The organism is Bacillus sp. LH1, assembly GCF_057924895.1.
On the sequence record NZ_CM175007.1, the window covers coordinates 4,892,844 to 4,950,514 of the forward strand.

Genomic DNA, 57,671 nt, shown 5'->3' on the forward strand with positions numbered 1-57,671 from the left:
AAATAAAATACCAACATACCGGTGATTTTAATGGATATTTAGCAAACCAAAAGATATTTGTTACTATTTACAATTCAGGAATGGACAAAGAGAACGGGAACTATAATTCAAATGTTTTATTCGGAAATGAAAAAGTTATTCATAAAAGTAATATCCCTCATTTCATTATTAGCTCTGGATTAGATGGGGAAAATATTTTAGTAGCCACTCAAGAATTAGTTACTAATAAATACGAATTGAAAAAATTAACGTTTAATGATGCAACAATGAATATAGAGAATATTACAGCGCTTAATATAAATGGAAAAGAGGACCATGCTAATCTTTCACCTATTTTAGTAGATTCAGAGAATTACTACATGGTTATGAGTACAATTGATAAGGATGATCCGCTAAAAGGGGAAACATTCTTGTTACGTACTAATAAAGCCACTTTAGAACAAAATACAATATTTATGTATAAAGAAGAAAACTCAACTGCAACCAGCCCATTTTCATTAGATAATTCCGCATATATATATAACAACGAATTATATTTTTTAAACGGTCTTGGTGATATATATACATATAACCCTAAAAATAATACGATGAGCCATAAATTCACCATAGATTACCATGTTAAAGATGGTGTTAGATATAATGAACAAACTTATTTCGAAAACGACTCATTATATGTTCTACGTTATGATGCAAAGCGCAATAATAAATACTATATAGAAAGATACAACTTAACAAACGGAAGAAAAGTATCCGAACAAGAAATACAAGGTATAGAATCTATACTCGCCACTGTGAAAGGCGGAAAGAAAGTTTATGCTTATGACTTTAAAATGTTACTACCCAAAACAGATAATTAACTATACTTAATTACCTGTTTCTAGGTTATAGAATAGGGTAATGTAATTCCCCATAATTCTAATTTTATACTTTCAAATTTTTTCATATAAAAAACAGGCGTATGATACGCCTGTTTTCTAATTATTAAACAGCAGTTTTATTCTTCTTATTTAAATACCAATATACCGGCAGTCCCGTAAAGACAATTCCAATTGATAAGAAACAACTTAGTGGATCGTTAATAATCGCACTACCGATTACAAAGAGTGAGCCCAAAATCGCAACGATTGGGACGATTGGGAATAACGGTACACTGTATGCACGCTCTTTATTTTTATTACGTTTTCTTAAAATGAAGACACCGATAAACGTCATTACGTAGAAAATATAAATAATGAATACGGAAATCTCAGATAGCTTATTTGGATCACTAATAATCATTAAAATAATTCCTAAAATGATTTCAACAGTAATCGCATTTGCTGGTGTTTTAAATCTTGGACTTTCCTTTGCAATAAACTTAGCAAATGGAAGTTGTCCACGTTCTGCCATCGACATCGGGATACGTGGGAATGTTAAAATCTTTCCATTTAAACAACCGAAAATAGAAACGATAATACCGATACTAATAATTTTCCCGCCATATTCTCCAAGTAGCATTCCTGCAGCTGTCGCTGTTGCATTTTCTCCAAGTTCTACAATTTGCGTTGCTGGTAATACATTCAATAACGCCAAATTAATTAATACGTAAGCAGCTGTTACAATTAAAATCCCAACTGTCATTGCTTTCGGTAATAGCTTTGTTGGATTCTTCATTTCTCCACCAATTGACGCAAGTAGAATCCAGCCGTCATAAGCAAATAATGTTGCTAAGATCGCCATCCCGATACTTTGATTTTCTGATATCGGCACAACTACGTTAAAGATATCGCTATTCCCTTTCCAAAAACCTAACACAACAATTAATACGATTGGAATCATCTTCCCGATTGTCGTGATCGTTTGGACGATACCTCCGTATTTTGTTCCCATACTATTTACAACGCCAAGGAACACAACTGTTCCAATTGCGATTGGTAAATTCCATACTTTATCTAAATAGAAAAAATTAATCATTAAAGAACTAAAGTATAACCCTAACGTTCCAATAATAGCTGGCCCATACACAATTGTTTGCATCCAGCCTGATAAATACCCCCAAAAACTTCCATAAATCTCCTCTAAATACGTATACAACCCACCATTTTTCGGGATTTGCGCTCCAATTTCGGCTACTGTTAAACCACTTGCTAACGTTAACAGACCACCAATTATCCAAGCAAGAATCGCCATATTAGAACTCCCCGAGTAATCTAATACGCTGCCTGGTTTCATAAACACACCAGACCCAATAATCGTTCCTACTACGATAGAAAGTGCTACCGTTAAACCAATTTTGTTCTTCTCATCATGATGCATGCTGCGTATCCTGGTTTAAAATTCTTATAAAAATCTATAAATTGTTGGCGAACCAAGTCAAATGCCAACTACCGAAAAGGAATCTCACCTTTTTCCTGTCCGTAAGGGTTGTGACCTTTTCATCCACCTATTGTGAAAGAATGACGGCAGGTTCCTGTTAGGAACGATCTGTCCTTGCATACTACCATTCATCCAAGTCAGTAGTATGCAAGAGGTTATAAGAAATAAACCAGTACCCCCCTTCTCATTTAAATTTTAAATACGAATTGTTGATTGCTCATATAAACAGTTTTATGAAGAATGCTCCACAATTTCCAATTGTGATATTCTTTCCACGTTTGAATTGTTTGTAACCATTTTTTATATACTTTTTGCGTATTCTTTTTACTTTCTTCCATGGAAGCAACAAGAATACGCAGTTTTGTTGTAATTTGGTTTTTTAATAATAATATAATCTCTTGTGGTACTTGTTCTTGCAATTCTAATCCACGTCTTGCGATCGCGAATGCGGCTGCTTCATGAAAGCTAATACCGAAATTTTTACTGTATTTTAATTTTCCAATCACACTTGTATAAGCGGGGTTTACTGTTTTAACAGAAAATCCGTTACGAAGAGACATACGAATTAAACTGTTCAACATCTTTTTATACGTAAATTGATGGAAATTACGATTACTGTATTTATCAGTATCATGAGATTGTTGAAACTTTAAATCTTCTAAAACAATTCCACCTACATTGTTTTCCAATAACCATGTTTTAATTTGTTGTACGATTTGTCCAATTATCGTTGCGCGTTTGTTTGTTGAAAACGCATTCAGATTGTGTAGATAAAAAATTTTTGAACCTTTAAAATTACCTTGTTTTGTACATAAACTAACTGCAATACGGTCCGGATTTACATCAATTCCTGCAATTACATCTGATTGTGGTGTTTCCTTGAAATCTAGTACACGACCTATTTCTGTTTCATCAAACGTAATATTCACATAAAATTCATTTTGTTTACGAATGATTTCTACACTATATTTTTGATGCTCTATAATCGGTTTTCCTTTTGGATTTACACCGATTTGCTTTCCCATAACGACATTTGTGATTTGATGATAAAAATGATATGGAATGATAATCGGAACTTTGATTCGTGGGCTTTTTGTTTTTCCATTTGTTCGTCCTAATGGATTTGCAATTTCTAACCATCCTTGCCCACAATCATCAACTGTAATGCGCATGTTCAAATTCCCTTTTTTGCTTTTATCTCCGCGAGAATATAATTGTCGTGTCCGCAAATCTTTCCATTCTTGATTGGATATCTTATCTTTCATTCTTTCATAGAAATTTTTCCGCCCACCAAAAATAATAGGAGGTAATGTTTTATTTTTAATATGTTTTGCATACGTTTCAATTTTTTGTTCTAATTTTTGTTTTCGTTTTCTTAATCCAATTAGACAAGTTTCTAATGCAACTTGTTTAGGTCTTTTTTTGCCGCGTTCATAATCATCTATTTTTTGTAACGTCTTTTCTAACTTTTTTTGATTGTTTTCTAGGTAAACAGGAAGAAGTTCTTTTTGAGAGAAAAGGATCGTTTGCGCTTGTAAAATTGCATCTTCACAAAAACGTTTATTTAACAAATATTTAGGTTGTAGTTTTTTTATCAATTCTTTCTCGTTTTCGCCCTCAATCAAACGATTAAAACTATATCGTTTTGCACTTTCGAACGTACGGATCAAAGTAATTAAATCTTCCGTTTGTTCTTTTGTAATAGAATTGATTTTACAAGTACGTGTTGTTTTCATCCTTTTCCCCCCTTTTCATCACCTGAAAATATTATAGGTTGAATTCTGTAAAATATAAAACCTGTAATTGTAAATTTTTATAGTTTTTTATAGATTCTTATTTACTGTTATTACCTCCTTCCAATTCTAGTGTGATGCAAAAATGAAATAAAAAAACACTCCTCCCTAAAAAAGGGACGAGTGTTGTATTCGTGGTTCCACCCTTGTTTCAATTCGTAAAGTAACACACTTCACCAATTTCTCAAGTCTAAATAACGGTTTTTGCCGGCAAGCAATTACTAGATGCTCGTTCACTGCTGCAGTTCAGAGGTGGTAATCCATTTTTCCGTATTAGGAAGCTCACAGCCAAAGGCTTCCCTCTCTGAAAATCGTAAAAAATTGATCGTGTCCTCATCATCACTTCTTGATGTCGAATTTTGTAGTTATTGTTCATTATATTGAATTGTTAGAAAAAATCAATATATTTTTTATATAACATAGGAAATATTTCTCTTCTTATATTATAACAGAAGATACAAAACTTCCCTATTTCCCTAAAAATGGTATAATCCGTTTAGGAGGTGCACCAATAATGATTGCTGTCTTTTGTATCATTGCTACGTTTCTCTCTATTCTATTCGCTATCATGCATCGCCACAAGTATCCTGGTTATAGCATTTTAGCGGTAGCTATTATACCAGCTGTTTCCTTCTACGTATTGGGTAAATATCAATATACGGAAGTGTTTATCGGTTTTGCAATCTTCTACTGCATCTTCGGATACATACTAACAATGAAAAGAATTTTATTGAATCATTAAAAGGGACCGATTTCTGCTGACAGAAATCGGTCCTCGCACGTACCTTCCGGTTGCCCACACGAAAGATACATAAATCAATTATTTATCTTCTTTTTTCATAAAAAACTTATGGTGCGGTAAATCAACATTCAATGCCTCTAATTGTTTCTTTTCGTTGTCTAAAATCGCTTTTGCTTTTGTTTTTGTTGCTTCATCTAATCCAGCAAAGATGTCTTCATGCTTCTCTTTCTCTGGAAGTTTCACACCTAATTTTGTTAATTCTTCTTTTGCTTGCTCATGCGTTAATTTTCCGGATTTCTTTTGCTCTAAAATTGACTTCGCTTTCTCTTTTGTCTGTTCATCTAAGTTAGCAAACATGTCTCCATGTTTACCTTTCTCCGGCATTTTCACGCCTAGCTTTGTTAATTCCTCTTTTGCTTGCTCATGCGTTAATTTTCCAGATTTCTCTTGCTCTAAAATGGACTTCGCTTTTTCTTTCGCCTGTTCATCTAATCCCGCAAACATTTCTTTGTGCTTACCCTTTTCTGGGAACTTCACGCCTAATTTTGTTAATTCTTCTTTTGCCTGTTCTCGTGTTAATTTACCAGACTTCTCTTGCTCTAAAATGGACTTCGCTTTTTCTTTCGCCTGTTCATCTAATCCTGCAAACATGTCTTTACGCTTCTCTTTCTCTGGAAGCTTTACACCTAGTTCCTCTAACTGTTTCTTTGTATCGTCCATAATTGTTTTTACTTTTTGTTTTGTAGCGTCATCCAAATCCTTTTTCGCCGTTTTTGCAGGCTGATCCACTGCTGGAGTATTCGTTGCCGCGAATGCCGGAATGCCGACTCCTCCAATGATTCCGAATGATAAAGCACCTGCAATCGCTAAATAACCAACTGTTTTCTTCTTCATAGGAAATTTCCTCCTTCATATTTCTAATGCATGTACACTTTCGTATACAATGCCTATAGTAATGTCGGTTTCTTAACATTTCCTTAACGATTTAACAAAAAAACACCGCTCGTAATGAGCGGTGTTTCTCTATGCTTTTTGTAATTGTAACTCTTCACGTTCCATTATTTTTCTTAATACAATTGTTTGTGTCATTGTAAATAAGTTACCTGTTATCCAGTACAACACAAGTCCTGATGGCGCCGCAAACCCCATAAATAGAATCATTGCCGGCATCATAATTTGCTGCATCTTTAGCATCTGTACTTGTTCTCCAGGTGTAATATTCGATTGGAAAACTTTCATCTGAATAAATGTCGTTAACGCTGCAATAATCGGTAATATATGATATGGATCTGCATGTCCTAGGTTCACCCATAAAAACGAAGATGTGCGAATCTCTTCAGTTCTGCTAATCGCATAATACAAAGCAGAGAAAATCGGCATTTGTATTAATAATGGCCAGCAACCAGCAAGTGGATTCCAACCGCCTGATTTCATTAGTTCTGACATTTCTTTTTGATACTGCTTTTGTTTTTCAAGGTCTTTGCTTACATCACCGTACTTTTTCTTTAGCTTCTGCAATTCAGGTTGCATTTTCTTCATTTTCGCTTGGCTGCGATATTGCGAAACAGCTAATGGAATCATTGCTGAACGAATAACGAGCGTCATAATAATGATAGCAATCCCAAAGCTAGCTCCAGGTATATGATGAGCAACAAATTGAATCATAAACGAGATTGGATATACAAAATAATGATCCCAAATTCCCGTACTATGTGCATCAATTGGGGCTGCATTACTGCAACCAGATAAAACAAAAACAAATAATAATGATAAACTAACGAGCACAGCTCGGTATGATTTTAACATGTTCATTCCTCCAATGTTTCGTAATTATTTAGCGAAACATTGGCGTATACGGACCGACCTCGTCATTCTCTTCACTTGATTCTTGTCTACGTACAGAACGAATCATTCCATATTTATAAAAAATAGAAAATAGCGGTACATTTCCCGCACTATCTTCACATGTATCAACTAACGCAAAAGCTCTTTGTCTACCGCTTGATGCTTGTTGACGCACAAAGCGAGAAACATTAGCAAGGAAGAAAACTTCTAATAAACAAAGTGCCGTCGTTACAAACGATATATATAGAATTGCATCCTGCAATAAAAATTCCATCGCTTCACATCCTTAATAAGGTCATTTTAGCACATCGGGCAAATATTCTCTATTTCCTTTTATTTTCAAAAAAAGTATTTTGCATATTTTCTCAAGAAAACAATAATTAAGAAACGTTGTATTCGCTTTCTTTAGCATATTCACACACATCAATGAATAGGCTTGATTTATTAGAAATTTATAAAATTTTTGCATTATAATAAAACTATTGCCAGTTTTTGAAAAAACCTTTATTCTCTTCTTGTAATCAAAAATGAATATGGAGATGAAACATACTATGGGTCAACTAGGAGACGCCGATTACGTTCCCGACACCGCCTTTTTATCCTTCCCAGCAGCTAAAACATTTCACTTAGAATTTATGATACAGTTGGTTGTTATTTTTATAGCTTCTATTTTGTATGCAATTTCTATGAATATGTTTTTTATCCCGCATAATATGATTAGCGGTGGATTCGCTGGTGTAGGGATGATTATCGGTTATTTAATGCACTACAATATCGGTGCACTTATCTTTTTACTAAACATTCCTCTTCTTATTTTAAGTCACTTTTACTTAGGCAAGAAGACAACCTTTTTAACAGCTTACTTTGTAGCTGTATCATCGTTAGCGATGAACATTATCCCGGTACACCAAGTTTCAGACGATATTTTACTTTCTTCTGTATTCGGTGGTGTCATCTGCGGAGCAGCTTCAGGAATTATATTCCGATTTGCTTCTTCAACAGGTGGTTTTGATGTTGTTGGATTGATTGTAGCGAAATATCGAGATGTTTCAATTGGAGCAATCATATTTGTATTCAACTTAATCTTACTTGTAGCAGCAGGTTTTATTTTCGGATGGGATATTACACTTTATACGTTAATTAGTCGATTTGTAGTCAGCAAAGTTATCGACGCTGTGCATACGAAACATATTAAATTAACGATAATGACTATTACAGAAAAAGGCGAGGAAATAAAAAGCGCACTACTACATCACGGCATACGCGGGGTGACAATGGTAGACGCTGTCGGCGGCTATACAAACCATAAGAAAAAAATGATTTACACTGTCGTGACTCGCTATGAGTTAGGCGAAATGAAACGTATTATCCGTCAAGTGGATAACAAAGCATTTATGAACATTACTGAAACAGTTGAAATTGTCGGCCGTTTCAAACGCATATAAAAAGGTTAATAAATTAAAGGGCATAACATATTAGTCATATATAATATGTTATGCCCTTTGTTATTCAACTAACGTACCTTTTAGCATAATAAAATCACTAAGTTTATTACTACAAATCGGAGGATAGCATTCCATATACAATACTATCTGTCCATTCATCTTTATTCCAAAAATCTTGTATGAAATGGGCTTCCTTTCTCATACCTATTCGTTCACACAATTTTTGTGAAGCTGTATTACGTGCATCAAGATTAGCCTGTATACGATGTACATTACATTCATTAAATAATTTCAATACCAAACTACTTACTGCTTCTGTCGCCAAACCTCTCCCAGCTACTTCATTTGAAAAACTATAACCAATCTCAACAGTGTCTTTCATATTTGTGTACCATACGGATAAATCACCAACTACTTTAGTTTTGTATATAACTGCCAAACTTAATATTGTTTCTTTAGTAAGTACATTATTTGCTAACTTCTTATTAAATCTTTTCTGCATGTCTTCATGAGTCCACTTATTATGTAATAGGAACTTACATGTATCATCACTATTATAAATAGCAAATACATCCTGTAAATCAGTACTCTTAAAAGGTCTAATTATTAATCTTTCTGTTGTGAACTCCAAGTTAGCTCTCCTCCCTTACATTCATGCTATAAAACATTTTTTATAGTATTTAAGCCTCATTCTTAGATCTCACCTTGATTACATATTTCATCATAATAAATTAAAATCCTTCTTCCACTAAACTGCACCGTTAATGGTATTTCCTTGCGCTTTTTATTTTTTACACTTATTACAAAATCAGATAATTCTATTATTATGTCCCTAAATGTGTTATAATGAAAGCAGACTCACAAAAAAAGAGTATATAGACTTGGAAGTTTCTCTTATTTTACAAGCAAAAAGAAACGAGCAGTCGGGTATATTTCAGACACCATACACGTAACGGTTTAAACAACCGATCATCTTAGTTACTCTTCAATGATCTTTTTATAAAAAGATACGTACAATTAAAACTCACTTCAATATACTATACCTACCTTTTTGACTTCCAAATCATCTTATTACATAGGGAGATGAACATATGAATCAATATATACGATATACAATAGCTGTCCTGTTTGCTATTATCGGCGGAACAATCTGCTTCTGGACAAACACTCAGCTTGGAGAGAATATCATCTTTAATGGAATCGAAACACTTGTAAGCGCTTCAATTTTAGGCGGATACATTTACTTCCTCTTCAATCCAGAAGAAAACGCTCAAAAAACAATGTTATTAACAATGATCGGAATCGTTGGTGGATGTATTTCCTACTCAATGACAAACTATACATTACCACTTCAATTAAGCTCAGCTTTCTTCCACGGTCTATGGACTTGGTTCATTGCATTCTGCCTAGCAGACGTATTCAACCTTTTACAAGACAATGAAGAAGATAGCGGTCGCCAAATTGAAAGTAACTCTTAAGCTGGAAGATACTCTTCCAGCTTTTTCATGTTGGTTTGCATATCCCCGCATCACGATAAAAAGAAGTTACCCTCACGGCAACTTCTTTTCCACATACCCCACTTCGTATTCACTAAAATATATCAACGATTTTTCAAATATATCGATTGTTTCTCCACTTATATCAACGATTCGACGTAGGATATCGATTTACCGACATCCTTCGACACTCAAAACGCACAACATACCCTATCCCCCAAGCAACTTACTGCCGAACTCTACGATTAAAAAGATAATTAATAGGATCGCGAGTATCTTTAATGCTACATATGCCACTTTAAAAACAACATAAATGAGCAAGACTATCAAAATAATTGATAAGATTTCCATATTTACTTCCTCCAAGCTTTGCTCTTCTTATCTCATTTTACTCGCCCTAGGCTGTTTATGGAACGGCATAAGATGACATATAAAAAAGAGGATACCTCACCCATCGTAAGATACCCTCTCTTTCAGCTGCTCAAACCATTCTCTTTCTACTTGTAAATATCCCATCTCACTCTTCTCGGCGCTCTTTAATTCTTGATCGGCTTTCTTCATATAAGTACGGGACGCTTCCATATTACCCTCTACATATCTAATAATTCCTTGTGTACGGTAATATCCACTTAGGTCCATTTTTGTAATAGCCTTTGCATGTTCCTTTGCTTCTTGCAAAGAAAGACTATCCATCTGATAAAGGGCTTTATATAAAAGGTACCAACTATGAAAACTACTAACGAAAAACTTATTTTCTTTCGTTACAGGTAGTTGAACAATTCGTTCTATATACGGTATCGCTCTTTCCATTCCCTCTTGATCTGCACGAGCAAAAAAGACGAGCATAAGTCTACTCATTATCTCTCTTATCCCTTTATTCTCTTTTATTTTCTCCTCACTCAATTCTACTAACCTTTCATCCCAATCTTTCGGTCTTTTATAACTAAATAACTCACTCGATATTTGAATCTCATATAAGTGATTTCTAGCTCTTTCATCATCTTTAATTAAAATAAGAAATTGCATCCCATCACTCATAAGCATTCCTTTTATCGGCACAATTGTAACCGCAAAGATTGCAAAATGGAAAAAGGAAAAATATAAAAGATATTGATAATAACTCACCATATATATGTAACCGGAAGTAATACCAAATAGTAAACTCGTAATCGGTCCACCTAAAGTGAGCCACGCCCACTTTTTCGAAAGATTCGGTGTCTCTATAGAAGGTGGTACTAGTGTTGCAACGCCTCCAAAATACGCCCACAATTTATTTTCTCGAATGCGTAATTTTCCTTTTTCTTTTTGAATAGTAATGGGTCCTACTGTCATAAATTTAAATGTCAAACCACCTATTACACCAAATACTACATGTCCTAGCTCATGAATGGCTAACACTAACAATGAAATTCCAACTATTGCCCATAAGTTCAAAATTACTTCTAATTTCCCAGTTCGGATTACTCCGTATAAAATGGACAGAATTAGCGCCACTGTCATTGAGCCAGCTGGCCTTCTTAAAATATCCACCTTTTTCTCCCCTTAATAAATCATTTTTCTTTGCATTTCGTACATGAACTTCCCGAGATGCAATATCCAAATAAATGAGATTAAGCCAATTAATACAAAATCGATATCACTAGCAGCTGTATATATAACGGCAGCCCACCATACATATGCCAATATTGTATTCGTAAATTCATACGCTTTATATCCAGCCTCATGCACAATGTGCTTTAATCCTTCATCTGCGTTTTTCGTCCACATTTTCATAGATTCCATATACGTTACACCTTGTTCAGGATATAGCTTATTATAACGATTTTTTGTTATAAGTCCGATAATTACTACAGTAGTTAAACAAACAATAGAAGCCACTAAATTCCACACCGCAAATGAAACATTTGTATCCTGCAACAGTGCACGTCTACATGTAATAACTGCATATACAAACCATGCCTGCGTAACTATATCGCCTACACGTAAATATATACTTATAATGCCTAATTTTCTGCCTTGTACGCTCTCTTCTTCATCGCGTGCCTCTGCTAACATACGTGTATTCTTCCAAGTATAGTACATCATTAAGATTCCAAAAATAGTACATATACCTATAAATGTATTGGATGATAATTTTCTCGGTTCATCCGAGAGTAAATTTAAAGCTATATAAGACGTTAAAAAGCCGCCCATCATACTTAATGCTATTTTCCCCACAGAATCAAATTGTTTTTTTCGTTTACTCTTCATCGTCCTCTTCCCCCTCTACTAACGTAAATATTTCCTCCACCGGTACATTGAAAATTTGTGCGATTTTTAACGACAATACGATAGATGGTGCATAATCCCCGCGCTCAATTAAACTAATCGTTTGCCGTGATGATCCAATCGCTTTCCCTAAATCCCCTTGTGATAAACGATGCTTTGCTCGCAATTCCCTCACTCGATTTTGAAGCTTCATGTCTTCCCTCTTTTTCATTTATTTAATTAAAATTGTAAATAATATCCTTATTTTTGTCAATTATAATTGTCATTTTGACGTTAATAATTGACAAAAATAAAGATGTATTATGTTAGAAATAACCTATATAATGAATGTGAAATATTAAACAAAGGAAGTGACATATGAATAAAATATCTACTTTTTCCTATATTCTTACCAAGCTTACAGCGACTTTCTTGTTATTATTACTCATTAGCACGCTTCTCTTAACAACTAATCAGCAAACATTATATAGTTTCTTAGCTGGATTACGAGAACTACTATATGTTCCCTTCGTTCCTATTCTTGCGGCATATGCAATTTTTTGTTCTATTTGCATCGATAAATTGAAATTAAAAACACATACAAGACTGAAGACATTATGCCTTTATATTTTTTGCGGCTATTTATTTTCTCTTCCATTCCTAATATTTAAAGAAGCTAGTCTAATACAGTTCTTGTTTCTCGGATCAATTGGAGCAGTGTGTTCTCTTTTTTTCTACCTATGTACAGTTATAGCAACAAAATTTAAGTGGATACAATATGTCGTGCCAGGCATTATGCTTATTATATTTATCACAATCAACTTTATCGATTTAGAAAAGGTTGGAACATCAAAAGAACAATGGGTCGAAACAAAAACAGAAAACTCTTTCGAAGCATCTTTTCAACATTTTAGCGGTGAACATAAAGTCCCAATTGAGCTAAGACGAGGTGACATATTAGAATTCAGCATTGAATCACGAGCTGAAAATCCGGATGGCTACATGGGAGACGTAAAAATGGCTAGTGAGTTTCAAGAGAAAGAAAATTATTTAGCCCCAGCTGGCCCTAATACATATCATTTCGCGGCAATTAAGACAGGAACTTATTACATTATAGTTAGCGGAAATCAGCTAAAAGGAAAATTTAAAATAGATTGGAACATAAAATGAAACTTTAATCAGTCCTCACCAATCGGGCTTTTACCGGCAGCAGGGCCCCATCTAACTTCTTTTCTTCCGCTGAATTTTGAGGTGGGGTCTTACTGCCCGGCATATAGCGGGATAAAATAAAAAAGTCAGTGCTTTTGCACTGACTTCCTAAATTCTGACATAGAATGGATTTCATATTAACTTGCGTTTTGTAGTAATACTCGTTTTAACTGCTTACGGAAACGAATACCTAACGTAACCGCTACAATCACAATAACTCCAAAAATGATTTTACCGATATGACCTTCTAGCACTCCAAAGATATCATGTAAGTTTCCACCTAACCAGTAACCACCGATTAAGAAGAATGATACCCAAAATAGAGCACCTGAATAAATTGTAATGGCAAAACGACGGAATGGTAAATTAATAATTCCTGCAAAGTATCCTGTGAAATGACGTACACCAGGAATAAAGAAACCAATAAAAATTAAGAAGTACCCATACTTATCAAACCACATTCTCGTTAAGTCAATTTTTCTTTGCGTTAAAAATACGTATTTCCCATACTTTTGAATGAAAGGCATACCTAATTTATTTCCTAAAAAGTATTGAATCGTCATTCCTACACTTGTCCCAATAAAGGATAGAATAATTAAAATCGGTAAACTTAAATCACCCTTATGTGCTAAAAATCCCGCATATGCTAACGTTGGCTCTCCCGGAAACGGAAGTGCAATATATTCTAACAGCAAGCCGACAAGTACAACATAGTACCCGTATTGCTGAAATAATTCATGAATCCATTCCATGTCATCTCTCCTTTCAATCACGTACAACTTCTTACTATTATTGTATAAAAAAATTGTCGAAATAACTATCACAATAGCTTACATTTTTATTACATTTTTGTAAGGGTCACACTAGTGATTTTCGTTCTTTATTAAATAGTAAAAATCATTTTTCAAGTCGAAATAGCGAAAAGGCGCATTAATAACATGCAAATTTTATCCATTTTTTAGCACTAAAAAACCTCTCTTATTTTGTTCTCAATAAAAAACCATCACAAACTCATGCTAACTTCATATTAGCTTCATATACGTATTGTAAGATTATATCGGAATTTGTTGAAAAATTTAACCAATATATGACTAAGCATTAATTTGAATAAATATAAGTCGTTTTTCGAAATTGAAAAAAGGGTGAATACGAAATGGAAGCATATAAAATGCACGATTTTATTAATACAAATGTTGAATCTCATCAAAATGAAACCGTTTTTAATTTACAAATCTGTGAAACAAGTGAATTTGACGTAAGTTTAACAAAATCTACAACACTATCTTTTATCGTTTCAAAAAAGAATATTAAAATTGTCACGAAAAAATGGATTAATTCAAATCAAGAAAGCATGATTGGCAAAAGCTACATCATTCCAACAAAAGCTTTTCATTATTTCTTACCAATCATCTCTGAAAATGAAGATGAGCTAAATATTCAAGTTCAAAGTTTTGGACTACGTGGTGAGCTTTTATTAAATGAAAGATTACTTATTGATAACAACAACAAACACAACAGCAAAATCACTACATTCTTTGAAACATTAGATGAAAATGTAAATAAAGCATTACGAGGATTACAACTTCATTGTATGTAAGACTCTTACGATAGTAAAAGGAGAATAACAATGAAAAAATTATTATTAAGCGCACTATTATCATTAGGATTTTTAACTCTTCCATTCTCTAGCGCAGAGGCAGCTACAACGAAAGATCAATTAATCGTAGACACTCAGTTAAATAAAATGGATTATTATCAGGATGGAAAATTTATAAAAAGTTTTACTGTCGCTACTGGAAAAGCTGCAACACCTACACCTAAAGGCACTTTTCAAATCGTAAATAAAATTAAAAATCGCCCTTATTATACAGGCAAAATTAAAGGCGGCGATCCACGTAATCCACTTGGTGACCGTTGGCTCGGATTAAATATGGCAGGAACTTACGGAACAACTTATGCGATTCACGGAACTAACAATAATCAAGCAATCGGCAAATGGACAACACTTGGTTGTATTCGTATGTATAACAATGATATACACTGGTTATTTGAGCGCGTTCAGCAGCAAGCTACTGTCACTGTAAAATAGCCTAAAAACAAGATTTATGTGTAGCCAAGAATTTTATGTCTTGGCTTATTTTATTTATTCATTTACAGTAGCAAAACAACTGTATTTACATATATAATAGGAATAGATTTGATTAGCTAATATTTAAACATTGATAAACGTAGATATTAAAATTATACAGTTATAATGTTTTATAAATTTTATAATACATACTATAATAGAACTACTGTAATTCTGAACTATTCAGTAACACTAAACTATTCCCCTTGCTACCTTCATGATTATTTTATAGCGGGGGCTTATTATATGTATAAACAATCTGAGTCACTCGAAAAATGATGAATTCGAATATTGCAGTAAAAAGCGTTATTTAGGAGGTGTTACTATGACGCATATACTGGTGATTGAAGACAACCCAGATATACAAGAACTTATTCGTGAATTTCTAATGGCACAAAACTTTACAGTTGATGTAGTTGGTGCTGGAACAGAAGGTATTCTTCTTTTCCAAAAAAATTCATACGATCTTGTCCTCCTCGATGTAATGTTACCAGATATAGATGGCTATAGTATTTGTAAAATTATGCGAGGACAATCTGATGTACCAATCATTATGTTAACAGGCTTACATAATGAAGAAAGTGAAATTAAAGGATTTGAGTTAGGTATTGATGACTATATTACGAAACCGTTCCATTATACTGTATTTATTAAGCGTGTAGAGGCTGTATTAAGAAGGGCAGCAACGAAGGAAGCAGAAGCTGCAACTATACTACAATTCCATGAATTGATGTTAAACTCTACAGCATATGCAGCTTATGTTCATGGTAATCAAATTGAATTGACAACAAAAGAATTTGAAATTATTTATACTTTACTGCAAAATCGAGGAAAAGTATTATCAAGAAGTGATTTGTTGAATAAGGTATGGGGCTATGAACATTATGGTGATGTAAGAGTTATAGATACACATATTAAAAACTTAAGAAAAAAATTAGGAATTCCTTATATTAAAACGGTGAAAGGCATTGGCTACAAAATCGAATCGTAGCAAAGACAACATCACCAAAAATATTTTCATCAAAACCTTATTATTTTGTATTCTTTTATCACTTTGTCTTTATCAAATTATTTACTTTCTAGCTTCAAACTACGATAAAGAACGTTTTGCGAAAGAAAATGGAACGCCGACTACAGAACAGGCCGATTCAGATAAGCAAAACGACGGAAGTAAAACGAAGCAAAATAAAGCTGTGTCAGAGGGGAGCATTTCTAATTTCCAATCTTCTATTATAGATTATAAATCTCTTTCTACAGCTATCAATCACCTTTTGCAGCCTAGCCAAACTGTAAAGGCAAAAGAACATACACAAAATCTTTCGGGGAAAAATAGCACTTCTAATCCGCCTACAGAAGCAGAAAAGAAAGCCGCTAATAATGATGCCTTACATACACAAAATGCAGCAAGTAAAACAAATGATACAAATGATAATCCAAAGTTAGCAGATGCGTTGCAGCAATTAGCTCCACATATTGGCGCGACAATGCTTGCATTATCACTACTCGGATCATTAATTTATACAAAACTAATTGCCAAACCTTTTCAATATATGAGCGATGCTTTAAAAGATATTATGAATCTTGATTTCTCAGATAAAAAGCTACTTAACAAAAATACAGATCAAACAGATTTTAATTTGCAAGTAGCTGCTTCACAAGTACCAAATATTGTGAAGAATTTACATGCAAGCAATCAAGATTTAAGAAACGAGCTCAAGAAGGAACAACAATTAGAACAATCTCGTAAAGAATTTATGTCTATGGTATCCCATGAATTAAAAACACCAATCGCAGCCGTTATGGGACAACTAGATGGCATGATTCACGGAATTGGAGCTTATAAAGATAGAGATAAGTATTTGAAACGTTCCTACGAGATGATGCAAGACATTAACATATTAACGGAAAAAATGTCGGAATTATCCAAAATACAAAACCCTCAATTTAAACCGAATTTAGAAGTCATTTCTTTATCTAATATTATTGAGGATGTTATGAAGAAAGTAGATTACTTTGTATCTGTAAAACAATTAAATGTACAATCTAATATTAAACACGACGTACAAATTTTAGCTGATCCTAAATTTATTCAAACTGCTATTTTTAACATTATTTCAAATGCAATTCATTATACAATTGACCATCAGCACGTATATATAAAGCTTTATGAAAAACCAAATGGTTACGCATTAGAAGTATTAAATACAGGTTCACAAATTGATGAAGATAAACTTGCTCATTTATTTGAGCCTTTCTATCGCGCAAACCCTGATAAACACGGTTTAGTACAAGGTAGTGGTCTTGGATTATATATCGTGAAACAAATATTAGATAAACATCAGTTTCCTTACGGGATACAAAACACGCCTCAAGGTGTAAAATGTTCTATTGTATTCCCAAAAGCAATGTAAAAACCTACTACAATTTCATACCCCAAATTCATACTTCGTATGAGTGGCGGAATTTTGTAGAGTATATGACTCTGTTTCGTTCGCCCGTTATCCTTATTTGGATAGCGGGCGTTTTTTATTACTTAAAAGGAGGATTTTTTATGGAAAAGTTTAAATATTCATTGCTCGTTTTATTCGGTGCTTGCAGCTATGGCATACTTTCAACTATTTTCAAACTCGGATTCATAAATGGATTTTCAGCACATCAACTATTAGGGGGACAATATGTCTTCGGATGGATTGGACTATTTCTACTCGTTCTTTTCTTTTCACGTCATAAAGTAACAAAAAAACAATTCTTTTCCTTACTAACCGTCGGAACAACAATGAGTATGACCGGGATTTTCTACGCTATTTCTGTAGAAGAACTACCCGCATCTATCGCTGTCGTCCTACTCTTTCAGTTCACTTGGATTGGTGTCATTATCGAAGCAATTGCAAATCGAACATTTCCAAGCCGCGATAAGATTATATCTATCCTTATTTTATTTGCTGGTACATTGTTTGCAGGTGGTGTATTTGAAGGCCTCGGACAAAGTTTTTCTACGAAAGGGATTATCTTTGGGCTATTAGCTGCTGTCTCTTTTTCATTCTATGTTTTTGCAAGCGGGCGCGTCGCTACGGATGTTCCGCCTTATACGAAAAGCTTCCTTATGACAACAAGCGCTACTCTTATCGTATGCCTATTCTTTCCGCCAACCTTTTTAACAGACGGTGCTTTGCAAGCCGGTCTATGGAAATATGCTTTCTTCCTCGGATTATTCGGCGTTGTTGTACCTGTCATTTGTTTTTCAATCGGTGTACCAAAGGTTGGAACAGGGCTTGGTACAATATTAGGTGCAGCTGAATTACCAACTGCTATTATTGCTTCTATTACACTTGTACATGAAGTCGTAACGTTCATGCAGTGGATTGGAATTATTTTCATATTAGTTGGGATCTTCACTCCTCAGCTGCTTACGGCTAGGAAAGAAAGGAAACAAAATCGCGTGCATAGCGCTTGAAAAAATACAGAATTTATATAAAAGATATAACTGCAATTAAAATAAGTAAATTTATCTGGAGGTATAAATGACTATTTTAAGCATCGTATTTTTTGCTATTATGTGTATCTTCTTCCTAATAAGATATATGAAAGAAAAGAAATTTTACGATTTACTTCTCATTCCCGTTTGTATATATGCAGGAGCAGTGAAAACTCCTTTCGTAGAGTACTTAAACTTTAATACTACATTTAAAATAACGTATGATATTGCAGCTATTATTCTTGTAATCCTTGCTGTACTTTTCTTTTTGAAAGATAAGAAAGAGAATCATACTGCATAACAAAAGACCTTTCATTTACTTGAAAGGTCTTTTTCTCTATCTCATTTTACCGCTCCATACAGCTTCTCTATCTCATGCTCAATTTGTTTTACATCGATTCGCTCAAATAATGGCTGTACGCTATCAATTCTACTTGGCAACGTATTTTGCGGTTCCCAATTTCGTTTCACAATCGACAATGTGTTTCGAACTCTTTCACTTGAAAATGGTAAAAACGGTTCAAGGAGATTTGCAAAATTAGCGATAAGATACACACAGTTATAAATCGTTTCTTCACATGAAACTGGATCATCTTCTCTTTGTTTCCAAGGCTGCTTTTCATCAAAGTATTTATTTGCAAAACGTACTGCATCAAATATTGTTTCTAGCGCCACCTTGAATTTAGTTTGCTCAATCGCCTCTCCTACACGCTTATATAATCCTTCTACTTTATCTTTCAGCTCTACCTCAATACTTCGCTTCGGCACGATACCACCATAATATTTTTCGATAAACTTTAATGTCCGGTTCACAAAGTTCCCGTATGCACCTAATAATTCACTATTATGACTGTAAATAAATTCCCGCCATGAAAAATCAGTATCGCGATTTTCTGGTGCGTTGACGGTTAAAAAGTAACGAATAGAATCTGGATCATAGCTTTCTAATATGTCAGGCACCCATACTGCCCAATTTTTACTTGTAGATAATTTTCTTTTTTCAACTGTTAAATATTCATTCGAAACGATATGACGCGGGATTGCTTCCTCCCCTATTCCAAGTAATACCGTTGGCCAAATGACGGAATGAAACGGAATATTATCCTTTCCGTGCACATAATATGTTTTCGCTTCGCTATCCCAAAACTCTTGATCATCTTTCCCTGTTTCTTCAGCCCAATGTTTACTCGCTGAATAATAGCCTGTCACTGCTTCAATCCATACGTAAATTTTCTTATCTTCATACCCTTCTACTGGAATTGGTACCCCAATTGGTAAATCACGTGATACGGCCCTATCTAGTAATCCTTCCTTTACATATCTCTCTGTTAGTTGAATCGCATTGTCGCGCCATGTCCCTGTTTGCTTGGCAATTTCTACAGCCCTTTTAATTTGCTCCTGAAATGTATGCAATGCGAAATAGAAATGCTCTGTTTCCTGTACGGATGGTGTACTACCACATAACTTACATTTCTTTTCTAACAAATCAAGAGGATCTAAAATAGCAGAACACGCATCGCATTGATCTCCTCTTGCTGCTTCATGGCAATGTGGACATATTCCTTCTACATAACGATCCGGTAAAAACTGCGTACACGTTTCACAATATGCTTGTTCCACTATTTTTTTATAAATATGTCCTTCTTCTAATAAACGTAAAAAAACATTTTGAACCGTTTCATGATGGTGCTCACTATCTGTACGTGTATAGCAATCATAAGTAAAACCAAGGCTACGAAAACATCGCTGGAACTCTTCATGATACTGATCAGCAATTTCCTTCGCTGTCACACCTTCTTGTTTTGCTCTAATTGCAATCGGTGTTCCATTACAATCACTTCCCGAAACATACAACACATTCTCACCTTTGGACCGGTAATAACGTGCTAAAATATCTCCAGGTAATAAACTCGCAATATGGCCAAGATGTAATGAACCATTCGCATACGGCCAAGCGCCCCCAATAAAAATACTCATCTTACATTCCTCCTTTAAAATATAAAAAGCCCCACCCCTATCTTAAAAAAGATAAGGGCGGGGCTGTATAAACAGTCGCGGTACCACCTTATTTCGCCAATTACTCACATAATTAGCCTTAACAAGTACGGAGCTATATGCTCTTATACTGTGGTTTTGATAACGAGTACCAACTCTCGTCGCCGCCTACTATTATCATTTGATAAGTTCAGGACGAAGCTCAAAGGCCATTGTTCAAATGAATATTCTTGCTTCTTCTCAGCTACCGAAGCTCTCTGGAAAGAATGTGTTCATCCTACTTTTCCTTTTCAACGCTTTTACGTATAACAAGTATTGTACGACTTAATCACAGAAAAATCAAACTTTTATCCAGAAAGAAAAGGAAATTACATCCCCCTGCCGAATACCTATACGTTCACAAAAGGAGTGATAACATTGAACCAAAAACAACTAAGCACTATAAATGAAAAAAGCTGGAATACAGCTGCTTATGAAGCTTGGACGAATCGCCATGGGGCGCCAGAGGATTATGCAAAAAAAATTATGGAAGATCCCACACGCGAAGTAGCACATTATTTACCTTACATACAATCTCCAAAAGGAAAACGTATTATTAACTTACTCGGCTCAAAAGGAAATAAAGGTGTTGCTCTCGCTCTTTTAGGCTCTGAAGTAACAGTTGTTGATATTTCAGCAAGTAATGCAAAATATGCAAATGAACTTGCGGACGCAGCAGGTGTCTCTATCCAGTATGTCGTTTCTGATGTATTAAATGTGCAGCTCTCCGAATCATTTGATATCGTATTGCTGGAACTTGGTGTACTCCATTACTTTCTAGATTTAAAACCACTCTTTCAAAAAATTGCTACTTTACTTAAGCGAGATGGAATGCTTATACTTCGTGACTATCATCCTGTTTACACAAAATTATTAGGAGTCGACCACCCATCATTTCAGGCCAATGGAAATTATTTCGATGAAGAATTAATTGAAGATGATGTTGCTTATAGCATCCTTCTTACAGAAGCACAGAAAGAATCGCTACCTAAAACAACCATCCGTCGCTGGACGCTAGGAGAAATCATTACAACACTTGCGGAAGAACGTTTTAAAATCGAAAAACTAGTTGAAGAACATGGATCTCATCAAAGATGGGTCTTTCCTTCTACTGCACCAGAAGGAATCGAAGAACGTATCCCTGGTCTATATACAATAATTGCGACAGCATGCAAAAAAGGATCCCTTCACGGATAGGATCCTTTTTGCATGCTCACGCATATAAGTTGAGGTTGGAGATTACCATAATTCTGTAGAATAGGACACAAGATATTTCAACATTTCGTCTCTGACTTACGTCGTCAAAAAGGGGTATGACCAACATAACGAAGAGTAATGTTTTTAGTTGATACTGATAATCGTTATCAACTAATTAGAAGTATACATGATGTCATTTCAAATTTCAATAGCATTTCTAATATTTATTTATGAATTTTATGATATGCAAATGTATACATTTTAAGAACTTTTTCTAATACTAATCTGACTCCTTCCATTATCTGCTATAATTTTCATTGAACAGATTAATAACTTCATAATAATGTTTTTATTAATTTTGTTTTAAATATCTATAAATCATAATAAACAGTTTAAATGAGGGTAGGGGTAACGATGAAATATGTTAGTATTCGAAAAAAACTACTGTTCACACTCTTAAGCATTTCTTCTTTATTTAGTATTGCTCTTATTGTTATTCTTTCATTCGCCATGAATCAAGCAAGTGAAATCGAAACGTTAAAAAATGATGTATCAAAAAGAGCGACGATTTTAAAAGAACGTGGCGATTGGTTCCAAGCACAAGTTGCTGGTTTACAAGAATATTTGCTATCACATGATCAAAAAGGATTAGATAAGTTCAATCGAGAAGGGAAAAAATTAGCTGCTACTAGAGAGAAAGTAACAAGTGACAAGAAGCTCCCAGAAGGAATGAAAGAAGCTATTTTAATGGGTGGAAAATGGCGTAGCGTCATAGATAATGAGGTACTACCTCTTGCGCGTGAAGGAAAATGGGACGAAGCATCCAAAATTGCTTTATCACAAACAGATTATGTAAATGATCTTTTAGGTCGTTTTAATAAATATACAAATGAAGAGAATGAGAAACGTGACGCATTAATTGCTGATGTCGAGTCTTCTTCATCACTTATTCAATATATTATTTTCTTCTCACTTATTACATGTACATTAACGTCTATCTTATTAGCATGGTGGTTCTCTGGTAAACTCGTTAAACCAATTCGACAAATTGATGAGAAGTTAAAAGAATTAGCTTCTCAAGACGGAGATTTAACGGCTAGATTACACGTAACAAGTAAAGATGAAATTGGTGACATTGCAAATTCCTTTAATCAAATGCTCACTAACTTACAGCATATAATAAAACAAGTTCAACAAACATCAACAAGTGTAAAAGAAGCTTCCGAAAATGTATTTATCGAAACAACCGCTTCTATGGAAAATACCGCAAGAACCCAAGAAACTATGAATGCTCTTGAACACAATATTCGTTCACAAGTTTCTAGCATTGAAGAAAGTTCAACCGCAATGGATGACATGGCAACGAGTGTTCAGCGTATCGCTGAGTCCGCCTCTTCTGTTACTAGTTTAGCTGTCACAACTTCAGAAAAAGCAGATGATGGGAATAAAGTCATTGAGAAATCTATTACACAAATGCATACAATTAACGAAGCTGTTAACGCTACATCACAAGTAGTTGAGCGACTCATTACACATACAAACCATATTGATACTGCACTTCAATCTATTTCGAATATCGCTGAGCAAACAAATTTGCTCGCTTTAAATGCTTCTATTGAAGCAGCTCGTGCTGGTGAACACGGCAAAGGATTCGCTGTTGTTGCCGATGAAGTTCGAAAACTTGCTGAACAATCTCAACTAGCCGCAACTGACATTAACCATTTACTTCATCAAATTCAAGCTGATACAAAAATAGCAAATGATATGATGACACAAGGTCAAGCAGAAGCTTCTGAAGGAATTACGGTTATTCGTACCGCCGGATCTTCATTCTCAGAAATTGTTAACCACATTAACAAAGTCTCTACACAAATGCAAGAAATGTCTGCAACTGCTGAAGAGATGGCTGCAAGCTCTGAAGAAATGAACGCAGCTTTAAATAATATCGCTTCTATTTCAAACGAAGTTGCTGCAGAAACATCACAAACAGCGCATTCGGCTGGTGATCAAGTAAACAAAATGAGTATCGTGGCTAACAAATCATCTGAAATGAAAACAATCGTACAAGAACTTGAAGTTCTCGTCTCTCATTTCAAAACAAACATTTAACGCGAAACTTTCATTTATACTTCTATGAGCTCCAAATTGTTAGAAAGAGGCTGTCTCAAAAGGTCACTAAAAACTACCTTTTGTAGACAACCTCTTTGTTTTTCCTTTATATGGGTAAAAAATACTTTAAGGGAAAGGAACACTGTTGATTCCCTCCTAAAATTTCGAATTTTCTCCTTTTAGTTGAGCCGTTATTGCCTACTTCCGTAAATTATGAGCAACACAAATAAGACCACATTTCAATCTATTTTTGGATGGTAAGGTGGTCTACCACCACCTGGATAACGAGATAAGAGGAGAGAGATCCATAGTTTCTACAGCTGCATGAACCACCCTTGAAAGATAATGTTCAGGAATACGAACCTCAACATCCAATGGAAAAGTAGAAATGTATACTTTTCTACTCTTTCTTAGTTTATTCAAAACCCTTTACCAGAGATACCGCCAGCATTCGAGAAAACCACGCTAAGCAAAATATATAATAAGCTGACTATATTGGCAGGTGTAACGATTGTACTAAAAAGATTTTAGACAGGTTCTAAAATAACCATTCACTTTATCACGTAAATATTTAACAATATGTAATTATATTACCTTTAATTACATATTTTAACATAAAAATTCATTAGTAAACAGTCTTTTATTTTCTATTAATAATATTTAAAATTTTCTAAGTAGGGTGATATCAAAATATATAAAAAACACAATAGCGTGGGGGTAAATGAATTTGAAGCTTAAGAAAACAGTATTCGGAATCCTATCTGGTATCTTATTAACGATGACAGTAGGTAATAACGCAGCAGCAGAAACTGCTCCAGTTAATGAACAAGCGTATATGGCTGCTTTTGAACAGTTGGTTGTAGAAATGGAGAACGGTCAGATTCAAAATGAAGAAGAAGGTAATGAAAGATTTGATGATTTAGTAAATGAAAAGGAAAACAATCCTAAAACAAGAGTACAACGTAGTGCTAGCATTGCAAATGCTTTAGGAAAAAGTGAAGAAATGCAAGCGTGTCTGAGATCAATAGGTGCATATAAATGTGGTCAAGCTAGACTAAATGCTAACGCAGCAATTAATATGGCTACAGCATATTATCCAAAAGCTAGTCTAAATAACGGAAAAGGTGATGCATTTAGACATGGATATTGGAATGCACTTATGTGTAAAAGTATAGGATGTTCGAATGCTAAAATTGTAGCAGATAATCATGAAAGATATAATATGACAGAAAAGAAATTACATGATATGGATTATTATAATAATGAACGAGGCCGAATTATGTATAATTGGCGGGCAGCTAATGGTTACGCTTTAACGCCGCAAGGTTTGGCAGATAATCTTAATCAGGATATAAGAAATGGTTTACTAAAATATATAAGACAACCCGAAGGCTGGTTATTATGGACTAACCAATAAATAACAGATTAGGAATAGGTACATCATGAAAAAAATTAATATTTTAATTTCAATATTAATAATTTTATTTTTATGTTTAGTCGGATTTATATTTTTTAATGATACTACCAAAAATGAAAGATATATTATTTGGGAGAAAAATGTACAAGAAAATAATAGTTTACTAAAAAAGCTACAAAATAATGATATCCCTTACAAAATTGATAAAAAAGGCAATTTAGAAATTCGTGAAAAAGATATTAATAAAGCTACACTTTGTTGCACTTAATCCGTGCTCAACCGTGTAAAAAGACGAGAGAATTCTCGTCTTTTTATGTTGTATAAACATTCCTATCAGGTTTACTTAACGTCTCACTATCGATAGCAATCAAAAAGCGAATCCCAGCTCTCATAAGGAATCCACTCTTTCTTTTTCTACGACGCTATTTTTATATGTTCCTATCATCGGTCAATAGTTCCTCTACTTTCCCTCACCAGAACCTCCACCATCTATTGTGACGAAATGATGCAAGACATGTCCATAAATGTATTGTATATTGAGTCGCGGACTTTTTTTACCTTAAAATATCTCTTTCTATCTCTCATTCCGTCTGCTATAATTCCTAAAGGAAATAAGAAAGCTTTATTCCAACTGGAGTAAAGCTTTCTTTCAATTTTTTACATTTATTAATTCTAATACTAAGATTTCACAAAGGAGGCTTTTAATTATATGAATTTTGTAAGTATCAGAAAAAAACTTATGTTCATGATGGGAACGATTTGCGCTTTATTTGGTGTCGCCTTAGCATTTATTTTATTTTTTGCTATCGACCAATCTCGTAAAGCTGAAACATTACAAAAAGAAATTTCTCCACTGGCAACAGAATTGAAAGAGCGTGGAGACGCTTATCAAGTACAGCTCTCTGCTTTAAGAGGTTATTTACTACAACATGATCAAGTCGAATTAGACAAGTTTAATGAGATGAGTAAACGTCTTGAGGATTCAAAAGATAAACTTCTTTCTAATCCAAATCTTTCTTCGTCCGTAAAAAGCACAATGGAATTAGGGTCTACTTGGAGAAAGTTCATTGAAGAAAAAGTATTCACTCTTGCAAAAGAACAAAAATGGGAAGAAGCTTTACAAGTAGCTTCTTCAGAAAACGGAACGGTCTATAAAGTAATTGGTGACTTCACAAATTACAGTAATGAACAAGCTAGATTACGTGAACAATCTATTGAAAAAATTGATCAATCTGCACTCTTAATCGAATATGTTATTTTCTTATCACTTGTTGTATGTATTATCGTTGCAATTATTCTTGCATGGTGGTTCTCTGGTAAACTGGTGAAACCAATTCAACAAATTGACACGAAACTAAAAGAATTGGCCTCTCAAGAAGGTGACTTAACGGCACGTCTACAAGTAAATAGCAACGATGAAATAGGTGCTATCGCAACATCATTTAATAAAATGTTAGAAAACCTACAACATATTATTAATCGTGTTCAAAAAACATCAGTGGAAGTACAAACCGCTTCTGAAAATATGCTAGAAAAAACGAATACATCACGTGAGGCGACATTAAGAGTCCAAAGCTCGATGTCCAACTTAAATGCAAGTATTCAATCACAAACTTCTAGTATGGAAGAAAGTTCAACTGCAATGGATGATATGGCAGTAAGTGTTCAGCGCATTGCTGAATCTGCTTCATCTGTAGCGGAACTTGCTGTTGCCACATCTGAACATGCTAGCGATGGCAGTACCGTTATCCAAAAATCTGTTTCACAAATGACAACAATACACGAAGCTGTAAATGCTACGTCAGAAGTGGTTGAACGTCTAATCACTCATACGAAATATATTGATACTGCTGTACAATCTATTTCTAATATTGCTGAGCAAACAAACTTACTTGCTTTAAATGCTTCTATTGAGGCAGCTCGTGCTGGTGAGCAAGGAAAAGGATTTGCTGTCGTAGCTGACGAAGTTCGAAAGCTTGCTGAACAATCTAAAACAGCTGCAACAGACATTAATCAATTACTACATCAAATTCAAAATGATACAGAAACTGCTAGCTCTATGATGTCTCAAGGCCGTTCTGAAGCATTTGAAGGTATCAATGTTATTCGTGAAGCTGGTACTTCTTTCACAACAATTGTAGAACAAGTAAATAAAGTATCTACTCAAATGCAAGATATATCAGCAACTGCTGAAGAAATGGCTGCAAGTGCTGAAGAAATGAACGCTTCACTTAATAACATCGCTTCTATCTCTACTGAAGTATCGAGCGAAACTGCCGCAACGGCACAATCTGCTGAACAGAAAGTTATTGTTATGAATGAAATGGCAGTAACTGCTGGAAAAATGAAACAAACAGTTGAAGAGTTAGATCAACTCGTATCTCATTTTAAAACAGAATAGATGTTCAAAAAATATCCCTTCTTTGAAAGAGGGATATTTTTTTGAGCTCATTTCCTGCACATTATGCTCATTTCCGTTATAATGAGAATCGATATCATTAAAGTGTAGGAGGGGCTGCTTATGTCACAAGAAGCATTTGAAAATAAATTACTTGCCAATTTAGAGGCTGTTATTGACCCTGAACTAGGTGTTGATATCGTTAATCTTGGATTAGTTTATGATGTTACAGCAGATGAAAATAATAATGCTGTCATTACGATGACTATGACTTCTATCGGTTGTCCAATGGCTGGGCAAATCGTATCAGACGTTAAAAAAGTATTATCAACAAACGTACCTGAAGTTAATGAAATAGAAGTAAATGTCGTTTGGAATCCACCGTGGTCGAAAGAACGTATGTCACGTATGGCGAAAATCGCATTAGGTATTCGCGACTAAATAAAGTGGAAATTTCATCATTTGCGGATAGCGGGATAAAGAAAAGACCTGACTAGGATGTCAGGTCTTTTCTCTTATTATTTTACACCTACTGCATCATAAGCTTTCGTTACAGCTTGTACAGCTTTAGAGTTTTTACCATATAAATCTTCAGCTGACTGAAGAGCAGCTTGACGCATCATTTTGAAGTCAGAGTTTGCAGTTAAATATTTCGTAAGAGCACGGTAGTAAATTTTTTCTGTCGCTTCACGGCCCACACCAGTTACTTTCACGCCGTAATGATCTCCGCCTTCAGATACTAAATATGCAGCTTTATTGTTAATACTGCTGTTAATATGAACACCGCCATTATCAGCTGTTCCAGTATAACGTTTACTATAGTGATCTGGGTAACCCTCACTTGGTTTTAATGGATTTGGAATAGACGCTGGGTCTTTAAGAGAGCGAAGTGCATCACCAGGTTTATCAGGTGTATAAATATCAGCACCTAAATCCCAGCTCTTCTTCTCAACCATAACACCCATAATATCAGATAACGATTCATTTAACGCCCCTGACTCATTTTTGTAAACAAGGTTTGCTGTATGTTCAGTTACAGCATGCGTTAATTCGTGACCGATAACATCAAGTCCAGCAGATAATGGAATGAACGTTTTTCCATCGCCATCACCGTACATCATTTGCACACCATTCCAAGCTGCGTTATTCCAGCTCTCCCCTACGTGAACAGTTGAAATAAGTTTCGCACCTTTATCATCGAAAGAGTTACGATTAAATGTCTTTTTGTAGTAATCATATACTTTTCCTGCATTTACATGCGCATCAACTGCAGCTTTATCTTCGAAGAACTTAGATTTACTTTCAACTTCTTCTCCTGTATATCCAAGCCATTGTGAGAATAAATTAAACCAGTTCTCGTCCATATTTTCTGCATCAAATGTATGAACACCTTGTCCTCGTTTACCATCAAACAAGTTGAATTGTCCTGTTTTCGTATCTTGAGCAATTTCAAATGATTGTCTAGCACCTAATACTCCGTAACCAAATCCAGTAATGTTATCTACAGCGTTATATTTCTCAATAACATTTCCATTCGTTGCATCAACAAAATAATGCCAATACCCTGGAGCTGGTTTTGAAATCGATGCCTTAACTAAGTATGCAAGGTAGTAATTACCGTCTTTTTCATATACAAATAAATCTTTTTTCACACCATCATAACTCTTTACTTTACCAATTTCTTTCTCAATATCTGCCTTTGCAATTGTTTCTGCTTGTTCCGCAGTAATGCTTGCAGCTGCAGGAATATTTTTATCATCTAAATTCGGAATAACTTGTCCGAAGAATGCTTTTACATTATTCTCTTTATCAAGTGTAACAGTTTGATCAGAACCGTACACAGGAATGTTATTATGTTTCTCAACTAGCTTCACATGTGTCGTATCAGATTCAGCGTCTTTTTCTTCCCCAACGATATTAAAATGCTTTTCAATATTTCCTGCTAATTTAAACATATCTTTCTTACTCTCTAAGTATTGAAAGACTGTCTCTTTTTTATCTAGTCCTTCCGGTGCTTTCCATTCTTCACCTATGTATGCAGGTGTTTTAAATTCTTGATGATATTGAATTTTTTGTTCTTCCGCTTTCGTTGTCGTTGCCCCAAACGCTCCAAATCCCCCGGCGATAACAGTTAACGCTAATGCTGATGAAATGACTTGCTTTTTCACTATAACATTCCCCATTCCCATAAAGATTTTTGACACTTTTATACAATTCTTATTTTCCCAGCCGATACCTCTACCAAAAATTTGAGAAACATTTTTCAGACAATTCCAATCAAAAAAAGAGGACATCTATCGGATGTCCTCTTTTCTATAAACCTTTTATTGTTTTTTCAATTCAATTGCTAAATAGTGTGATTGCTCTTTCGCTTGAATGTGAATATCTTCTTCTACAGATTCTGCTGCATCCCGCATAACAAACGTTTCACCATTTATTACACTGCTTCCTTCAATTTGTACAAGGTACAATTGACGGCCTTCTTTCACTGGAAAATGAATTTCTTTTCCAGCCTCTAATGATAAAGAATATAAATTCGCATCTTGGTGAATTTGAATTGGTGCATTTCCTTCTACTGAAGATACCATATGGAACCATTCATCTTCACGCTTGCTCCAATCAAATTTAAACTCACCATAGTTTGGTTTATGATCTGCGCGGTCTGGTAAAATCCAAATTTGTAATAAACGCAGCGTTTCATCGCCTAAATTATGCTCGCTATGAAATACACCCGTGCCAGCACTCATATATTGAACATGTCCACGCTCAATTGTTCCGCGATTTCCCATGCTGTCTTCATGTGTTAAAGCACCATCTACAACGTAAGAAATAATCTCCATATCACGGTGCGGATGCATATCAAAACCAGTTTGCGCCGCTACTAGATCATCATTAATAACACGTAACGCTCCGAAGTTCATGTTATTTGGATTGTAGTAATTGGCAAAAGAAAAATGAAAATGTGTATTTAACCAACCATGATTTGCTCTGCCCATATTTTTATGATCAACTTTTCTAAACATATCCTTCACCTCATACTATCTCGAATTCGAGATTTATTTTAAAATTTTTTCTTACTGTAACTTTTTTAATAGTGTTAATAACTGCTTTTGTTCCTCTATATTTAAATTATGAAACTTCTCTGCTTGGAACGTTTCTTGAGGTGGGACGATTTCCTCATATAAAGCTCTTCCCTTTTCTGTTAAAGAAATATATTTCGTAGTACCCTCTTGTTCACGCAAAATCCACTCAAGCTGCTCCATTTTATTTAAAAGCTGCGTTACATTTCCTTTCGTAACAAATAGCTTATTTCCAAGTTCTTGCTGCGTTAAACGATTATGTCCTCCAACTTGAGCTAACACATCAAACTGGGCGGCAGATATATTCCATTTTTTCAAATGCTGATTCGTCTCACGAATACTCTTATTATAAAAGCGTGACAAACGAAACCATAATAGTAGCCCTAGTCTATCTTCTGTTTTCATTTCATCACCTCTCTCGTTTCATATCATTAGTTTAGAACTAAACTTATTAAAAGTCAAATACTTATTTTTTATAAGCACAAAAAGCATAGCGCTATTTCTCCACTATGCTTTACATTAACTTTCTACTCTTATATTCATCTAATTTCCTCTCCGCGAACTTCCTCGCATCTTTTTCAATCCACCGCTCTTCGTACCGTTCATTTCCCACATACAATATATCTCTCTTATGCTGCATCGCATGGCGGAATTCATGCAGTAGCGTTTTGAGAACTTGATCATACTCTTCCCACATACAAACGAAAATTAACTGCTTTTCTTTATGATAAAAACCACCTACTGGGAATAGGAACTCTTCTTCCTCTTCCCCTAATGATAGAAGCACATCATTTGCATCACACGTATCACAAAAAATAACGGGCATTTTACATACTCCAATAAGAGAAAACAAATCCTCTCTCAACTTTTTGACATCCCAAGGAAGCTCCGAATCCAACACATACCAATTCTCTACCTGTTGATATACATTTTGAAACTGGAGTTCCATTTCTCTTTATTCCCCTTTCCAAGCACCCTTTTTCTATATGTATGCCACAATATGGTAAATATTAAACGTATTCTTTCATCCTTGAAAAAATGCCAATAAAAAAGGAATCTACGTCGACATAGATTCCTTTTCTGTAATCACTTTTTTTTCATCATTTTTTTTAATACAAAATAACCAATTGCACAAACAATAGCAGCAAGTGCAAAGTATTTCACATATGGCCCCGCAACTTTATTAATACTTTCCCACTCTGTTCCTAATTTAAAACCTAAATATACAAACACAATTGACCAGGGAATAACAGCTAATGTAGTTAGCGTAATAAACTTAGCATGTGACATTTTCGCAATACCCGCTGGTATCGAAATAGCATGACGCACAACCGGAATAAAACGTGCGGTAAAGATAACGCCAGTTCCATAACGATTAAACCAATCTTCAGCATAATCAATATGTTTCTTCTGAATTAAAATATATTTTCCATATCGCTCAAGAACAGGTCTTCCTCCATATCGACCAATCCAATAAATGAATAGTTGTGCAATTACACCACCAATTGTACCGAACGCGACAGCGCCCCAAAATGTAATGCTTCCTGTTGATACTAAATAACCTGCATAAGACAATACGATTTCACTTGGAATAACCTCTAGCATTAATCCAAGCATAATTCCCCAATAACCAAGTCCTTCTAAAAAAACTAAAACCGAATGGATCAACTCTCCTAACATCATGTACCTCTCTTTACTGTTTTCATTACAAAAATGAAAGTACAAGCAGGAAATATCTTGTACTTTTATTTTTTAAAATTTAGTTTAGTTAGTCTTCGTATCCCACTTAAAGATTTTATTTAAGAATTTATATACATTCTTCGACTCTTTTGTCAAAAGTGGGCCTAAAATGGATAGTATAAGCACGTATAGTGCTGAGAATGGTTTCAGTACTGACATTAAACCACCGGCGATACCGATATTAGCCATAATGATGGAGAACTCTCCTCTTGAAACGATTGTTAATCCGATATTTGTTGATGCTTTATGAGATAATCCAGCTTGTCTTCCTGCAATCATTCCTGCTACAAAGTTACCGATTATCGTAAGAAGGACAGCACCTAACGTTAACCATATCGCTCCGCCTAATGAGAACGGATCAATACTTAACCCGAAGCTGAAGAAGAAAATAGCTCCGAAAAAGTCTCTAAATGGAACAACAAGATGTTCAATTCGGTCACTATGCTCTGTCTCAGAGAAAACTAATCCTAGAAGAAGTGCTCCAATTGCTTCTGCAACGTGAATTGTTTCTGAAAAACCAGCAATGAAGAATAATGAAGCAAATACTACAATAATAAAGATTTCATCTGAGCTAATATTGAGCAATTTATTTAATAACGGCGTAGCCTTTCTAGCTACTATAAAGAATAGAAGCATATATCCTAAAGCAATTCCAATTGAAGTAAGGGCACCTAAGAAGGAAGCGTGATCTCCAAGTACTAAACCAGAAACAACTGATAAATATACAGCAAGGAATATATCTTCAAACATAATAATTCCTAAAATTAATTCGGTTTCATTATTACCAGTTCTTCTTAAGTCCACTAACACTTTAGCAACGATAGCGCTAGAAGAAATCGTAATAATACCCGCAATAATTAAGATTTCTAGTAATGGGAATCCCATTATAAATCCGTATAACAAACCAAGTGAAAAGTTAATTAAAATATAAATCGTTCCGCCAATCGCAATAGAGCGTCCAGATTTAATTAGTTTTTTCATTGAAAATTCTAATCCTAGATAGAATAGAAGGAATAGAACCCCAATCCGTCCAAGGAAGGAAATTACACTTGCACTTTCAATAAATTTGAGATCGATAACACCTATTGTCGGTGCATGCGGTCCTACTAACATTCCAAGAACGATTAGAAAAGGAATTACTGAGAATTTAAATTTTCCAGCAATTACTGCTGCAATTGCCACTAAAACTAAAGCTGTACCAACTTCAAAAATTAACGTATCCATCTAATCAGTCCCCCCTATTTGAAAGTAATTCATTAATGATTTTTTTAATTTCTTCTCTCTCACCTGAAACTACAAGCATATCTCCTTCTTCAATTACTGTTTCTGGTCCTGGATTAAATAACTTCTTCATGTTCTTCTTCATAACCGCGATTATTGTTACGCTATATGTTTTTCTTATTTCAAGATCGCCAATTGTTTTTCCGATTGCTGGAGCTGTATTCTCCACTTTGAACCACTCAATCGCTAAACCTTCAAAAACCATCTCAACATTTTCTAACGCCCTAGGCTTATATACCATTCCACCTAATATTGCAGCGATTTGTCTCGCCTCTGAGTCACGTAGCGAAATACTTGAGATGCTTTCTTCATGATCTGAATCAAAATGATACATTTCTCTACGACCATCATCATGAATGACAATTACCATCTTTTCGTTACCTTTCGTAACGATTTGAAACTTATAACCAATACCTGGAAGTTCACTTTCTCTAATATTCATTTTTAGCTCCTCCATAACTTATTTATTTTAATTTTCTGTTTTTCTGTCTTTTATTCATCCAATCAACTTTAGAAATTCTAACCACTCAGGATATTTGTGATTTGGAAATCTTTTATTGTAATAATAAGTGGACCCTAAAAAGATACTTAAAGATGTAATGATAAAAAATATATTACTTCTCATTTTCAAACTCTCAAGGCTTACTTTCCATAAAGAATTTTCTTTCAAATTATCCCCACCTTCTCGCTTTAAATTTAGTTTTTTAAAATGTAAATAATTCTAAAAATATTACGATGTAACATAATCATAACACAAAAATGATTTAAGTAACATAATTTTTTAGAAAAATTGATTCTCGTATATTTTTTGCATATAATTTTCTTATTACGAAAAAAAGGAAGTGTATTATATGGTTGATATCTTTAGCAGATTCCTTGAGGTAACGAATAATATTTTATGGTCATATATTCTTATTGCAATGCTAATCGGCTTCGGTCTTTACTTCTCTTTTAAATTAAAATTTGTCCAAATTACTCATTTCAGTGAGATGGTCAGCTTAATTAGTAAAGGGTTTAATCGAAAAGAAAAAAAGAAAGATAGCATCTCACCATTCCAAGCATTTTGCTTAAGTGCAGCAGCACGTATCGGTATCGGAAACTTAGCTGGTGTAGCATTAGCAATTTCAATGGGTGGACCTGGCGCAATATTTTGGATGTGGTTTATCGCAATTATCGGAGCAGCTACTAGTTTTGTAGAATGTACACTTGCGCAAATTTATAAAGTAAAAGATGGAAGTAGGTTCCGTGGTGGACCAGCATATTACATGGAAAAAGGGTTAAACAAACGCTGGATGGGCGTCTGGTTTTCACTTCTTATTACAGTTGCGTACGGATTAATTTTCAATTCAGTGCAAGCAAATACAGTAACAATAGCGTTTGAAAATGCTTTTGGACTAGAGCGAACAATCGTAGGAGCTCTATTAGCCTTATTAGTTGCAGTTATTATTTTTGGTGGTATTAAGAGCATTTCACGTATTACAGAAATGATTGTTCCGCCAATGGCAATCGTTTATATCGGCGTGGCTATTTTTGTCGTTATTAACAACTTCAGTATGTTACCAAGCATTTTCATGGAAATCTTTAACGGTGCATTCGGTTTAGACCAAGCCATCGCTGGTGGTATTGGAGCAGCAATCAAGTTCGGAATTCAGCGCGGTTTATTCGCTACAGAAGCGGGAATGGGTAGCTCTCCTAATGCAGCAGCAACATCTGATGTATCTCACCCTGTAAAACAAGGGCTTGTTCAAGCGTTAGGCGTTTTCGTAGATACATTCTTAGTATGTACATCAACAGCATTTATCGTATTATGTTCTGGACTTTACAAAGGATCAAATTTAGAAGGTATCGAATTAACACAAAACGCATTAAGTTCACAAATTGGACCGTGGGCAAGCACTTTCTTAGCGATTATTATTTTCCTATTCGCTTTCAGTTCACTTCTAGGAAACTACTATTATGGTGAAACAAATATCGCATTCATTAAAGAAAGTAAAACATGGTTAATGATTTATCGTGTTGCAGTTGTCGGAATGGTATTCTTCGGATCAATCGCTGCTCTTAAAACAGTTTGGAGTTTAGCTGATTTATTCATGGGACTAATGGTATTCACAAACTTAATTGCCATCTCATTCCTTAGCAAATTTGCTTACGCTGCATTAGTAGACTATTTGAAGCAAAAGAAACAAGGAAAAGATCCTGTCTTCGTTGCAAACTCTATCCCTGGCTTAAAGAATACAGAGTGCTGGGATGGGCAGGATGTAGAAGAAAAACAAAAGGCCGTTTAACAAATAAAAGCGGAAGTGGCTCGTTCAGAACAGGAGGGTGTTGGAACTCCTGATTACGAGGCGCTTTTTGCCTCGAATGAAGGAGTGAAACAACCGACTGTTCTAGCCGCTGGAGCTGGATATCATTTAAAGCGAAAGCGGCTCGTTCAGAACAGGAGGGTGTTGGAACTCCTGATTACGAGGCGCTTTTTGCCTCGAATGAAGGAGTGAAACAACCGACTGTTCTAGCCGCTGGAGCTGGATATCATTTAAAGCGAAAGCGGCTCGTTCAGAACAGGAGGGTGTTGGAACTCCTGATTACGAGGCGCTTTTTGCCTCGAATGAAGGAGTGAAACAACCGACTGTTCTAGCCGCTGGAGCTGGATATCATTTAAAGCGGAAGCGGCTCATTCAGAACCGCAGGACACTTCAAGCTCTCGACCTTGAAGCGCTTTTTGCTTCGAGCGAGAGAGCGAAATGACCGACTGGTCTAGTCACCGGAGCTGGATATCACTAAAAGCACAAGCGGCTCGTTTAGAACAAGAGCCATATCTCAAACAAAGGCCCTATTACTTCACCGTAATAGGGCCTTTTATTTACAACAGTTCATAATTTGTTCAAATTAATTCCAGCAAAAGGGTTGATTTATAGAGATTACTAGATTATAATGATTATAAATTAGTAATTGATATCACATAACAACTCAAAAGGAGATTGATCATAATGAACAAACAAGTAATCGAAGTATTAAACAAACAAGTAGCAGACTGGAGCGTTTTATTCACAAAACTTCACAACTTCCATTGGTACGTAAAAGGACCTCAATTCTTCACATTACACGAGAAATTCGAAGAACTTTACACAGAATCAGCTACTCACATCGATGAAATTGCAGAACGTATTTTAGCAATTGGCGGCAAACCAGTAGCAACAATGAAAGAATACTTAGAACTATCTTCTATTCAAGAAGCAGCATACGGAGAAACTGCAGAAGGGATGGTCGAAGCAATCATGAAAGACTACGAAATGATGCTAGTCGAACTGAAAAAAGGCATGGAAATCGCTCAAGACTCTGACGATGAAATGACATCTGACCTACTACTAGGCATCTACACAGAACTAGAAAAACACGCTTGGATGCTACGTGCGTTCTTGAATCAATAATAATTAAAAGCGGAAGCGGCTCGCTCAGAATCGCAGGACACTTCAAGCTCTCGACCTTGAAGCGCTTTTTGCTTCGAGCGAGAGAGCGAAATGACCGGAGATTCTAGCCGCTGGAGTTGGATATTACTTTAAAGCGGAAGCGGCTCGTTCAGAACAGGAGGGTGTTGGAACTCCTGATTACGAGGCGCTTTTTGCCTCGAATGAAGGAGTGAAACAACCGACTGTTCTAGCCGCTGGAGCTGGATATCATTTAAAGCGGAAGCGGCTCGTTTAGAGTCGCTTTTTTATGTAATGGTCGCACTTAACGGTACACGAAATTATATCAACGATTTTTCAAATATATCGATCATAACTCGCAATATATCAACGATTTTTTCATTATATCGATCATTACCCGCAATATATCAACGATTTGACAAAGGATATCAATTTGCCGACAAATCACGACAATATCAGCGCCCCTCTCCCCTACTTTTATCAATATATTACAATCTCATCTATGTTAAAATATAGGAAACACCCTTTAGCTTTTCCAAATTCATCATTTACTACTTAAATGACGGGAGTGGTTCAGTTGAAAGACTACTTAATTAGAGCATTTTTTGCGTTAATAACAGTTGGGATTCTCTTACTTATAGCTAATATTTTCAATATACGTGTCGAGGTTAAGGACTATGCTTTCCTCGTTGTCGTAGCAATTGGTGGCGGCTGGGGTGGCTGGTACCTTTATAAAAAACAAAGCAATCAAAATGATAAAGGCATTCCAAAGTAATATGGAATGCCTCTTTTATTGCCTTCTGTAATAAATAATGAAATTCAGACCACTAATACAACCAATCGCAATAAACATACAAAACGATTGTGGATCTCCACCTAGATTATACTCATCAACGATAAATCCGGACATAAACAACGTTATCGCTGAAACACCGATACACAATACCGAGATAAACCAAAGCGAAAATTCATTAATCAACTCTTTCTTCTGTCTCAAAACAATTAGCATAACAAGAATAGACGCTGCTAAAATACTTTTAAAAACCGGACGTAAATATACGAACTCCTCCATCTATTTCTCCTTTCCCCAAAACATTACATCTAAACATTAACATATTTAACTAAATTAAAAACACATGCCATCTTAAATTAAAACGACATGTGTTTCCGTATTTGCTATGATAGTTGCTTCCACTTCGTTCCCAAAACAGGACGCTCATAATTTTGGATTGCATGAATTAGTTTATCTGCTGTCTCAGCTGAAACGATCAATTCTTTATTTGATGAATTCATAAATCCTTCTTCTGCTGCACGTTCAACCATTTGCAAAATTGGTCCGTAAAAACCTTTTATGTTTAATAAACCAACCGGCTTATTATGTATACCAATTTGTGACCAACATACAACTTCAAATAGTTCTTCAAACGTTCCGTATCCGCCTGGAAGCGCAATAAAAGCATCTGCAAGCTCTGCCATTTTCGCTTTACGTTCATGCATCGTCTCTACTTCAATTAATTCTGTTAATCCTGTATGCACAATTTCTCCTCGAAATAGACCGCGCGGCATAACACCTGTTACACGTCCACCTAAACGAAGAACTTCGTTTGCTACTTCTCCCATTAATCCAACGCATGAACCACCGTATACAAGCTCATACTCGTTCTCAACAAACATTTTACCTAACTGAATTGCCTGCTCTTTGAATTCTGGTCTCTCCCCTAAATTAGAACCTGCAAACACACAAATCTTTCTCATCCCTACACCCCGAAACTATATATTGTTATGATACAATTGACATTGTACAACATATTGAGGAGATGAGGAAGAAATGGATATCGTTGCATTTCAAAGATGGGTTGAGGAATTTTACGAAAAACGAAGCTGGTCACAGTATAATGCCTTTATTCGCTTAAATTTCTTAACCGAGGAAGTTGGGGAAGTTTCACGAGTCGTTCGTGCTATTGAAATTGGCCGCGATCGCCCTGATGAAGATGCGAAAACAGAAGAAGAGCTAAAACAAGAACTAAAAGAAGAACTTGGCGATGTACTATCTAACCTTATTATTCTTTCGCAAAAATATGATTTAGACTTACAAGACATTATGGACGCACACGTTGCAAAGCTTTCAAAAAGGTTCGAAGTATCTAAATGAGAATATTATCAATTATGGTATAATATTCTTGTCACAATACTAAGGGGGATTTTATGTTATCAAAAAAATTGCACGACGCATTAAATGAACAAATGAACTTTGAATTTTACTCTGCCCATGCTTATATGGCAATGGCTGCTTACTGTACAGCTGAGAGCTATGATGGATTCGCTAACTTTTTCCTTGTACAAGCTGAAGAAGAACGTTTCCACGCAATGAAGCTTTATAACTATATTAATGACCGCGGAGAGCGCGCTATTATTACTGGATTTGATAATCCGAATAACGAATACGAATCTGTATTAAACGCTTTTGAAGTCGCACTTGAGCACGAGCGTGAAGTAACGAAACGTATTTACAACTTATCTGATATCGCTTGGGACGAGCGTGAACATGCAACAATTACATTCTTAAAATGGTTCGTTGACGAACAAGTTGAAGAAGAAGCTTCATTCGATAGCATCATCCAAAAACTAAAACGTATTACAAGCGATTCAAACGCACTGTTTATGCTAGATGCTGAATTAGAGAAACGTACATTTACGCCTCCAGCTGAGTAATATTTCAATCACCTTAATACATGTATTAAGGTGATTTTTTTGTTTGCTCTCTATCTTAAAATCACCTTAAATTTCCTCATATTTGACATAGTGCCAGATATAAAATGGTATTATTTTCAATATAAAAACGAATATACGAGGAGAGGAAAAATGAATCAACGTGTAGAAGCTGTTGATGCAATTCGTGGTTTTGCTTTGTTTGGCATTTTACTAGTCAATATGACATTAATTCAATTTGGGTTCTTCACCAGTGAAAAACCAACTTATCTATTTGGCGATCTTGATAAAGGTGCTAATTGGTTTATTCAATTTTTCGGCACACATAACTTTATATCCCTATTTTCTTTTCTATTTGGGCTTAGCATTATTTTGTTACAAAAAAGTATTATCACAAAAGGAAAAAAATTCTTCCCCACATACATAAGACGTATTATCATTCTTTTACTACTCGGCTACATTCACGGCACTTTTGTTTGGGAGGGAGATATTTTATTTGCATACGGAATAATCGGGATTTTTTTAATGATATTCATCAATCGAAAACCGAAAACTTTGCTTATTTGGGCGATTATTCTACTCGCACTTATTACACTTATGTCTTATCAAACTGATCCATCTACAAATATAAATGATTTCGCACCTTATACTGAAAAAGAACATAAAGTCCATCAAACTGGAAGCTATATGGATCACGTCAACTTTAGATTGACTGAAAATCCTTTTGATTACATGGGAATTGACGGTGCATTCGGATTATTTTTCATATCAGTTTTCGCAATAATTTTTATGTCTCCACTGTTCCTACTCGGAATGTATGTAGGGAAAAAAGGCTGGCTATTTGAGGTCAGTAAACATATACCTGCTGTCAAAAAAATATGGTTTGCCACCGGTCTCTTCTCTTTTACAATTAAAATCTTAGCTATGTTCATAAAACACCCGGTTTTAATTATGTTACAAGATGGCCTTACACCAGTAACTATGACCTTCTTTTACGGAAGCACAATCATTTTATTATTCCATTACAAAAAAGCAACCCGTCTACTAACATACATGGCGAACATGGGGAAAATGTCCGTTAGTAATTACTTAGCGCAATCTATTATCGCAACAACCATTTTTTACGCATATGGATTTGGCTTATACGGGAAAATCGGCTATTTCTTCGGTATTCTTTTAACCATCGGAATTTATACGATTCAATTATTCGTTAGCACCTATTGGCTCCAGAAATACCGAATGGGGCCAGTGGAATATGTGTGGAGACTGGGAACTTATTTAGAGAAACCACGTTTTAAAAGAGACTTGGATAAAGCAAGTTAAACAAAAAAAGCAATGAGCCTACGCTCATTGCTTTTCTTAATTTATTAAAGCATAACCCCAACGATAATCGCTGATAATATACTTACTAACGTTGCACCGTATACAAGTTTTAAACCGAATGATGATACAACGTTTGCTTGTTTGCCATCGATACTCTTCGTTGCACCTGCGATAATTCCGATAGATGAGAAGTTCGCAAATGATACAAGGAAGATAGATAAAATACCTACTGTACGAGCTGATAAATCACCAGCTACTTTACCAAGATCAAGCATTGCAACGAATTCGTTCGTTACTAATTTTGTTGCCATAATTTGTCCTGCTTGTAACATCTCTGATGTTGGAATACCCATTACGAATGCTAATGGTGAGAAGATATATCCTAAAATGCTTTGGAATGTGATTCCGAAAATTGAATCGAATACACCATTAATTGCTGTAATTAATGCCACGAAACCGATTAACATCGCCGCTACTGTTACAGCGATTGAGAAACCAAGCATAATATATTCGCCTAACATTTCAAAGAATGTTTGTTTCTTGTCTTCTTGTAATTCTAAAATATCGTCTTCTTCTTTTACTTCATATGGATTAATGATATGAACGATAATGAATCCACTGAATAAGTTTAATACAAGTGCTGTTACTACATATTTTGGATCAATCATTTTCATATAAGAACCGACAATTGACATCGATACTGTAGACATTGAAGATGCACAAAGTGTGTATAAACGATTTTTCGGTAATTTGCTTAGTTGATCTTTTACTGTAATGAATACTTCCCCTTGACCAACGATTGCAGCTGCTACCGCATTATATGATTCTAGTTTTCCTAAACCGTTAACTTTACTTAATAGGAAACCGACTGCACGAATGATAATCGGTAAAACTTTAATATGTTGCAGAATCCCGATTAATACTGCTAAGAAAATAATCGGTAATAATACTGTTAAGAAGAATGGTGCTTGTCCATCGTTTGCTAGACCACCAAATACGAAATTAACCCCAGCTTCCGCAAATTTTAAAATAGCGCCAAATCCATCTGCGATCCCTTTTACTAATACAAATCCGACCTTTGTATTTAGTAAGAAATACGCAAGTACCAATTGAATGACAAGCATAAGTGCAATTGGTTTATATTTAATTTTCTTACGATCTGAACTAATAAGGAAACCTAGTACAAACACTACAAGTAAACCGACTAGAAACATTACGAACTTCATATGTGAATCCTCCACTTCTCCCACAAGTTATTGGTCGTATAACGTATAACGAATGACGTCTGACCATTGTTGTTAAAAAAATTTAAAACCCCTAAAACTATTCAACTGTCATCTAAAATCAGTAAGCGTTTACATAAATTGCAATTTATAAAAGGTAGCTTCTTCTCTCCTACCATACTTGAAAGTCTGAAATTGATACCACCTACAAATCAAATTGTAAGCGTTATCTAGGTGAAATGCAATATAAATTTTAAAAGATTTTTATATGTTAATATATTCCTAATTAATTGGTTTTTTCATGCAAATTTACCATAAAAAAAATAGCCCTAGCTATGAGCTAGAGCCATCCTTTTTTTATAACATAACACCAACGATAATCGCTGATAGAATACTTACTAACGTCGCACCGTACACAAGGCGTAAACCGAATGATGATACAACATTTGATTGATTTTCATCGATACCTTTCGTTGCACCTGCGATAATTCCGATAGATGAGAAGTTCGCAAATGATACAAGGAATACAGAAAGAATACCAACCGTACGAGCCGATAAATCACCAGCTACTTTTCCAAGGTCAAGCATCGCAACAAACTCGTTTGATACTAATTTTGTTGCCATAATTTGTCCCGCTGTTACCATTTCTGCTTGCGGGATGCCCATTACGAATGCTAATGGTGAGAAAATATATCCTAAAATAGCTTGGAATGTAATACCGAACATTGTATCAAACAAGCTATTGATTGCTGTAATTAATGCTACGAAACCAAGTAACATAGCTGCTACTGTAATCGCAATCGTGAAACCAAGCATAATGTACTCGCTCAGCATTTCAAAGAATGATTGTTTTTTCTTATTTTCTAATTTCAGTGTATCTTCTTCTTCTGTAATATCGTACGGGTTAATAATATGAATGATAATGAAACCACTAAATAAATTTAATACAAGTGCTGTTACTACATATTTCGGTTCGATCATTTTCATATAAGAACCAACGATTGACATCGACACTGTCGACATAGAAGATGCACATAATGTATATAAACGATGTTTTGGGATTTTACTTAATTGATCTTTTACTGTAATAAATACTTCTGCTTGTCCAACAATGGCAGCTGCTACTGCGTTATATGATTCTAGTTTTCCTAGACCATTTACTTTACTTAACAACGTACCAATAGCACGAATAAATATCGGTAAAATTTTAAAGTGTTGCAGAATTCCGATTAAAACCGCAAAGAATACGATTGGTAATAACGCTGTTAAGAAGAATGAAACCTCTCCTTTATTAACAAGACCACCAAATACGAAAACGATTCCAGCTTCCGCATATCCAAGAAGTGCGCCAAATCCATCTGAAATTCCTTTTACTAAAATATAACCAACTTGCGTATTTAATAAGAAATAAGATAATGCTAGCTGAATAATAAGCATAATTGCGATTGGTTTATACTTAATCTTCTTTCGATCGGCACTTATAAGAAAACCGAGTACAAATACAACGAGTAATCCTACAAGGAACATAACAAACTTCATTAATAAAATCCTCCATTTAACTCTTCATTAACGTTGAACGTCTGACCATTCAAAACAAGAAATAATCCGAACTTTCCATTTCTCCTCCAAAATCTTCAATCGGATAGGAAAAATCATAAAACCTCTTATTTCAAAGGCATTTTCCATTCTAACACAAATCACAAATCATATCCGCACTTTTCTTTAAAAAATTACATTTTATTATAAAACGTCTATGAATGTTCGTCTTTTACTATCTGCAAATAGTTGAATAAAACAAAAAAGAGCATCAAGTTTCACTTGATGCCCTTTTCATTATACCGCTTTTTCTTTATCAGCTACCGCTGACTCATCCCAACACTCTGTATTGTTCAAACCTGGAATAGACTCCGCATAAAAGACTGGATCTTTCCCTTGTTTCTTTTGCTTAATATAATCTGATAACGCTGCGAAAGCATACTTAGAAAGGAATACAATTGCTACTAAGTTAATAACAGCCATAATTCCCATAAATAAATCTGCTAAATCCCAAACGATTTGAATTGTCGCTACAGATCCTAGCATAACCATACTAAGTACAGCAATGCGGTATGCATTTAATAGCACTTTACTTCCATTTAAGAATTCAATATTTGTTTCACCATAGTAGTAGTTACCTACTAATGAACTGAACGCAAACAAGAAGATTGCCACTGCTACAAATATAGAAGCCCATGGACCGATATGTTGACTTAACGCCTGCTGCGTTAATTGAATTCCGTTTAAATCTGCTGCATTATGCACATCTGATAAAAGAATAATAAATGCTGTACAACTACAAATTAATAATGTATCAGTAAATACCCCTAAAGTTTGAATGAAACCTTGTTTAACTGGGTGCGTTACGTTTGCAGTCGCTGCTGCGTTCGGCGCACTACCCATACCTGCTTCATTTGAGAATAACCCACGTTTTACCCCTAATAAAATCGCAGCTCCTAATCCTCCGCCTACTACTTCTTTAATTCCGAAAGCATGTAAGAAAATTTCTTTAAATACATATGGAATTGCCGTAATGTTTGTTACAACAACGAATAATGCCACTGCTACATAAATAATTGCCATTACTGGAACAATCATTTCAACCGCGCGAGCAATTCGTTTTACTCCACCGAAAATAATAACTGCAAGTAAACCAGCCATAACAAGACCTACTAATCTACTATCTGTTTTGAACGCCCCATCAAAGGCAGCCGCTACAGTATTAGACTGTACAGCGTTAAAAATCAATCCGAAACTTACTGTTATTAGAACAGAGAACACAACACCTAACCAGCGTTTCTTTAAACCCTTTTCCATATAATACGCTGGGCCCCCACGGAATGCATTCCCATCTTTTACTTTATAAATTTGCGCTAATGTGCTCTCTACAAATGCAGAAGCACCCCCAATTACCGCGATTAACCACATCCAAAATACTGCTCCTGGACCACCTGCTGAGATCGCAATAGCTACACCAGCTAAGTTACCAGTACCTACACGAGAAGCTGTACTCATACAAAACGCTTGGAATGATGATACGCCGCTCTTCTCTTTTTGCGCTTTCCTCGTTTTCGAGCTTGCCCCGTCCCCAAGCAAACGAATCATTTCACCGAAGTAACGAACTTGGACAAATTTCACACGAAATGAAAAATAGAGTCCTAACCCAATTAACATCGCAATAATGATATATGACCAAAGGATATTATTTATATCCCCAATTACCTTAGCTAAAAAATCCATAATTGCATTGCCCCCTCTTCCTAACAATAAGAAAATTATATTCTAAAAACTTTTAGTAATCAAGAACTTTATGTTAGGTTTTATAACATGAGTACGTTAATTCTTTTAACATAAGTGTTTTTTCACATGAAAATATAGCCATTACATGCATTTATCCAATACTTAATAACTTATCCTATTCGACCAGCCATACTTTTAAAACAGGACGTTCCCCACAAATAACGAGAGAGAGAAACAAACAAAAAAGTTATATTAATAATTACCTCTCACCCTTTTCATCATTTACTACAACAAAAAAGGCGAGCATCGAATTTACCTCGATGCTCGCCTTTTCAATTACACTGCTTTTTCTTTATCTGTTACCACTTGCTTATCCCAGCACTCTGTATTCGTTAAACCAGGAATAGAATCTGCACTGAAGACTGGATCTTTCCCTTGTTTCTTTTGCCTTACATAGTCTGTTAATGCCGCGTACGCAAATCGGCCAAGAAGTGTAATCGCAATTAAGTTCGTGATTACCATTAGACCCATAAATAAGTCTGCCATATTCCATACAACTTGAAGCGTCGCAACAGAACCGAATAATACCATTCCAACTACCGCAATACGGTAAATTGTTAACCACGTTTTGCTTTGCTTAATAAATTCAATATTTGTTTCACCATAATAGTAGTTTCCTAAAAGAGAACTAAATGCAAATAAGAAAATAATAATCGCTAAGAAGCTACTTGCCCATGGGCCGATTTGTGAGCTTAATGCATTTTGCGTTAATTCAATACCTTCTAAATTCGTTGCTTTATATGCACCAGAACATAGTACGATAAATGCTGTTGATGTACATACTAAGAATGTATCTACTAAAACGCCGATCGTTTGAATAAAACCTTGTTTTGCTGGATGCGTTACATCAGCTGTTGCTGCCGCGTTCGGCGCACTACCCATACCTGCTTCGTTCGCAAATAATCCGCGCTGAATACCATATTTCATCGCAGCACCGATACCGCCACCTACAGCTGAATCTAAACCGAATGCACCTTTAAAGATTTCCGTAAACACATCTGGTATTAAATAGAAGTTTTTAATGACAACAAAAATAGCTACCGCAATATAAACAAGCGCCATTGGCGGAACAATCATTTCCGACATACGTGCAATACTTTTTACACCACCAAAAATAATAACCGCAACTAATGCAGCTAATACAATACCAACAATATAACGCTCTAAACCAAATGCATTTTCAAACGCTAATGTTACTGTATTCGCTTGTACTGAGTTAAAAATTAAACCATAACTAACTGTAATAAGGATAGAAAACCAAATTCCCATCCAACGTTTATTTAAACCTTTTTCCATATAATAAGCAGGACCACCACGGAAGCCACTGCCATCTTTTACTTTATAAATTTGGGCAAGCGTACTTTCTACGAAACTTGAAGAAGCCCCGATAATCGCAATAACCCACATCCAAAATACAGCTCCAGGTCCTCCCATAGATATAGCTAATGCTACACCAGCTAAGTTACCGATACCAATACGAGCTGCTGAACTCATACAAAACGCTTGGAAAGAAGATACACTACCTTTTTTACGCGTCTTTCCAGTTAATCCATCACTCATTAGTCGAACCATTTCCCCTAAATGAGTAATTTGTACGAATTTCAATTTAATAGAAAAATAAAGACCTAAACCAATTAACATCGCAATAAGAATATATGACCAAAGAATTGTATTTGTTGATGAAATAAATTGCTCTAAAATATTCATACAATTAACCCCTCCTTTTCTCCATAAAACGAATTATATTTAAAAAACATTCAAAAATCAACATTTTTCGACAATTTGCAATTTCCAAATATTAGCCAGGTTCACAGTAACAATGTCTTTATGACTGACTACCCTCCCTCTAACTGTGCATACTAAAACAAAAAATAAATTCACAAACAACACTATTGACAAAAATACCAACCTGTAACTATAATGATTACAACGGGTTGTAACAAACCTAATTACAACAAATTCATTTACTTTCAGATATACACTTTAACAAAACACTTTGGAGGGATTTATTATGAAAATCGGAATTATCGGAGCAACTGGTAAAGCAGGAAGTCGTATTTTAAAAGAAGCATTGGATCGCGGACATGAAGTAACTGCAATCGTAAGAAACGCTGCAAAAATTACAGAAGAAAACGTAAAAGTTTTAGAAAAAGACGTATTTTCTCTTACATCTAACGACTTGCAAGCATTCGATGTAGTTGTAAATGCATTCGGTGCTCCAGCAGGACAAGAACACCTTCACGTAGATGCAGGAAACGTACTAATTGAAGCGATGAAAGGTGCACCTAACACAAAATTACTTGTAGTTGGTGGCGCTGGAAGCTTATTTGTAGACGAAGAGAAAACAACACGTGTATTTGAGACACCAGGTTTCCCGGAAGAATACCTTGCAACAGCTCAAAACCAAGGTAAAAACTTAGAAATCTTACAACAAACAAATGATATCACTTGGACATTCATCAGCCCTTCTGCACTATTCGCATTAGGAAAACGCACTGGTTCTTATAAAGCTGGTAAAGACAACCTGCTTGTGAACACAAAAGGTGATAGCTACGTAAGTTATGAAGACTTCGCAGTTGCAGCACTTGATGAAATCGAAAATCCAAAACATGTAAACGAACGCTTCACAGTAGTTTCTGAAGCTGAATAATAAAAAAAGCTCGTAAAACATAATGTTTTACGAGCTTTTTTTATTGTTACACTTGTTCTAAACCATTTGGAGTAATCTTAAAGGAAATTTCTTTAAACTTTTTCTTATCTCCTTTTCCAACGAACTCACTATTTTTGTACCAGCTTAAACGATCTGATTCAGCATGATACACTTTTACTACATCACCATACTCGAACATCATACCATTTACTTGTTCTGCAAAATTCTTTGAAGTCTCTTGCCCTTCTGCTGTTACATGCTTTTTCTCAGTTCCGTTTTGATCATATAACGTAATTCCCATATATAATTCATTATTAAAGTAACTATGAATTTGTTCATTTGTAGACGTTACATGTAGTTTCTTATCATCATGATTTAACGTTACAATAGAACAAACAACATTACTAAGCCCTTGATATACAATGCTATCTCCATATGTTACTTCTACTCGTACTTCTGTCACTTTCTTATTCCCAAAGCGATCTTTCGTTTCTACTTTTACTTTTTGTTCACCAATTTTTGTTGTATTTGGCTTTTCTACAAAACCTACTACTTCTCCATCTTTCACTTGAACAAAATCTTTCGCTTCTAATTTTTCAACATCTGTTCCGATTACTACTTTTCGTGGCATTGCTGTTACTTCTTGTTGAGCTTCCACTCTCTCAAAGCCTTGCTCTGTAATTTTAAAGAATACTTCATTTACACCATACTTTGTATCTACGAACTCATTCTTTTTATATACTTTAAAACGATCGAATTCTCTCTGATAAACCTTTACTATATCCCCGTATTCAAAAGCCATTCCATTAAATTGTTCCGCAAATCCTTTTGTATTTTCAGATGCTTTTACCGATAAAGCTTTCTTCTCTTTTCCACCTTTATCATATACAGTCATCGCCATATATTTCTCATCCGCAAACGAAGTATGCATTGGACCTTCTGAATCTGTTGTACTGAATTTCTTTTCTTCATGATTTAATGTAACAATCGATTTAATATTCGTTCCGCCGTGCCATGTACCAAAGAACATAATACTATCACCGTAAATTACTTCTACAGGAACTTCTGTCACTTTTTTATTACCTAAACGATCCTTCGTTTCTACTTTTACTGTTTGTTCACCAATTTTTGTTGTATTTGGCTTTTCTACAAAACCTACTACTTCTCCGTCTTTCACTTGAACAAAGTTTTTTGCTTCTAATTTTTCAGCGTCTGTTCCAATTACTACTTTTTGTGGCACTGCCGTTACTTGTTGCTGAGCTTCGATTCTCTCGAAACCTTGCTCTGTAATTTTAAAGAATACTTCATTTACACCATACTTTGTATCTATAAACTCATTCTTTTTATATACTTTAAAACGATCGAATTCTCTCTGATAAACCTTTACTATATCGCCGTATTCAAAGACCATTCCATTAAATTGTTCCGCAAATCCTTTTGTATTTTCAGATGCTTTTACTGATAAAGCTTTCTTCTCTTTTCCATCTTTATCATATACAGTCATTCCCATATACTTCTCATCTGCAAATGAAGTATGCATTGCACCTTCTGAATCTGTTGTGCTAAATTTCTTTTCTTCATGATTTAATGTAACAATCGATTTAATATTGGTTCCGCTATGCCATGTACCAAAGAACATAATGCTATCTCCGTATATTATTTCTAGCGGTACTTCTGTTACTTTTTTATTACCAAAGCGATCTTTCGTTTCTACTTTTACTTTTTGTTCACCAATTTTCGTTGTATTTGGCTTTTCTACAAATCCAACTACTTCTCCATCTTTCACTTGAACAAAGTTTTTCGCTTCTAATTTTCCGGCATCTGTTCCGATTACTACTTTTTGTGGTACTGCTGTGACTTCTTGTAAACCATGGATTAATTCATATCCTTGCGGGGTAATTTTAAATAATTTTTCCTTTTTATTTTTAGCTTGCCCTTTGTCTACACGTTTATTGTCATCATACCATTCTAAATACTCTGGCTGTATATGGTATACCTTAATGATGTCTCCATACTCAAATGACATTCCATCTAACTCTTTCACGAAATTCTTTAATCCTTCATGACCTTCCGCGGAAACATTCTTCTTTTCATTCCCATTTGCATCATAGATCGTAACACCTACATATTTTTGATTTCGATAACTATGATCCAATATGTTTCTTACTAATGTCGTATTAAATTTCTTATCGTTATGATTTAAAGTTAACACAGAATTTGTATTCCAATATGATTTAAATGCCATACTATCTCCATACACAACGTTAACTGGTACAGGAATTGCATTTACATTTCCTTGTGCATCTACAATTTCTACATTCACTGTTTGTTTTCCATTTTCTTGTTTAGGCCATGCTATTTTCCCTGTCGCTTTTACATTTTGTCCTAGATTTTTTACAAGTTCACTTGCCTTTTTCTCATCAAATTCTGTACCTATTAAAATATCTGGTACTGTATTAACTGCTTCACCATAAGGAACTTTGTATGCTTCTACTTGTTTTTCACGAATCGGATTACTATCTCTCGATAACCATATTTCATTTTTCGGTTCAGGTAATTGTAGTTTATTTACTTTTTCTATCGTATCCGCCTCTGCATGTAATCCCCATTTCGCAAAGTAAGAAATTAAATTTTGTCCCGATGCTTTTGAAGCCATATAGATAAACATTTGCTTTTTCTCTCTACTCGAAATAACCTCATTAGTATCTAACATAGAATATTCTGTATCAGATAACACTCGATACATTTGATGTAACTTCGGATAGAATTGATCTCCATAAATTAAATGCAACTGCCAGAACATAATAATTGGATCTGCTTTATCAAAATTCTTTTGATCATCTGGTTGTTTCAAATATGCAAATGCATCTTCATAACGACCATCTACTTCCATTCGCGATTTATTTCCAAATGCTAGCTGAACAGCTAGGCTATAAATGTTAACTGTTGTCTCACCCATGCCTTCTGACAACCAAGGAATCTGTTGGTGTAGGTGTCCCACTTCATGCCATGGTCCCCAACCATCAGTTGTAAACTTCTCGATATCTAATACATACTCTATCGATTCTTTTGCATACCCTGTCAGATAATTATTTGCATACATATATGGGCTAGTTGGGTATCTCGCTTCAATAAATTGAATATAATGTTTCCCTGGATTCGCAACTCCAATGCCATCTTCCGATAATCCAGATAATGCATTTTCAATCCGAATTGCTTCATCATGCTTCTTCATTAAATCTGTCGGGTCAGTCTTTTGCATGTTTTTTTCTACTTTTTCATAACTTGTAGTTATTAAACTTCTATCACCCTTTAATTCTATCGCGTAAGGGTTTTTATATTTTTCTAACATTTCATCCCAATCTTTTTTCGTATGTTTCCCTAGTATAAATAAAGGAAAATGAGTACCTCCACTTATAACAGTCGCTGTAACTTCCCCGGTATTATTCATATTATAAAAATATAAAATCCCTCCATTAGGCGAAGAAATAATATTTTTACCAGGATTTAAATCGAACTCTTTTGGCTTTTCCTTGTCATAAGCTCGCGTTCCTATAAACGCTTTAATAGATTGATTTCCTTTTATTTCAACTTTAATTTCTTCATCTGGTTTTGCATAAATTCCAGTTGGTTCATTTGGTGAAAAGGCAAATTGCATCTTTAAACGGTCCCTATTTTCTTCTACGCTACCTTTCCCAGGCAAATGAAACGTTCTCTGCTCCAAACGATTCTCTTTACTCTCTTCCAACTGCCCGCCCTTATTCTCTTCCAAAGGCGCCGCATATCCTTTTGATGCTTCGAAAGCTACTGGTGATAATAATGTAGATATACATATACCTGCTACTAATACCCTACTCTTTTTCTTCTTTGACATAATCTGTGTCCCCTGTCCTTTTTTTAGACAAACCATCCTATATATTCGTTTAATGAAAAATCCTATTATCTTTATAAAAACATTTAACGAATAGACTAACACCTCGCGCACCTGTATCTATTACTACCGCATTTCCCTCCATGTATTCGCTTTCTTACATTGTACAATTTTTATGTAATATCCCCTCCTCACTTCTCTCTATTTGTGATGAGTTCTCTTGCTACATAAAAAAGAGAATAGTAAAAGATATTTTTCAGTATTGTCATCTATACATCTAAAAATGTGAACAACAATAGAGTTTTACATTTTCTTCATATATGACCATCTATAGGTAGTTTTTCCAACTGAATTGTACACGCTTTACACTTTGTTTGATAGCCTCTCTAATTAGAATAATGTTACAATTTCGTGAATAAAATCCATTTATTGTAACGTTTAGATTTCTCCATATTTTATTATTTTTAAATACTTCTTCAAACGTTAAAATAGTGTTTCACTCGATTAATTATTATCTTGATATACCTTTAAAAAATTCATATGAAAAAGCATTGGCATATACCAATGCTTTTTCATTATCTCTTTTGATTCGGTTTATGCGGTTCATTTGGAGTATATGGCTTATTTGGAGCCTCAGCCTTTTTCCAACTTACCGCTAACTCTGGACTTGTTTTTTCTTCACTACGCTCAAGTAATACTACTGCATTTTGAATAGTCGGTGTACCTTTATGCGCAATCCCTTGTAATTTCGTTAAATTTCCTGATACTTTAAAGCTAAATCCACCAGCTGGTGTTTGTTTCGGAATTAAAATGCGGAACTTTTCTCCTACATTAAATTCTGTTTTTGTTTCGCCTTTTTCATTTGCAAATTTCACGCCCGCTGGTGCACCTGTTGCTTGCACTTTATACGTTCCACTTTTTGCATTTGTTTCTACTGTATATAAGCCTGTTTCAAAGAAATCATTTTTTAAGACTGCTTCTTGTTCTTCTGTAGGAGTTACACTCATCGTAATTTCTTGTAGTTCTTCGCTAGCGTTTGCTTTTGCAACGATATCTTTTGTTACTTTCTCTACATTTTTATTTCGGAAATCTAAATCATTAACATCAATTTGTTTTAACGCATTCCATACTGCAAGCTGCGTTGCGTAATGCGCCTCTCTCCAATCAGATACTCCTAATTCTTGTGGGCTCTTTTGTGGATATCCATTCAACAGTACACGGTACACATTAATATCCACTTTACCCATTTCTGGTAAATCTTGACCGCTCGGAGATTTTAAATCTACATTTAAGCAAAATGCAATTTTTCCATCTGCCGTTTTAATAAGTTCTGTTCGAATTGGTTTCTTCTTTGACTTACTATAACTCCAATCCATTTGATACTTTGTATGATCCATAACTTCTGCGAATGCTTTTTGAAGTGGGAATAATACAAATAAGACACTTAAAAACATAGCTAAAAGTTTGAACGATTGCTTTATATTCATGTTTACAGCCCCTTAATAACAAACTTAATACTAAGTAGTATTTATTTAGAAACTATTTTTATGCAAAAAAAAAGAGTGCTTTTAAGCACTCTTTTTTCTTACCTTAATCTTAGAAATCGAAGTTATCAGGATCTGGACCAACGCGATGATTTTGATTTAACGCATCGATTTTTTCCATATCTTCTTTCGTTAATTCAAAGTTAAATACATCTGCGTTTGCAATAATGCGGTGTTCTTTCGTTGATTTTGGAATTGTGATTACTCCATTTTGAAGATCCCAACGTAAAATAACTTGCGCTGTTGTTTTACCGTGTTTCTCAGCAATCTCTTGTAATGTTTCGTTATCTAATAATTGACCTTGCATTAGTGGTGACCATGCTTCCATTTGAATACCTTGTTCTTTACAGAAAGCTTGTAGTTCTTTTTGTGTTAAACGAGGGTGGTATTCTACTTGGTTAATCATTGGTTTAATTTCTGCATCTTTCATTACATCTTGTAAGTGATGGATTTGGAAGTTACTTACACCAATTGCACGTACGCGCTTTTCTTTATAAAGTGTTTCTAGCGCTCTCCATGTATCTTTATATTTTCCTTCTGAAGGCCAGTGAACAAGATATAAATCTAAATAATCTAGTCCTAATTTTTTTAGACTCTCTTCGTATGCAGCGATTGTTGTTTCATACCCTTGATCTGCGTTCCATACTTTTGAAGTAATAAATAATTCTTCTCTTGCAATACCAGTCGCTTCAATACCTGCACGAATTCCTTCACCTACAGCTTTTTCATTTCCGTAAATTGCAGCTGTATCGATGCTGCGGTATCCTGCTTTAATTGCTGATTTTACAGCTTCTACAAGTTCTGGTCCTTCTTCTACTTTAAATACACCTAAACCGAACCAAGGCATTTCTACACCGTTATTTAATACTGCTTTACTTTGTAAGTTTTTCATTTTATTTTCTCTCCTTTTATTTTACTTGATCTCTTTTTTCTAATGTCATGCTCCACGCTGTTAAAATAACAGCGGCTACTACCATAAGGCCACCTACCCAAGCAGTATGGATTAATCCTAATGAATTCGTTACAAGGCCACCTATATAAGAACCTAAAGCGATCCCTCCGTTAAATGCGGCAATATTAATTGCTGAAGCAACATCAACCGCACTCGGAACAAAGCGCTCTGCCAATATAACTACATATACTTGTAGCCCCGGAACATTCATAAATGCGAATAGTCCCATGAAAATAATTGTGATTAATCCAGCTACTTTAAATGGCGCTGTAAATGTTAAAACAAATAATATAATCGCTTGAATCAAGAACATGTAAAATAGCGCTCGAATCGGATTATGATTCGATAATTTTCCGCCGACCATATTCCCTATCGCAATTGCGATTCCATACACTAATAAAATGATAGTAACAGTACTTGCTTCAAATCCTGTTACTTCTTGTAATAACGGAGATAAATACGTAAATGTTACGAATGTACCGCCGTATCCAAGTGCAGTAATAATGAAAACAAGTAATAGTCTTCCATTTTTAATTAATTTAAATTGATCACGAAACGATACAGGTACACCATTTTTTAAATTAGATGGGACGAGTATACTGTTTGCGATGAAAGCAATAATTCCAATTACAACAATCGCCATAAATGACGCTCTCCAGCCAAATTGTTGACCGATAAATGTTCCAATTGGCACACCAGTAATAGTCGCAACTGTTAATCCAGTAAACATAATCGCAATTGCGCTAGCACGTTTATTCTCTGGTACGATTGCAGCTGCAATTGTAGATCCAATTGACATAAACACACCATGTGCAAACGCAGATACAATTCTTGCAATAATTAATACAGTGAAGCTTGTTGCTACCGCCGCAATGCCATTACCAATAATGAAAATAACCATAATCCACATTAATAATGTCTTTCGCGACATACTAGCCGTTAACGCTGTTAAAACAGGAGCTCCTACCGCCGCTCCTAACGCATATAAGGAAACCGTTAAACCGGCTGTTGTAACCGAAACATTTAAATCTTTTGAAATAGATGGTAGTAAACCGACACTAATAAACTCGGTCGTACCAATCCCAAACGCACTAATTGCTAGCGCTAATAAAGCAAACATACTTCTTCGGCTCGTCTGAGCTTCCGAAGATGGTACTGTATATGAACTCAATTGAATTCCTCCTTATTACAAGAAATCCAATCATAATAGTATGATAAAAAGGCCCTTTTATCTTCTAAAAAATATATTTCATACTTACAAATGCTATTATGAATGGTTTCATTCCTTTTTTGAAGAACGCACTTTAAAGTACGATAGGCACTAAAAAGTAACATAGTCACTTTTTGGTACCGTACTACTCATTTGCCTCTTACATGTGCTATTATGAAACATATTTAACATAATAAAAAGTACGTACTTTAAAGTGCTATAGGTACTAAAAAGTAACATTTGTATGATTTAACTTATTTTACTTACAAAGGGAGGATTTCATATGAAGAAATACAATATTCCTGTAGAGGCGACTTTAGAAGTTATCGGCGGAAAATGGAAGGTTGTTATCCTTTGTCACTTAACGAAAGGTACAAAGAGAACGAGTGAACTAAAACGTTCCATGCCTGGTATTACACAAAAAATGTTAACACAGCAATTACGTGAATTAGAAGACGACGGCGTCATTCAAAGAAAAGTATACAACCAAGTCCCACCGAAAGTAGAATATTCTCTTACCGACTACGGTTGGTCTTTAGAATCCATTCTTGATTCTCTTTGTTCTTGGGGCGAATGCCATCTTGAAAAAGAAGGTAACACATCGATGCTAATTGCAGAAGGTGAATAATAGGAAAAAGGAAAAAACGAACATGAATTGGTTCATTTTTTCCTTTTTTTCTTTATATATATGTACATTTCTAACTGGAACAAAATATTTTATACGCTTTCATACCTTGTCAGCACTACGTTATACACTCAATATCAAATAATTAGGAATCATTTTTATGTTAACATAGGTGTATATAGTATATAATATAGGATATATATTATATACACTTTCCGGTAACGGAGCTTTTCCATTATGCGGACAAGCCATGTATCGGACAGTTCATAAATAATAAGTAAGACGTTATGGTTTTAGATTTATGTCAGCTTACTTGCTGTCATAAATTTAAAGGCATTTTATTGTGTTTTGTGAAACTTTGTATAAAGTTTCGTAACCGTTTACTATCTTACTTATAAAAAATAAGAGTATTGCTATCGTAAAGGAGAATTGGAGATGCCAGAAACTATGACTCAAACAAAGCCAGAACAAGAAACTGTACAAATTTCTGCTAGCCAAGGACAACTTGATGTACTTGATCAGTTGTTAAAACCTGAGGTACAAGAATCATTAACAACACTAGTAGAACAGCTTCCAAAATTAACTGAGCTTGTTAACATTTTAACTAAGTCTTATGACTTCGCTCAAACTGTTGCTACTGATGAAGTATTAAAAAGCGACACTGTTGGTGCAATCACAGAGCTTGTAGAACCTGTAAAAGATACAGTGAAAAGCATGGCTGCTACTGCAATCGAAGCGAAAGATCGTGCTGACGAAAGCAACGAAGTTATCGGCCTGTTCGGTCTATTAAAATTATTAAAAGATCCACAAGC

General features: G+C 34.9%; 55 protein-coding genes and 2 other annotated features (2 of these 57 cut by a window edge). Of the genes, 26 read left to right on the forward strand and 29 right to left on the reverse strand.

Annotated elements, in window-relative coordinates; all coding sequences use genetic code 11:
- A protein-coding gene (locus tag ACX9TM_RS25425) for a hypothetical protein (RefSeq protein ID WP_000788577.1) crosses the window boundary here: on the forward strand, positions 1-857 show its 3' portion. It extends 358 nt beyond the left edge of the window; 857 of the gene's 1,215 nt are visible here — the last part of the coding sequence; the start codon falls outside the window, past its left edge; its stop codon occupies positions 855-857.
- Positions 858-981: 124 nt separating this feature from the next.
- On the opposite strand, the gene ACX9TM_RS25430 is transcribed toward ACX9TM_RS25425, so the two are convergent.
- Entirely contained in the window at positions 982-2,295 is a 1,314-nt protein-coding gene (locus ACX9TM_RS25430) for an APC family permease (protein WP_000546301.1), read from the reverse strand.
- A gap of 248 nt (positions 2,296-2,543) precedes the next feature.
- Complete coding sequence (locus ACX9TM_RS25435; protein WP_065381818.1) at positions 2,544-4,091, reverse strand: IS200/IS605 family accessory protein TnpB-related protein; 1,548 nt, start codon at positions 4,089-4,091, stop codon at positions 2,544-2,546.
- 169 nt (positions 4,092-4,260) lie between these two features.
- Positions 4,261-4,497, reverse strand: a binding site (T-box leader).
- A 165-nt stretch (positions 4,498-4,662) separates the two neighbouring features.
- Between ACX9TM_RS25435 and ACX9TM_RS25440 the strand changes: the two genes are divergently transcribed.
- The gene (locus tag ACX9TM_RS25440; protein ID WP_000562231.1) at positions 4,663-4,890 is read left to right on the forward strand and encodes a hypothetical protein; all 228 of its coding nucleotides are present in this window, start codon (positions 4,663-4,665) and stop codon (positions 4,888-4,890) included.
- Between the two features lie 78 nt (positions 4,891-4,968).
- Here ACX9TM_RS25440 and ACX9TM_RS25445 read toward each other — a convergent pair whose 3' ends face one another.
- The 3 genes from ACX9TM_RS25445 to ACX9TM_RS25455 all read right to left on the reverse strand — a co-directional run bounded on the left by ACX9TM_RS25445 (position 4,969) and on the right by ACX9TM_RS25455 (position 7,009).
- On the reverse strand, positions 4,969-5,784 hold the full coding sequence (locus ACX9TM_RS25445) for a hypothetical protein (RefSeq protein WP_000730850.1): 816 nt from the start codon (positions 5,782-5,784) through the stop codon (positions 4,969-4,971).
- Between the two features lie 129 nt (positions 5,785-5,913).
- A complete protein-coding gene (gene yidC / locus ACX9TM_RS25450) occupies positions 5,914-6,696 on the reverse strand; it encodes a membrane protein insertase YidC (RefSeq protein WP_000920524.1) in 783 nt (260 codons plus the stop codon).
- Between the two features lie 28 nt (positions 6,697-6,724).
- Positions 6,725-7,009: a hypothetical protein gene (locus ACX9TM_RS25455; protein WP_000394930.1), complete on the reverse strand. Its 285-nt coding sequence runs from the start codon at positions 7,007-7,009 to the stop codon at positions 6,725-6,727.
- Positions 7,010-7,286: 277 nt separating this feature from the next.
- On the opposite strand from ACX9TM_RS25455, the gene ACX9TM_RS25460 reads away from it, so the two are divergent.
- Positions 7,287-8,180: a YitT family protein gene (locus ACX9TM_RS25460; protein ID WP_000530044.1), complete on the forward strand. Its 894-nt coding sequence runs from the start codon at positions 7,287-7,289 to the stop codon at positions 8,178-8,180.
- A 109-nt stretch (positions 8,181-8,289) separates the two neighbouring features.
- On the opposite strand, the gene ACX9TM_RS25465 is transcribed toward ACX9TM_RS25460, so the two are convergent.
- Complete coding sequence (locus tag ACX9TM_RS25465; RefSeq protein WP_000397307.1) at positions 8,290-8,811, reverse strand: GNAT family N-acetyltransferase; 522 nt, start codon at positions 8,809-8,811, stop codon at positions 8,290-8,292.
- A 460-nt stretch (positions 8,812-9,271) separates the two neighbouring features.
- Here ACX9TM_RS25465 and ACX9TM_RS25470 point away from each other — a divergent pair, with 460 nt between their 5' ends.
- Positions 9,272-9,658, forward strand: coding sequence for a DUF3938 domain-containing protein (locus ACX9TM_RS25470; protein WP_001077773.1), 387 nt, complete (start codon positions 9,272-9,274; stop codon positions 9,656-9,658).
- Between the two features lie 228 nt (positions 9,659-9,886).
- Here ACX9TM_RS25470 and ACX9TM_RS25475 read toward each other — a convergent pair whose 3' ends face one another.
- The 4 genes from ACX9TM_RS25475 to ACX9TM_RS25490 all read right to left on the reverse strand — a co-directional run bounded on the left by ACX9TM_RS25475 (position 9,887) and on the right by ACX9TM_RS25490 (position 12,137).
- A complete protein-coding gene (locus tag ACX9TM_RS25475; protein ID WP_000404758.1) occupies positions 9,887-10,027 on the reverse strand; it encodes a DUF3985 family protein in 141 nt (46 codons plus the stop codon).
- Positions 10,028-10,123: 96 nt separating this feature from the next.
- Positions 10,124-11,176, reverse strand: coding sequence for a zinc metalloprotease (locus ACX9TM_RS25480; protein WP_002182986.1), 1,053 nt, complete (start codon positions 11,174-11,176; stop codon positions 10,124-10,126).
- Between the two features lie 42 nt (positions 11,177-11,218).
- Positions 11,219-11,926 (reverse strand): DUF3169 family protein, encoded by a 708-nt coding sequence (locus tag ACX9TM_RS25485; RefSeq protein ID WP_000837717.1) that lies wholly within the window; start codon positions 11,924-11,926, stop codon positions 11,219-11,221.
- Positions 11,916-12,137 carry a helix-turn-helix transcriptional regulator gene (locus ACX9TM_RS25490; RefSeq protein ID WP_000776168.1) on the reverse strand — a complete coding sequence of 74 codons (222 nt, stop codon included), beginning with the start codon at positions 12,135-12,137 and terminating at the stop codon, positions 11,916-11,918. Before ACX9TM_RS25490 ends, ACX9TM_RS25485 begins: the two co-directional genes overlap by 11 nt.
- A 164-nt stretch (positions 12,138-12,301) precedes the next feature.
- Between ACX9TM_RS25490 and ACX9TM_RS25495 the strand changes: the two genes are divergently transcribed.
- Positions 12,302-13,093: a hypothetical protein gene (locus ACX9TM_RS25495; protein WP_060634752.1), complete on the forward strand. Its 792-nt coding sequence runs from the start codon at positions 12,302-12,304 to the stop codon at positions 13,091-13,093.
- Between the two features lie 176 nt (positions 13,094-13,269).
- On the opposite strand, the gene ACX9TM_RS25500 is transcribed toward ACX9TM_RS25495, so the two are convergent.
- Positions 13,270-13,884 (reverse strand): DedA family protein, encoded by a 615-nt coding sequence (locus ACX9TM_RS25500; protein WP_000454754.1) that lies wholly within the window; start codon positions 13,882-13,884, stop codon positions 13,270-13,272.
- Positions 13,885-14,285: 401 nt separating this feature from the next.
- Between ACX9TM_RS25500 and ACX9TM_RS25505 the strand changes: the two genes are divergently transcribed.
- From ACX9TM_RS25505 to ACX9TM_RS25530, 6 genes are all read left to right on the forward strand, one after another.
- On the forward strand, positions 14,286-14,729 hold the full coding sequence (locus tag ACX9TM_RS25505) for a DUF3978 family protein (RefSeq protein WP_000388769.1): 444 nt from the start codon (positions 14,286-14,288) through the stop codon (positions 14,727-14,729).
- A 30-nt stretch (positions 14,730-14,759) separates the two neighbouring features.
- Positions 14,760-15,221, forward strand: a complete 462-nt coding sequence (locus ACX9TM_RS25510) for a L,D-transpeptidase (RefSeq protein ID WP_000735063.1) — start codon at positions 14,760-14,762, stop codon at positions 15,219-15,221.
- A 364-nt stretch (positions 15,222-15,585) separates the two neighbouring features.
- Positions 15,586-16,251 carry a response regulator transcription factor gene (locus tag ACX9TM_RS25515; RefSeq protein WP_000148833.1) on the forward strand — a complete coding sequence of 222 codons (666 nt, stop codon included), beginning with the start codon at positions 15,586-15,588 and terminating at the stop codon, positions 16,249-16,251.
- Entirely contained in the window at positions 16,229-17,671 is a 1,443-nt protein-coding gene (locus tag ACX9TM_RS25520) for a sensor histidine kinase (RefSeq protein ID WP_000201958.1), read from the forward strand. Before ACX9TM_RS25515 ends, ACX9TM_RS25520 begins: the two co-directional genes overlap by 23 nt.
- 140 nt (positions 17,672-17,811) lie before the next feature.
- Positions 17,812-18,714: an EamA family transporter gene (locus ACX9TM_RS25525; protein ID WP_000410484.1), complete on the forward strand. Its 903-nt coding sequence runs from the start codon at positions 17,812-17,814 to the stop codon at positions 18,712-18,714.
- Positions 18,715-18,781: 67 nt separating this feature from the next.
- Entirely contained in the window at positions 18,782-19,036 is a 255-nt protein-coding gene (locus ACX9TM_RS25530) for a hypothetical protein (RefSeq protein WP_000154129.1), read from the forward strand.
- 41 nt (positions 19,037-19,077) lie between these two features.
- On the opposite strand, the gene metG is transcribed toward ACX9TM_RS25530, so the two are convergent.
- Positions 19,078-20,712, reverse strand: coding sequence for a methionine--tRNA ligase (gene metG / locus ACX9TM_RS25535; RefSeq protein ID WP_065381819.1), 1,635 nt, complete (start codon positions 20,710-20,712; stop codon positions 19,078-19,080).
- Positions 20,713-20,762: 50 nt separating this feature from the next.
- Positions 20,763-21,033, reverse strand: a binding site (T-box leader).
- A gap of 114 nt (positions 21,034-21,147) precedes the next feature.
- Here metG and ACX9TM_RS25540 point away from each other — a divergent pair.
- From ACX9TM_RS25540 to ACX9TM_RS25565, 6 genes are all read left to right on the forward strand, one after another.
- On the forward strand, positions 21,148-21,966 hold the full coding sequence (locus ACX9TM_RS25540) for a class I SAM-dependent methyltransferase (protein ID WP_059304212.1): 819 nt from the start codon (positions 21,148-21,150) through the stop codon (positions 21,964-21,966).
- A 414-nt stretch (positions 21,967-22,380) separates the two neighbouring features.
- Positions 22,381-24,075 (forward strand): methyl-accepting chemotaxis protein, encoded by a 1,695-nt coding sequence (locus tag ACX9TM_RS25545; RefSeq protein WP_065381820.1) that lies wholly within the window; start codon positions 22,381-22,383, stop codon positions 24,073-24,075.
- A gap of 721 nt (positions 24,076-24,796) precedes the next feature.
- Positions 24,797-25,492, forward strand: coding sequence for a DUF6973 domain-containing protein (locus ACX9TM_RS25550; protein ID WP_002026534.1), 696 nt, complete (start codon positions 24,797-24,799; stop codon positions 25,490-25,492).
- A gap of 25 nt (positions 25,493-25,517) precedes the next feature.
- Entirely contained in the window at positions 25,518-25,760 is a 243-nt protein-coding gene (locus ACX9TM_RS25555; RefSeq protein ID WP_000723536.1) for a hypothetical protein, read from the forward strand.
- 441 nt (positions 25,761-26,201) lie between these two features.
- A complete protein-coding gene (locus ACX9TM_RS25560; protein WP_065381821.1) occupies positions 26,202-27,893 on the forward strand; it encodes a methyl-accepting chemotaxis protein in 1,692 nt (563 codons plus the stop codon).
- 120 nt (positions 27,894-28,013) lie between these two features.
- Positions 28,014-28,331 carry a metal-sulfur cluster assembly factor gene (locus tag ACX9TM_RS25565; protein ID WP_000076422.1) on the forward strand — a complete coding sequence of 106 codons (318 nt, stop codon included), beginning with the start codon at positions 28,014-28,016 and terminating at the stop codon, positions 28,329-28,331.
- A 77-nt stretch (positions 28,332-28,408) separates the two neighbouring features.
- Here ACX9TM_RS25565 and nprB read toward each other — a convergent pair whose 3' ends face one another.
- The 7 genes from nprB to ACX9TM_RS25600 form a co-directional block, all read right to left on the reverse strand.
- Positions 28,409-30,058, reverse strand: coding sequence for a neutral protease NprB (gene nprB / locus ACX9TM_RS25570; protein WP_000745123.1), 1,650 nt, complete (start codon positions 30,056-30,058; stop codon positions 28,409-28,411).
- Positions 30,059-30,214: 156 nt separating this feature from the next.
- Positions 30,215-30,913: a pirin family protein gene (locus tag ACX9TM_RS25575; protein WP_000488927.1), complete on the reverse strand. Its 699-nt coding sequence runs from the start codon at positions 30,911-30,913 to the stop codon at positions 30,215-30,217.
- A 51-nt stretch (positions 30,914-30,964) separates the two neighbouring features.
- Positions 30,965-31,375, reverse strand: a complete 411-nt coding sequence (locus ACX9TM_RS25580) for a MarR family winged helix-turn-helix transcriptional regulator (protein WP_000845467.1) — start codon at positions 31,373-31,375, stop codon at positions 30,965-30,967.
- 109 nt (positions 31,376-31,484) lie between these two features.
- The gene (locus ACX9TM_RS25585; RefSeq protein ID WP_065381822.1) at positions 31,485-31,919 is read right to left on the reverse strand and encodes a DUF3920 family protein; all 435 of its coding nucleotides are present in this window, start codon (positions 31,917-31,919) and stop codon (positions 31,485-31,487) included.
- Positions 31,920-32,056: 137 nt separating this feature from the next.
- A complete protein-coding gene (gene uptA, locus ACX9TM_RS25590) occupies positions 32,057-32,650 on the reverse strand; it encodes an undecaprenyl phosphate transporter UptA (RefSeq protein ID WP_000900214.1) in 594 nt (197 codons plus the stop codon).
- An 84-nt stretch (positions 32,651-32,734) separates the two neighbouring features.
- Positions 32,735-33,934: a cation:proton antiporter gene (locus ACX9TM_RS25595; RefSeq protein WP_000380223.1), complete on the reverse strand. Its 1,200-nt coding sequence runs from the start codon at positions 33,932-33,934 to the stop codon at positions 32,735-32,737.
- 4 nt (positions 33,935-33,938) lie between these two features.
- Entirely contained in the window at positions 33,939-34,433 is a 495-nt protein-coding gene (locus ACX9TM_RS25600; protein WP_001026075.1) for a cation:proton antiporter regulatory subunit, read from the reverse strand.
- A 409-nt stretch (positions 34,434-34,842) separates the two neighbouring features.
- On the opposite strand from ACX9TM_RS25600, the gene ACX9TM_RS25605 reads away from it, so the two are divergent.
- The 3 genes from ACX9TM_RS25605 to ACX9TM_RS25615 all read left to right on the forward strand — a co-directional run bounded on the left by ACX9TM_RS25605 (position 34,843) and on the right by ACX9TM_RS25615 (position 38,191).
- Positions 34,843-36,276 carry an alanine/glycine:cation symporter family protein gene (locus ACX9TM_RS25605; RefSeq protein ID WP_000227591.1) on the forward strand — a complete coding sequence of 478 codons (1,434 nt, stop codon included), beginning with the start codon at positions 34,843-34,845 and terminating at the stop codon, positions 36,274-36,276.
- A 702-nt stretch (positions 36,277-36,978) separates the two neighbouring features.
- A complete protein-coding gene (locus tag ACX9TM_RS25610; protein ID WP_001041895.1) occupies positions 36,979-37,419 on the forward strand; it encodes a Dps family protein in 441 nt (146 codons plus the stop codon).
- Between the two features lie 574 nt (positions 37,420-37,993).
- Complete coding sequence (locus ACX9TM_RS25615; protein ID WP_000656312.1) at positions 37,994-38,191, forward strand: hypothetical protein; 198 nt, start codon at positions 37,994-37,996, stop codon at positions 38,189-38,191.
- A gap of 15 nt (positions 38,192-38,206) precedes the next feature.
- On the opposite strand, the gene ACX9TM_RS25620 is transcribed toward ACX9TM_RS25615, so the two are convergent.
- Both ACX9TM_RS25620 and ACX9TM_RS25625 read right to left on the reverse strand, forming a co-directional pair.
- Complete coding sequence (locus ACX9TM_RS25620) at positions 38,207-38,488, reverse strand: hypothetical protein (protein WP_000390910.1); 282 nt, start codon at positions 38,486-38,488, stop codon at positions 38,207-38,209.
- 104 nt (positions 38,489-38,592) lie between these two features.
- Positions 38,593-39,171: an LOG family protein gene (locus tag ACX9TM_RS25625; RefSeq protein ID WP_001225758.1), complete on the reverse strand. Its 579-nt coding sequence runs from the start codon at positions 39,169-39,171 to the stop codon at positions 38,593-38,595.
- Positions 39,172-39,244: 73 nt separating this feature from the next.
- Between ACX9TM_RS25625 and ACX9TM_RS25630 the strand changes: the two genes are divergently transcribed.
- The 3 genes from ACX9TM_RS25630 (at position 39,245) to ACX9TM_RS25640 (ending at position 41,448) form a co-directional block, all read left to right on the forward strand.
- Positions 39,245-39,568: a MazG nucleotide pyrophosphohydrolase domain-containing protein gene (locus ACX9TM_RS25630; RefSeq protein ID WP_000355744.1), complete on the forward strand. Its 324-nt coding sequence runs from the start codon at positions 39,245-39,247 to the stop codon at positions 39,566-39,568.
- Between the two features lie 53 nt (positions 39,569-39,621).
- Complete coding sequence (locus ACX9TM_RS25635) at positions 39,622-40,128, forward strand: ferritin (protein ID WP_000949403.1); 507 nt, start codon at positions 39,622-39,624, stop codon at positions 40,126-40,128.
- Between the two features lie 150 nt (positions 40,129-40,278).
- On the forward strand, positions 40,279-41,448 hold the full coding sequence (locus ACX9TM_RS25640; protein WP_001076361.1) for a DUF418 domain-containing protein: 1,170 nt from the start codon (positions 40,279-40,281) through the stop codon (positions 41,446-41,448).
- Between the two features lie 44 nt (positions 41,449-41,492).
- On the opposite strand, the gene ACX9TM_RS25645 is transcribed toward ACX9TM_RS25640, so the two are convergent.
- The 4 genes from ACX9TM_RS25645 to ACX9TM_RS25660 form a co-directional block, all read right to left on the reverse strand.
- Complete coding sequence (locus tag ACX9TM_RS25645; protein WP_000673874.1) at positions 41,493-42,674, reverse strand: NupC/NupG family nucleoside CNT transporter; 1,182 nt, start codon at positions 42,672-42,674, stop codon at positions 41,493-41,495.
- 354 nt (positions 42,675-43,028) lie between these two features.
- The gene (locus tag ACX9TM_RS25650) at positions 43,029-44,210 is read right to left on the reverse strand and encodes a NupC/NupG family nucleoside CNT transporter (RefSeq protein ID WP_000673841.1); all 1,182 of its coding nucleotides are present in this window, start codon (positions 44,208-44,210) and stop codon (positions 43,029-43,031) included.
- Between the two features lie 294 nt (positions 44,211-44,504).
- Positions 44,505-45,947, reverse strand: coding sequence for an alanine/glycine:cation symporter family protein (locus ACX9TM_RS25655; RefSeq protein ID WP_063220567.1), 1,443 nt, complete (start codon positions 45,945-45,947; stop codon positions 44,505-44,507).
- A gap of 336 nt (positions 45,948-46,283) precedes the next feature.
- On the reverse strand, positions 46,284-47,714 hold the full coding sequence (locus ACX9TM_RS25660) for an alanine/glycine:cation symporter family protein (protein WP_001022931.1): 1,431 nt from the start codon (positions 47,712-47,714) through the stop codon (positions 46,284-46,286).
- Between the two features lie 304 nt (positions 47,715-48,018).
- Between ACX9TM_RS25660 and ACX9TM_RS25665 the strand changes: the two genes are divergently transcribed.
- A complete protein-coding gene (locus ACX9TM_RS25665) occupies positions 48,019-48,657 on the forward strand; it encodes an NAD(P)-dependent oxidoreductase (RefSeq protein WP_016125661.1) in 639 nt (212 codons plus the stop codon).
- Positions 48,658-48,703: 46 nt separating this feature from the next.
- Here ACX9TM_RS25665 and ACX9TM_RS25670 read toward each other — a convergent pair whose 3' ends face one another.
- From ACX9TM_RS25670 to ACX9TM_RS25685, 4 genes are all read right to left on the reverse strand, one after another.
- The gene (locus ACX9TM_RS25670; protein ID WP_065381881.1) at positions 48,704-52,531 is read right to left on the reverse strand and encodes a putative mucin/carbohydrate-binding domain-containing protein; all 3,828 of its coding nucleotides are present in this window, start codon (positions 52,529-52,531) and stop codon (positions 48,704-48,706) included.
- 572 nt (positions 52,532-53,103) lie between these two features.
- On the reverse strand, positions 53,104-54,015 hold the full coding sequence (locus ACX9TM_RS25675) for a thioester domain-containing protein (protein ID WP_065381880.1): 912 nt from the start codon (positions 54,013-54,015) through the stop codon (positions 53,104-53,106).
- Positions 54,016-54,124: 109 nt separating this feature from the next.
- A complete protein-coding gene (locus ACX9TM_RS25680; RefSeq protein WP_000793532.1) occupies positions 54,125-54,964 on the reverse strand; it encodes an aldo/keto reductase in 840 nt (279 codons plus the stop codon).
- A 16-nt stretch (positions 54,965-54,980) separates the two neighbouring features.
- A complete protein-coding gene (locus tag ACX9TM_RS25685; RefSeq protein WP_002026553.1) occupies positions 54,981-56,144 on the reverse strand; it encodes an MFS transporter in 1,164 nt (387 codons plus the stop codon).
- Positions 56,145-56,517: 373 nt separating this feature from the next.
- Between ACX9TM_RS25685 and ACX9TM_RS25690 the strand changes: the two genes are divergently transcribed.
- Both ACX9TM_RS25690 and ACX9TM_RS25695 read left to right on the forward strand, forming a co-directional pair.
- A complete protein-coding gene (locus ACX9TM_RS25690) occupies positions 56,518-56,862 on the forward strand; it encodes a winged helix-turn-helix transcriptional regulator (RefSeq protein ID WP_000760481.1) in 345 nt (114 codons plus the stop codon).
- 432 nt (positions 56,863-57,294) lie between these two features.
- Positions 57,295-57,671, forward strand: the 5' portion of a protein-coding gene (locus ACX9TM_RS25695; protein ID WP_001115309.1) for a DUF1641 domain-containing protein. 64 nt of this gene lie beyond the right edge of the window; the window shows 377 of its 441 coding nt (coding positions 1-377); it begins with the start codon at positions 57,295-57,297; the stop codon falls past the right edge of the window.

Coding starts and splice junctions, on each gene's coding strand:
- ACX9TM_RS25640 (WP_001076361.1), top strand. CDS start 40,279: ATGAATCAACGTGTAGAAGCTGTTGATGCAATTCGTGGTTTTGCTTTG.
- ACX9TM_RS25605 (WP_000227591.1), top strand. CDS start 34,843: ATGGTTGATATCTTTAGCAGATTCCTTGAGGTAACGAATAATATTTTA.
- ACX9TM_RS25625 (WP_001225758.1), bottom strand. CDS start 39,171: ATGAGAAAGATTTGTGTGTTTGCAGGTTCTAATTTAGGGGAGAGACCA.
- ACX9TM_RS25490 (WP_000776168.1), bottom strand. CDS start 12,137: ATGAAGCTTCAAAATCGAGTGAGGGAATTGCGAGCAAAGCATCGTTTA.
- ACX9TM_RS25455 (WP_000394930.1), bottom strand. CDS start 7,009: ATGGAATTTTTATTGCAGGATGCAATTCTATATATATCGTTTGTAACG.
- metG (WP_065381819.1), bottom strand. CDS start 20,712: ATGAGTATTTTTATTGGGGGCGCTTGGCCGTATGCGAATGGTTCATTA.
- ACX9TM_RS25575 (WP_000488927.1), bottom strand. CDS start 30,913: ATGTTTAGAAAAGTTGATCATAAAAATATGGGCAGAGCAAATCATGGT.
- ACX9TM_RS25565 (WP_000076422.1), top strand. CDS start 28,014: ATGTCACAAGAAGCATTTGAAAATAAATTACTTGCCAATTTAGAGGCT.
- ACX9TM_RS25505 (WP_000388769.1), top strand. CDS start 14,286: ATGGAAGCATATAAAATGCACGATTTTATTAATACAAATGTTGAATCT.
- ACX9TM_RS25650 (WP_000673841.1), bottom strand. CDS start 44,210: ATGAAGTTTGTTATGTTCCTTGTAGGATTACTCGTTGTATTTGTACTC.
- yidC (WP_000920524.1), bottom strand. CDS start 6,696: ATGTTAAAATCATACCGAGCTGTGCTCGTTAGTTTATCATTATTATTT.
- ACX9TM_RS25645 (WP_000673874.1), bottom strand. CDS start 42,674: ATGAAGTTCGTAATGTTTCTAGTCGGTTTACTTGTAGTGTTTGTACTA.
- ACX9TM_RS25620 (WP_000390910.1), bottom strand. CDS start 38,488: ATGGAGGAGTTCGTATATTTACGTCCGGTTTTTAAAAGTATTTTAGCA.
- ACX9TM_RS25685 (WP_002026553.1), bottom strand. CDS start 56,144: ATGTTTGCTTTATTAGCGCTAGCAATTAGTGCGTTTGGGATTGGTACG.
- ACX9TM_RS25525 (WP_000410484.1), top strand. CDS start 17,812: ATGGAAAAGTTTAAATATTCATTGCTCGTTTTATTCGGTGCTTGCAGC.
- ACX9TM_RS25495 (WP_060634752.1), top strand. CDS start 12,302: ATGAATAAAATATCTACTTTTTCCTATATTCTTACCAAGCTTACAGCG.
- ACX9TM_RS25550 (WP_002026534.1), top strand. CDS start 24,797: ATGAATTTGAAGCTTAAGAAAACAGTATTCGGAATCCTATCTGGTATC.
- ACX9TM_RS25670 (WP_065381881.1), bottom strand. CDS start 52,531: ATGTCAAAGAAGAAAAAGAGTAGGGTATTAGTAGCAGGTATATGTATA.
- ACX9TM_RS25610 (WP_001041895.1), top strand. CDS start 36,979: ATGAACAAACAAGTAATCGAAGTATTAAACAAACAAGTAGCAGACTGG.
- ACX9TM_RS25580 (WP_000845467.1), bottom strand. CDS start 31,375: ATGAAAACAGAAGATAGACTAGGGCTACTATTATGGTTTCGTTTGTCA.
- ACX9TM_RS25485 (WP_000837717.1), bottom strand. CDS start 11,926: ATGAAGAGTAAACGAAAAAAACAATTTGATTCTGTGGGGAAAATAGCA.
- ACX9TM_RS25655 (WP_063220567.1), bottom strand. CDS start 45,947: ATGGATTTTTTAGCTAAGGTAATTGGGGATATAAATAATATCCTTTGG.
- ACX9TM_RS25665 (WP_016125661.1), top strand. CDS start 48,019: ATGAAAATCGGAATTATCGGAGCAACTGGTAAAGCAGGAAGTCGTATT.
- ACX9TM_RS25480 (WP_002182986.1), bottom strand. CDS start 11,176: ATGACAGTGGCGCTAATTCTGTCCATTTTATACGGAGTAATCCGAACT.
- ACX9TM_RS25680 (WP_000793532.1), bottom strand. CDS start 54,964: ATGAAAAACTTACAAAGTAAAGCAGTATTAAATAACGGTGTAGAAATG.
- ACX9TM_RS25595 (WP_000380223.1), bottom strand. CDS start 33,934: ATGGATACGTTAATTTTTGAAGTTGGTACAGCTTTAGTTTTAGTGGCA.
- ACX9TM_RS25500 (WP_000454754.1), bottom strand. CDS start 13,884: ATGGAATGGATTCATGAATTATTTCAGCAATACGGGTACTATGTTGTA.
- ACX9TM_RS25555 (WP_000723536.1), top strand. CDS start 25,518: ATGAAAAAAATTAATATTTTAATTTCAATATTAATAATTTTATTTTTA.
- ACX9TM_RS25560 (WP_065381821.1), top strand. CDS start 26,202: ATGAATTTTGTAAGTATCAGAAAAAAACTTATGTTCATGATGGGAACG.
- ACX9TM_RS25515 (WP_000148833.1), top strand. CDS start 15,586: ATGACGCATATACTGGTGATTGAAGACAACCCAGATATACAAGAACTT.
- ACX9TM_RS25660 (WP_001022931.1), bottom strand. CDS start 47,714: ATGAATATTTTAGAGCAATTTATTTCATCAACAAATACAATTCTTTGG.
- ACX9TM_RS25475 (WP_000404758.1), bottom strand. CDS start 10,027: ATGGAAATCTTATCAATTATTTTGATAGTCTTGCTCATTTATGTTGTT.
- ACX9TM_RS25545 (WP_065381820.1), top strand. CDS start 22,381: ATGAAATATGTTAGTATTCGAAAAAAACTACTGTTCACACTCTTAAGC.
- ACX9TM_RS25530 (WP_000154129.1), top strand. CDS start 18,782: ATGACTATTTTAAGCATCGTATTTTTTGCTATTATGTGTATCTTCTTC.
- ACX9TM_RS25630 (WP_000355744.1), top strand. CDS start 39,245: ATGGATATCGTTGCATTTCAAAGATGGGTTGAGGAATTTTACGAAAAA.
- ACX9TM_RS25635 (WP_000949403.1), top strand. CDS start 39,622: ATGTTATCAAAAAAATTGCACGACGCATTAAATGAACAAATGAACTTT.
- ACX9TM_RS25470 (WP_001077773.1), top strand. CDS start 9,272: ATGAATCAATATATACGATATACAATAGCTGTCCTGTTTGCTATTATC.
- ACX9TM_RS25585 (WP_065381822.1), bottom strand. CDS start 31,919: ATGGAACTCCAGTTTCAAAATGTATATCAACAGGTAGAGAATTGGTAT.
- uptA (WP_000900214.1), bottom strand. CDS start 32,650: ATGTTAGGAGAGTTGATCCATTCGGTTTTAGTTTTTTTAGAAGGACTT.
- ACX9TM_RS25460 (WP_000530044.1), top strand. CDS start 7,287: ATGGGTCAACTAGGAGACGCCGATTACGTTCCCGACACCGCCTTTTTA.
- ACX9TM_RS25435 (WP_065381818.1), bottom strand. CDS start 4,091: ATGAAAACAACACGTACTTGTAAAATCAATTCTATTACAAAAGAACAA.
- ACX9TM_RS25440 (WP_000562231.1), top strand. CDS start 4,663: ATGATTGCTGTCTTTTGTATCATTGCTACGTTTCTCTCTATTCTATTC.
- ACX9TM_RS25600 (WP_001026075.1), bottom strand. CDS start 34,433: ATGAATATTAGAGAAAGTGAACTTCCAGGTATTGGTTATAAGTTTCAA.
- ACX9TM_RS25675 (WP_065381880.1), bottom strand. CDS start 54,015: ATGAATATAAAGCAATCGTTCAAACTTTTAGCTATGTTTTTAAGTGTC.
- ACX9TM_RS25510 (WP_000735063.1), top strand. CDS start 14,760: ATGAAAAAATTATTATTAAGCGCACTATTATCATTAGGATTTTTAACT.
- ACX9TM_RS25430 (WP_000546301.1), bottom strand. CDS start 2,295: ATGCATCATGATGAGAAGAACAAAATTGGTTTAACGGTAGCACTTTCT.
- ACX9TM_RS25445 (WP_000730850.1), bottom strand. CDS start 5,784: ATGAAGAAGAAAACAGTTGGTTATTTAGCGATTGCAGGTGCTTTATCA.
- ACX9TM_RS25690 (WP_000760481.1), top strand. CDS start 56,518: ATGAAGAAATACAATATTCCTGTAGAGGCGACTTTAGAAGTTATCGGC.